General features: G+C 37.3%; 59 protein-coding genes (1 of these 59 running past the window's edge). 36 read left to right on the top strand and 23 right to left on the bottom strand.

Annotated elements, in window-relative coordinates; all coding sequences use genetic code 11:
* Nucleotides 1-224, top strand: partial view of an ATP cone domain-containing protein gene (locus tag ACP5SL_RS00855; RefSeq protein WP_014557716.1) — the 3' portion only. 52 nt of this gene lie to the left of the window's left edge; 224 of the gene's 276 nt are visible here — the last part of the coding sequence; its start codon lies beyond the left edge, outside the window; it ends in the stop codon at nucleotides 222-224.
* 63 nt (nucleotides 225-287) lie between these two features.
* Complete coding sequence (locus ACP5SL_RS00850) at nucleotides 288-1982, top strand: cation:proton antiporter (RefSeq protein WP_428228037.1); 1695 nt, start codon at nucleotides 288-290, stop codon at nucleotides 1980-1982.
* On the opposite strand, the gene ACP5SL_RS00845 is transcribed toward ACP5SL_RS00850, so the two are convergent.
* The 3 genes from ACP5SL_RS00845 to ACP5SL_RS00835 form a co-directional block, all read right to left on the bottom strand.
* Entirely contained in the window at nucleotides 1972-2274 is a 303-nt protein-coding gene (locus ACP5SL_RS00845) for a hypothetical protein (RefSeq protein ID WP_148683566.1), read from the bottom strand. The two genes, ACP5SL_RS00850 and ACP5SL_RS00845, sit on opposite strands and share 11 nt — an antisense overlap.
* A 16-nt stretch (nucleotides 2275-2290) precedes the next feature.
* Entirely contained in the window at nucleotides 2291-2683 is a 393-nt protein-coding gene (locus ACP5SL_RS00840) for a hypothetical protein (RefSeq protein WP_428228036.1), read from the bottom strand.
* A 243-nt stretch (nucleotides 2684-2926) separates the two neighbouring features.
* Nucleotides 2927-4363, bottom strand: a complete 1437-nt coding sequence (locus tag ACP5SL_RS00835) for an MFS transporter (protein WP_148683565.1) — start codon at nucleotides 4361-4363, stop codon at nucleotides 2927-2929.
* Nucleotides 4364-4574: 211 nt separating this feature from the next.
* Here ACP5SL_RS00835 and ACP5SL_RS00830 point away from each other — a divergent pair, with 211 nt between their 5' ends.
* Genes ACP5SL_RS00830 through ACP5SL_RS00820 form a run of 3 tightly spaced genes read left to right on the top strand, consistent with a single transcriptional unit; the run spans nucleotide 4575 to nucleotide 5926 of the window.
* On the top strand, nucleotides 4575-5558 hold the full coding sequence (locus ACP5SL_RS00830) for an MFS transporter (protein WP_428228035.1): 984 nt from the start codon (nucleotides 4575-4577) through the stop codon (nucleotides 5556-5558).
* 15 nt (nucleotides 5559-5573) lie between these two features.
* Nucleotides 5574-5780: a hypothetical protein gene (locus tag ACP5SL_RS00825; protein WP_428228034.1), complete on the top strand. Its 207-nt coding sequence runs from the start codon at nucleotides 5574-5576 to the stop codon at nucleotides 5778-5780.
* Nucleotides 5781-5788: 8 nt separating this feature from the next.
* Nucleotides 5789-5926 (top strand): nitroreductase family protein, encoded by a 138-nt coding sequence (locus ACP5SL_RS00820; RefSeq protein WP_272985355.1) that lies wholly within the window; start codon nucleotides 5789-5791, stop codon nucleotides 5924-5926.
* 530 nt (nucleotides 5927-6456) lie between these two features.
* Here the strand turns inward: ACP5SL_RS00820 and ACP5SL_RS00815 are convergent.
* From ACP5SL_RS00815 to ACP5SL_RS00745, 15 genes are all read right to left on the bottom strand, one after another.
* Complete coding sequence (locus ACP5SL_RS00815; protein ID WP_014557707.1) at nucleotides 6457-7524, bottom strand: formate--phosphoribosylaminoimidazolecarboxamide ligase; 1068 nt, start codon at nucleotides 7522-7524, stop codon at nucleotides 6457-6459.
* A complete protein-coding gene (gene purB, locus ACP5SL_RS00810) occupies nucleotides 7521-8867 on the bottom strand; it encodes an adenylosuccinate lyase (protein WP_148683563.1) in 1347 nt (448 codons plus the stop codon). The genes ACP5SL_RS00815 and purB overlap by 4 nt, the downstream gene beginning before the upstream one ends.
* Nucleotides 8868-8877: 10 nt before the next feature.
* Nucleotides 8878-9987 (bottom strand): formate--phosphoribosylaminoimidazolecarboxamide ligase family protein, encoded by a 1110-nt coding sequence (locus ACP5SL_RS00805; RefSeq protein ID WP_428228033.1) that lies wholly within the window; start codon nucleotides 9985-9987, stop codon nucleotides 8878-8880.
* On the bottom strand, nucleotides 9965-10975 hold the full coding sequence (gene purM / locus ACP5SL_RS00800; protein ID WP_193803601.1) for a phosphoribosylformylglycinamidine cyclo-ligase: 1011 nt from the start codon (nucleotides 10973-10975) through the stop codon (nucleotides 9965-9967). The genes ACP5SL_RS00805 and purM overlap by 23 nt, the downstream gene beginning before the upstream one ends.
* Nucleotides 10965-12389: an amidophosphoribosyltransferase gene (gene purF / locus ACP5SL_RS00795; protein ID WP_428228032.1), complete on the bottom strand. Its 1425-nt coding sequence runs from the start codon at nucleotides 12387-12389 to the stop codon at nucleotides 10965-10967. Before purF ends, purM begins: the two co-directional genes overlap by 11 nt.
* A 5-nt stretch (nucleotides 12390-12394) precedes the next feature.
* Entirely contained in the window at nucleotides 12395-14581 is a 2187-nt protein-coding gene (gene purL, locus ACP5SL_RS00790) for a phosphoribosylformylglycinamidine synthase subunit PurL (protein ID WP_211206260.1), read from the bottom strand.
* Entirely contained in the window at nucleotides 14581-15270 is a 690-nt protein-coding gene (purQ, locus tag ACP5SL_RS00785) for a phosphoribosylformylglycinamidine synthase subunit PurQ (protein WP_193803598.1), read from the bottom strand. Before purQ ends, purL begins: the two co-directional genes overlap by 1 nt.
* Nucleotides 15263-15520, bottom strand: coding sequence for a phosphoribosylformylglycinamidine synthase subunit PurS (gene purS, locus ACP5SL_RS00780; RefSeq protein ID WP_211206259.1), 258 nt, complete (start codon nucleotides 15518-15520; stop codon nucleotides 15263-15265). The genes purQ and purS overlap by 8 nt, the downstream gene beginning before the upstream one ends.
* 1 nt (nucleotide 15521) lies before the next feature.
* Entirely contained in the window at nucleotides 15522-15926 is a 405-nt protein-coding gene (purE, locus tag ACP5SL_RS00775) for a 5-(carboxyamino)imidazole ribonucleotide mutase (protein WP_014557699.1), read from the bottom strand.
* An 18-nt stretch (nucleotides 15927-15944) separates the two neighbouring features.
* Nucleotides 15945-17159, bottom strand: a complete 1215-nt coding sequence (purT, locus tag ACP5SL_RS00770; RefSeq protein WP_193803597.1) for a formate-dependent phosphoribosylglycinamide formyltransferase — start codon at nucleotides 17157-17159, stop codon at nucleotides 15945-15947.
* Nucleotides 17149-18654: a phosphoribosylamine--glycine ligase gene (purD, locus tag ACP5SL_RS00765; protein ID WP_014557697.1), complete on the bottom strand. Its 1506-nt coding sequence runs from the start codon at nucleotides 18652-18654 to the stop codon at nucleotides 17149-17151. Before purD ends, purT begins: the two co-directional genes overlap by 11 nt.
* A gap of 3 nt (nucleotides 18655-18657) precedes the next feature.
* Nucleotides 18658-19917, bottom strand: a complete 1260-nt coding sequence (locus ACP5SL_RS00760) for a hypothetical protein (RefSeq protein ID WP_428228031.1) — start codon at nucleotides 19915-19917, stop codon at nucleotides 18658-18660.
* Nucleotides 19918-19934: 17 nt separating this feature from the next.
* Nucleotides 19935-20672 (bottom strand): phosphoribosylaminoimidazolesuccinocarboxamide synthase, encoded by a 738-nt coding sequence (locus tag ACP5SL_RS00755; protein WP_272985369.1) that lies wholly within the window; start codon nucleotides 20670-20672, stop codon nucleotides 19935-19937.
* Nucleotides 20673-20864: 192 nt separating this feature from the next.
* Complete coding sequence (locus ACP5SL_RS00750) at nucleotides 20865-22289, bottom strand: NAD(P)/FAD-dependent oxidoreductase (RefSeq protein ID WP_014557694.1); 1425 nt, start codon at nucleotides 22287-22289, stop codon at nucleotides 20865-20867.
* 1 nt (nucleotide 22290) lies between these two features.
* On the bottom strand, nucleotides 22291-23298 hold the full coding sequence (locus ACP5SL_RS00745; protein ID WP_193803592.1) for an adenylosuccinate synthetase: 1008 nt from the start codon (nucleotides 23296-23298) through the stop codon (nucleotides 22291-22293).
* Between the two features lie 239 nt (nucleotides 23299-23537).
* Between ACP5SL_RS00745 and guaA the strand changes: the two genes are divergently transcribed.
* From guaA to alaXM, 4 genes are all read left to right on the top strand, one after another.
* Nucleotides 23538-25106: a glutamine-hydrolyzing GMP synthase gene (gene guaA / locus ACP5SL_RS00740; RefSeq protein ID WP_428228030.1), complete on the top strand. Its 1569-nt coding sequence runs from the start codon at nucleotides 23538-23540 to the stop codon at nucleotides 25104-25106.
* 305 nt (nucleotides 25107-25411) lie between these two features.
* Nucleotides 25412-27313 carry a 2-oxoacid:ferredoxin oxidoreductase subunit alpha gene (locus ACP5SL_RS00735; protein WP_014557691.1) on the top strand — a complete coding sequence of 634 codons (1902 nt, stop codon included), beginning with the start codon at nucleotides 25412-25414 and terminating at the stop codon, nucleotides 27311-27313.
* Entirely contained in the window at nucleotides 27303-28238 is a 936-nt protein-coding gene (locus ACP5SL_RS00730; protein WP_014557690.1) for a 2-oxoacid:ferredoxin oxidoreductase subunit beta, read from the top strand. The genes ACP5SL_RS00735 and ACP5SL_RS00730 overlap by 11 nt, the downstream gene beginning before the upstream one ends.
* A gap of 91 nt (nucleotides 28239-28329) precedes the next feature.
* Nucleotides 28330-29043: an alanyl-tRNA editing protein AlaXM gene (gene alaXM, locus ACP5SL_RS00725; protein WP_193803590.1), complete on the top strand. Its 714-nt coding sequence runs from the start codon at nucleotides 28330-28332 to the stop codon at nucleotides 29041-29043.
* Between the two features lie 23 nt (nucleotides 29044-29066).
* Here alaXM and ACP5SL_RS00720 read toward each other — a convergent pair whose 3' ends face one another.
* Nucleotides 29067-30410, bottom strand: coding sequence for a rhomboid family intramembrane serine protease (locus ACP5SL_RS00720; protein WP_211206257.1), 1344 nt, complete (start codon nucleotides 30408-30410; stop codon nucleotides 29067-29069).
* Between the two features lie 93 nt (nucleotides 30411-30503).
* Between ACP5SL_RS00720 and ACP5SL_RS00715 the strand changes: the two genes are divergently transcribed.
* The gene (locus ACP5SL_RS00715) at nucleotides 30504-31154 is read left to right on the top strand and encodes a class II aldolase/adducin family protein (protein ID WP_014557687.1); all 651 of its coding nucleotides are present in this window, start codon (nucleotides 30504-30506) and stop codon (nucleotides 31152-31154) included.
* Between the two features lie 17 nt (nucleotides 31155-31171).
* Here ACP5SL_RS00715 and ACP5SL_RS00710 read toward each other — a convergent pair whose 3' ends face one another.
* Both ACP5SL_RS00710 and ACP5SL_RS00705 read right to left on the bottom strand, forming a co-directional pair.
* Nucleotides 31172-31423, bottom strand: coding sequence for a DUF5320 domain-containing protein (locus ACP5SL_RS00710; RefSeq protein WP_014557686.1), 252 nt, complete (start codon nucleotides 31421-31423; stop codon nucleotides 31172-31174).
* 56 nt (nucleotides 31424-31479) lie between these two features.
* A complete protein-coding gene (locus tag ACP5SL_RS00705) occupies nucleotides 31480-31815 on the bottom strand; it encodes a DUF134 domain-containing protein (protein ID WP_014557685.1) in 336 nt (111 codons plus the stop codon).
* Between the two features lie 405 nt (nucleotides 31816-32220).
* Between ACP5SL_RS00705 and ACP5SL_RS00700 the strand changes: the two genes are divergently transcribed.
* The 15 genes from ACP5SL_RS00700 (at nucleotide 32221) to ACP5SL_RS00630 (ending at nucleotide 45366) form a co-directional block, all read left to right on the top strand.
* A complete protein-coding gene (locus tag ACP5SL_RS00700; protein WP_193803588.1) occupies nucleotides 32221-33546 on the top strand; it encodes an NAD(P)-dependent malic enzyme in 1326 nt (441 codons plus the stop codon).
* Nucleotides 33547-33551: 5 nt separating this feature from the next.
* Entirely contained in the window at nucleotides 33552-34460 is a 909-nt protein-coding gene (locus tag ACP5SL_RS00695; RefSeq protein WP_428228029.1) for a fumarate hydratase, read from the top strand.
* Entirely contained in the window at nucleotides 34450-35076 is a 627-nt protein-coding gene (gene ttdB, locus ACP5SL_RS00690) for a L(+)-tartrate dehydratase subunit beta (RefSeq protein WP_428228028.1), read from the top strand. Before ACP5SL_RS00695 ends, ttdB begins: the two co-directional genes overlap by 11 nt.
* A 36-nt stretch (nucleotides 35077-35112) precedes the next feature.
* Entirely contained in the window at nucleotides 35113-36534 is a 1422-nt protein-coding gene (locus tag ACP5SL_RS00685) for an anion permease (RefSeq protein WP_322741384.1), read from the top strand.
* Between the two features lie 65 nt (nucleotides 36535-36599).
* Complete coding sequence (locus tag ACP5SL_RS00680; RefSeq protein WP_014557679.1) at nucleotides 36600-36908, top strand: transcriptional regulator; 309 nt, start codon at nucleotides 36600-36602, stop codon at nucleotides 36906-36908.
* Nucleotides 36909-37024: 116 nt separating this feature from the next.
* Complete coding sequence (locus tag ACP5SL_RS00675) at nucleotides 37025-37699, top strand: hypothetical protein (RefSeq protein WP_014557678.1); 675 nt, start codon at nucleotides 37025-37027, stop codon at nucleotides 37697-37699.
* A 101-nt stretch (nucleotides 37700-37800) separates the two neighbouring features.
* Entirely contained in the window at nucleotides 37801-37935 is a 135-nt protein-coding gene (locus ACP5SL_RS00670) for a hypothetical protein (RefSeq protein WP_014557677.1), read from the top strand.
* Complete coding sequence (locus tag ACP5SL_RS00665) at nucleotides 37932-39704, top strand: hypothetical protein (protein WP_428228027.1); 1773 nt, start codon at nucleotides 37932-37934, stop codon at nucleotides 39702-39704. Before ACP5SL_RS00670 ends, ACP5SL_RS00665 begins: the two co-directional genes overlap by 4 nt.
* The gene (locus tag ACP5SL_RS00660; protein ID WP_014557675.1) at nucleotides 39701-40675 is read left to right on the top strand and encodes a DUF4350 domain-containing protein; all 975 of its coding nucleotides are present in this window, start codon (nucleotides 39701-39703) and stop codon (nucleotides 40673-40675) included. Before ACP5SL_RS00665 ends, ACP5SL_RS00660 begins: the two co-directional genes overlap by 4 nt.
* Entirely contained in the window at nucleotides 40668-41621 is a 954-nt protein-coding gene (locus ACP5SL_RS00655) for an AAA family ATPase (RefSeq protein WP_428228026.1), read from the top strand. The genes ACP5SL_RS00660 and ACP5SL_RS00655 overlap by 8 nt, the downstream gene beginning before the upstream one ends.
* The gene (locus tag ACP5SL_RS00650; protein ID WP_148683557.1) at nucleotides 41618-42898 is read left to right on the top strand and encodes a DUF58 domain-containing protein; all 1281 of its coding nucleotides are present in this window, start codon (nucleotides 41618-41620) and stop codon (nucleotides 42896-42898) included. Before ACP5SL_RS00655 ends, ACP5SL_RS00650 begins: the two co-directional genes overlap by 4 nt.
* The gene (locus tag ACP5SL_RS00645) at nucleotides 42895-43329 is read left to right on the top strand and encodes a hypothetical protein (protein ID WP_014557672.1); all 435 of its coding nucleotides are present in this window, start codon (nucleotides 42895-42897) and stop codon (nucleotides 43327-43329) included. Before ACP5SL_RS00650 ends, ACP5SL_RS00645 begins: the two co-directional genes overlap by 4 nt.
* A complete protein-coding gene (locus ACP5SL_RS00640; protein ID WP_148683556.1) occupies nucleotides 43326-43826 on the top strand; it encodes a DUF1616 domain-containing protein in 501 nt (166 codons plus the stop codon). The genes ACP5SL_RS00645 and ACP5SL_RS00640 overlap by 4 nt, the downstream gene beginning before the upstream one ends.
* The gene (locus ACP5SL_RS00635; RefSeq protein WP_014557670.1) at nucleotides 43819-44376 is read left to right on the top strand and encodes a DUF1616 domain-containing protein; all 558 of its coding nucleotides are present in this window, start codon (nucleotides 43819-43821) and stop codon (nucleotides 44374-44376) included. Before ACP5SL_RS00640 ends, ACP5SL_RS00635 begins: the two co-directional genes overlap by 8 nt.
* Nucleotides 44377-44424: 48 nt before the next feature.
* A complete protein-coding gene (locus ACP5SL_RS00630; RefSeq protein ID WP_272985511.1) occupies nucleotides 44425-45366 on the top strand; it encodes a glycosyltransferase family 2 protein in 942 nt (313 codons plus the stop codon).
* Between the two features lie 8 nt (nucleotides 45367-45374).
* Here the strand turns inward: ACP5SL_RS00630 and ACP5SL_RS00625 are convergent, their stop codons facing one another.
* On the bottom strand, nucleotides 45375-46193 hold the full coding sequence (locus ACP5SL_RS00625) for an aldo/keto reductase (protein WP_014557668.1): 819 nt from the start codon (nucleotides 46191-46193) through the stop codon (nucleotides 45375-45377).
* Between the two features lie 412 nt (nucleotides 46194-46605).
* Here ACP5SL_RS00625 and ACP5SL_RS00620 point away from each other — a divergent pair, with 412 nt between their 5' ends.
* Together ACP5SL_RS00620 and ACP5SL_RS00615 are read left to right on the top strand one after the other, a co-directional pair.
* Complete coding sequence (locus tag ACP5SL_RS00620; protein WP_428228025.1) at nucleotides 46606-47898, top strand: hypothetical protein; 1293 nt, start codon at nucleotides 46606-46608, stop codon at nucleotides 47896-47898.
* 208 nt (nucleotides 47899-48106) lie between these two features.
* The gene (locus ACP5SL_RS00615; RefSeq protein WP_428228024.1) at nucleotides 48107-50908 is read left to right on the top strand and encodes a DEAD/DEAH box helicase; all 2802 of its coding nucleotides are present in this window, start codon (nucleotides 48107-48109) and stop codon (nucleotides 50906-50908) included.
* A gap of 5 nt (nucleotides 50909-50913) precedes the next feature.
* Here the strand turns inward: ACP5SL_RS00615 and ACP5SL_RS00610 are convergent, their stop codons facing one another.
* Entirely contained in the window at nucleotides 50914-51603 is a 690-nt protein-coding gene (locus ACP5SL_RS00610) for an acyltransferase (protein WP_014557665.1), read from the bottom strand.
* Nucleotides 51604-51815: 212 nt separating this feature from the next.
* On the opposite strand from ACP5SL_RS00610, the gene ACP5SL_RS00605 reads away from it, so the two are divergent.
* The 9 genes from ACP5SL_RS00605 to ACP5SL_RS00565 form a co-directional block, all read left to right on the top strand.
* The gene (locus ACP5SL_RS00605; protein ID WP_265589022.1) at nucleotides 51816-51947 is read left to right on the top strand and encodes a hypothetical protein; all 132 of its coding nucleotides are present in this window, start codon (nucleotides 51816-51818) and stop codon (nucleotides 51945-51947) included.
* 185 nt (nucleotides 51948-52132) lie between these two features.
* Nucleotides 52133-52969 carry a putative RNA uridine N3 methyltransferase gene (locus ACP5SL_RS00600; RefSeq protein WP_428228023.1) on the top strand — a complete coding sequence of 279 codons (837 nt, stop codon included), beginning with the start codon at nucleotides 52133-52135 and terminating at the stop codon, nucleotides 52967-52969.
* A 123-nt stretch (nucleotides 52970-53092) separates the two neighbouring features.
* Entirely contained in the window at nucleotides 53093-54136 is a 1044-nt protein-coding gene (locus ACP5SL_RS00595; protein WP_014557662.1) for a 50S ribosomal protein L3, read from the top strand.
* Between the two features lie 12 nt (nucleotides 54137-54148).
* Nucleotides 54149-54967: a 50S ribosomal protein L4 gene (gene rpl4p, locus ACP5SL_RS00590; protein ID WP_014557661.1), complete on the top strand. Its 819-nt coding sequence runs from the start codon at nucleotides 54149-54151 to the stop codon at nucleotides 54965-54967.
* On the top strand, nucleotides 54964-55224 hold the full coding sequence (locus tag ACP5SL_RS00585; protein ID WP_014557660.1) for a 50S ribosomal protein L23: 261 nt from the start codon (nucleotides 54964-54966) through the stop codon (nucleotides 55222-55224). The genes rpl4p and ACP5SL_RS00585 overlap by 4 nt, the downstream gene beginning before the upstream one ends.
* A 10-nt stretch (nucleotides 55225-55234) precedes the next feature.
* The gene (locus ACP5SL_RS00580; protein WP_148683553.1) at nucleotides 55235-55966 is read left to right on the top strand and encodes a 50S ribosomal protein L2; all 732 of its coding nucleotides are present in this window, start codon (nucleotides 55235-55237) and stop codon (nucleotides 55964-55966) included.
* A gap of 78 nt (nucleotides 55967-56044) precedes the next feature.
* On the top strand, nucleotides 56045-56287 hold the full coding sequence (locus tag ACP5SL_RS00575) for a hypothetical protein (protein WP_014557658.1): 243 nt from the start codon (nucleotides 56045-56047) through the stop codon (nucleotides 56285-56287).
* 56 nt (nucleotides 56288-56343) lie between these two features.
* Nucleotides 56344-57285 (top strand): AAA family ATPase, encoded by a 942-nt coding sequence (locus ACP5SL_RS00570; RefSeq protein WP_014557657.1) that lies wholly within the window; start codon nucleotides 56344-56346, stop codon nucleotides 57283-57285.
* A gap of 4 nt (nucleotides 57286-57289) precedes the next feature.
* Nucleotides 57290-57671 (top strand): hypothetical protein (locus ACP5SL_RS00565; RefSeq protein WP_428228022.1); only part of this gene is annotated, 382 nt, incomplete at its 3' end.

Genomic DNA, 57671 nt, shown 5'->3' with positions numbered 1-57671 from the left:
AAAAAATAATTGTCAGTCTTGTAAAAACTGGAGCGACACCTGAGGTTGCTAGAAAAATAGCAAAAATAATTGAAGGCAGATTGCTTGAAAGAGGGGTAAGCGAGATAGCGACAAAGGACTTAATGAAGGAGGTTCTTGAGCTTTTAAAAAAGGAAAATGAGGAGTGGTACAACAACTGGCTTGTCTTTGATAGGGCAGTAAAGAAGAGAAAGATCGAGGCTTGAATTCAATTTAATAGATAAAGTTTTTTTATTTTAATACTTTTGTTCTTATATGAGGGAAGCCTATTGGATCCTTTGCTATCAGTGCTGATTTTGCTGACAGTCAGTGGATTCATAGCTTCAATTTTTCAGAGATTTGGCTTTGGAAGGATCCTCGGTTATATTTTTGGAGGAATTATTATAGCGTATATCGCTTTGCATTTTCATATTTCTGTTGACTTCAGTTATACAGATGCATTGAGAGAAATAGGTTTGATACTTTTCTTTTTCGAAGCTGGTTCATCGATAAGCATTTCAGGACTGCGGGCATCTTTTTCTAGAGTTGTAGCTATAGAATTAGTATCTATAACGTTCATTTGGACTCTGAGCAGCATCGTTTCTTTTACTTTGGGCTTTTCTCAAATTGAAAGGCTTTTTACTTTTCTTCTCCTTGTAAACTGCTCTATGGTCACTTTCTATCTTATATCCAGTGATAGAGGAAGATTGGGGACAAAAATTAAGCAGATTGCTACTTTGCAGTTCAGCATGGAAGATATTGTACAGTTCAGTTTATTCTCAATACTTTTTTCATTCAGCAGTTCTAATGTTGGGATAATTAGCGGGTTCCAGCTTTTCTTAAAGATTGCAGCTCTTTCTCTAATTATGTTTGCTTCTGCTTATTTAATACTCAGGATTTTGAGCAGCTCTGCATTGGTGCAGGAAAAAACCAATAAGTTTATTCTATCTCTCGCTATAGCTCTCGGATATGTATCTATCTCTCAATACTTCGGTCTCCCTCCGTTATTTGGCGCATTCATCTCGGGCCTCGCCTTTTCATCAACTTTAGGTGCGGGGGAGATAGCTGACATGCTTGTAGGGATGAAAGAGATTGGTATGTTATTTTACTTCTCTTCTCTAGGAGCAGATATAGGTCTTTTCAATAGTATAAAAGTAATAAAGTATGGAATCATTTTAGGGATGCTGGCAGTACCAATAAGAATGATCGGTTTGTTTACCGGTGGGATTCTAGGTGGAGTGACTCCTGAAAATGCCTCACTCATCTCATTAACCCTTTTCCCTATAGCAGAAAGCGGAATTATATTTGCAGATACGCTGGCATCATCTGGAATGCTTGCAAGTCAAATGGTTGGCATATCAACTATAGCGGTTATGTCGACTTTAATTGTAAGTGGAGCTATATCTTCAAGAATTGATACCTTTGCATTAAAACTTATTTCGTTCATTCCTCTTAATACGAGAAAGGCCTTAGATGGAATTTCTAAGCTATATTTCAGCAGCATTGAGACGCTTGTTGGGACTTTTGCGATACTAACGAGATTTGTAGCAATTGTTTTGTTGGTTTCATATCTTAGCGATATGTTCTCCTTAATATTTCAACATATTAATTTATCATTTTCTATAGAAATAATTATACGGGCAATAATAGGAGTATTAGGATCTTCTCTTGTGCTGTTGGCTTTCATAGTCACCACAAATTCTATGCTGAGATTTATTTCAAAGAGATTTAATATGTTATCAAATTCCAGCTCTGGAAATATAGGAAGGGTCTTTGTTTATTTGTTTGGCGGGATAACTTTAGTTATAGAGCTTCAGCTTCTTTACGAATCTTTGAGCTGGACAAAAGAGTATTTTGGAATAGAGTTTTTTGGCATAAATCTTGCTTTTGCTTTAATGATAATCTTTCTAACCTTGTTCTTTATGACTAGAAGGAGAGAAGCTGTTAAAAGGAATACGGAAAATAGGAAAATATCTAGATATTAAATGAGTAAAGAGATTCCTGTCCCTTTTTTGTTGCTACTTTTGCGAAATAAGGAGCTCTTTCTTCAAGCTTGCACTCTAATGATATAGTATTCACTTCGCCAGGCTGAAGGCTAATGTTTAAAATTTCAGAGCAAAATACGTTTCCATAGATGTTGAAAACATATGCGCTATTTATATCAGCTTTAACTTCCCCAACGTTTTTTATAAAAATCGTTATTTTGTAAATTCCTGGCTTATTTTCAGATAATTTTATGCTTACTCCCTCTATTCTAATCTGCTCGGACATTTTCAACTACGTCACTTCAATTTTATGCATTGTTAATTATTTTGTCTAATTCTTTTAAAATCTCTTCTTCTATATGTTTGTTCCAAAGCATTTCCGGAATATCTACTAGTAAGAAAAGTGAGCTCAAAAATAATGTTTCAATTGTTGTTATAGCTATATTCTGGATCCAATTTCCAATTCCAACTTTAACTCTCAGTTTCTCAGGCTCTTGCTCAAAAGTGAAAGTAAGCGCCCTTCCTGCAGTAAATAGATCTCTCAATATCCCCCCCTTTCTCGCTTGAAGGATAGCTTTATCTACTCCGGTTTTTTGTTGAACTTGCCATCCGTTATTTTTTAAGTAGTTGGAAAACTTATCTAAAATTTCGCTCAGACTAACATTTTTATTATACTCTTTTTCAAAAGTAAAAATACCCATAATTTACACCAATTCTATTTTATTAATTTTGTTATTTTTAACTAAAAGAATTTTCGTTCAAATAGGGTCTATTAAGAGCGTATTTTTTGCTAATTACTACTTTACTTAAAATTTTCATAAAGGTTATTTTTATACGAAACCTTATTGTCTCATCCTTCTTCTTTCTGTCCTTAGCCTAGACAAACAGTTTCGGGTTTCATAAAAGTTTATATTTTGATGTTGATGAGATAAAATAAAGATTTTTTAGTTAGAATATGGATGAGGAACAGAAATTGGAACTTCGATCGCAACTTTCTCTTCCGTAATTTCTTCAAGCGATTTGCCAGCAGGTTCTTTTAGCCATATTGATATAATCGCTCCAAGCATTGACACTCCTGACAGTATAAACAAAACTCCCCTGATACCTATAGATTCCAAAGCTAATGGGAATAAATATGTACTTAATGCCGCTCCAGCCTTTCCCGTAGCTGCAGCAATTCCATGCGATGTAGATCTATATTTCGTTGGGAAAAGCTCTGTTGGAAATACGAATGTTGTTTCATTTGGTCCGAAGTTTATAAAGAAAAATGAAAGACTGTATATCAGAAATGCTAAATATTTAGGTACATAGAATCCCAATACGTCTTTCCCATTACTAACAAGAGATAGTGCAACGATTAGATAAATTGCGGCCATTGCTATAAAGCCCTGTATTTGTATCCTCTTCCTTCCTAGTGAATCCATTAGGAAGGCTGCAAAGAAGTATCCAAAGGCGCCAACGAAGTATGGTATTCCCGATATTAAGATTTTCATATGTATTGAGTCTACAGAAATCATTTGGGGGACGATAAAAGATGAGTAAATGCCCGTTCCGTAGAAAGCTATGTCCATTAGAAACCAAGCAAAAGAAGCTATAAACAAAGACTTCCAGTATTTTTCCAAAAACTCTCTGAACGTTAAGTGATTTATGCCGTTGTTACCTACATTAAATCTTATCTCTTTCCCTATAATGATTTTGGATGCCTTTTTAGCCTCTTCTTGATTGTTTGATACGAGCAATGCATACCTCGGAGTTTCAGGTACTTTTCTTCTTAGATAGACGACCGAGAGTGGAGGGATTGCTCCGATAGCTAAGAGTGCTCTCCAAGTAATTTCAGCAGGAAGATAAGAAACCAATATTACAGAAGCTACCACAGCTGTTATTGCTCCAAAGCCCTGCATGGCGAATACCAATCCTACAAGCTTCCCTCTATCTTTGGCATTTGCATATTCGCTCATTATAGTTGCACTTACTGGGTAGTCTCCCCCAATTCCTATACCCAAAAAAATCCTTGAGATTAAAAGTGACTCGAAATTCCATGATATTGCACTCAGTAGCGCTCCAATTATCAAAATAGAAAGCTCAATTCCATATATTTTTTTTCTACCATATTTATCGGCGATCTTCCCAAAAAGAAGTTGTCCTATCATTGCAAAAGCAAGTGATGATGCACCAACAGCCCCGATCTCATGCCCTGATAAGTGGAATGAAGTTTGATACGGTCCAGATAGAAGCATGAGAACTATTCCAATTACAAAAAGGTCGTAGGCATCTGTAAAAAAGCCTAAGCCAGAAACGATCATTACCTTTATGTGTCCCCAGCTCAGCTTTGCCCTATCAAGTTCACTGAAAGCATTTGACAATTTATACACTTCCCCCATTTCTATACTTTTTATTCTTAATTGGCTATTTTTATACTTTTTTGCATAAATTTATAGAATTTATATATTTTTATAAAAATATAAAAGATATATAGAAGGCTTCTTCGGATGAAAGTAGCAAAAGAATTGAATTATAATTTAAAAAATAAATACAAGAAAATTAAAAAATAGTTTACACCTACTCTAATCAATAAAAAGATTAGTGATTGAATTGACTGCAAAGGGGTCGAATAACAGTTATTATTCGATAATGATCATTTTATTGATTGCATATGCCCTAGTATATTTTCACAGGACAATGACTGGTATTATGAAGCCTGAAGTTGATGAATTTTCTCGATATTATGGCATAAATGCCAATATTCTTCTATCTACAATGTCTTCAGCATACTTTTATGCATATGCAACCTCCCAGCTTATAACCGGTCCACTATTAGACTCTTATGGAGTTAAGAGAATAGGTGCCACCATGCTTGCAGTACTTTCATTGGGTACTATCCTTATGCTTTTAAAAAATGAGTTTGGCCTAATTGTAGGAAGGACTTTAATAGGCTTTGCGGCAGCTGTCGCATTTCTTTCTTATATGAGATCATTTTCTCTATATTTTAGCAAATCGATGCAAGCAAAATTAACCTCTTTCGCAATAATGATTGGGAACTTCAGTACAATAGTCTCGACTTATCCATTAAGGATTTTTCTTCAGAGGTTCGGCTACACAACAACACTTTTAATATTGGCCTCTATATCTTCCTTGCTTTCTTACTTAGTTTTTAAAAAATCGAGTGATGTAGGAAGCATAGAAAAAACTTCTAAGCTAAGAGAAAGATTTGCCGAAATGAAGAAAATAGCTTCAGAAAAGCACATATGGGGTGTCGGAATAGCCGCTTTAGCCGGATACGGCACTAGCATCGCATATCAAGCCACATGGGGTCAAAGGAACCTAACTGAAATGTTTGGGTTCAGTATAGGAAAGGCAAGCATTATGCTTATGATAATTGCTATAACGGCTACTATTTTCTCTCCTATAGTAGGCTTTATAAGCGATAATGTTATAAAGAGGAGAAAGCCAATTTTAATCTCCACTCCGCTCTCTTCACTTATTGGATGGTTTTTAATTTATATTTCATTTTACTTACACAATAGTATTTTGCTCTATGCTTCAATGATATCTCTTGGACTTTCAATAGCTTTATAAATAGTAGCTCCTGTTATGGCAAGAGAAGAAGTTCAATCAAAATACTCAGGAACAGCTACAGCAATGTTTAATGTTCAGGTCTTTTTCGGCATTGCTATATTGCAGACCATCTCAGGTTTTTTAAGCATCAGTTCTATGATAATTGTCAGCATAGGAGTTTCATTATTTGGAATTTTAGCATCAATTTTGTTCACGAGAGAAACATATAAACCTAGTCTTTAATTTTCTACTTGGTTAGGAAGATTTCTGAAGAAGTTTTTAATGCAATTCTTTCTAGAAGGTCGATAAGAAAATACATAGACAAGAAAATTCCTGAAAATGATGTTAAGAAAATAATGGAAGCAGGAAGGAGAGCACCAACGGATTGATCTCTCCAGCTATGGAGCGCGATAAGAATAACTGATGAGAAATTAAAAGAAAAGATAGCCTAGACAAAGTGTTTTGAGTTTCATAAAGGTTTATAGGGGCTGATATTGATTATCTGATTTGAGCTAGAAAATATATTCCTCAAATACCTTGCTCTCGGAAGCCACTAAGCCACATGTAGAACCAATCGGGATCGGGATGCAGGGGAATGGAGATGAGGGGATAATATTGATCTATGAACTTATATAAAACCTGAACCCCCGAATAAAGAATATGTTTTTCAGATAACTTCAAAATATTTGATATTTCCTCAACAGCGTTTTGGGTTCTGCCTATCACAGGTCCCATAGCCAAGAGAATTAGTGGCTAACTATTGGCTACTCAGGTGAGTTCTCAGAGTTAATGCCTAGACTTGAGATTGACGTGTTATTTCATGAAAATGCTTATAGAAATTACTTTGTTTTGATGATGAGTATCTGGAGAGGTATGATATATTAAAAAAAGTAGAAAGAGAGAAATCTTTAAAAAATGATTAGGTTAATACCAGTTCCAAGCTGTTATTTTCTTTAGCCATTTTTATTTCTCTAGCAATCCTCCTTCCCATGCTCATTTCTTCATTAAAGTAAAGCCATGAATATGGACTTCCGCTAATATATAAGTTAGTCCCAGCTACGATCCTGCCTGAAAACTCAAAAGCTATAATCTCTAGGTCATCCCTTATTATGGTTTCTATGCTGAATGGTCCAATTATACCAGGTTGCGCTTCAGTTTTTGATGCTTTTACAAACCTCTCCCCGTAATCTAATACTTTAGGGAGCAAGCTTTCTCTCAGAACCATTGGCAGATTGCCGACAACTACAAATGAAGGCTCAATAAAGTTTGTAATACCAAATTCGGATGGTAGCCTCTTCAGTCCATCAATATTGCTCTCATATCTTATATCTGCACCTAGTATTTCAATTCTGTTCTTTATTGGACTATAAAAGTAATGAAAGTAAGCAGGGGTTCCTATTACGTATTCTTGAATTATCACATTTTTCTCATCATCTATTATTCCACTTTTTTTGAGATCGCTCAATTTTTCTTTTATGTCTTTTTTCGATGTTGCTATAAAGTAACCTTTTCCGCCTTTGGCTCCTGGCAATTTTACGATCACGGGCTTTTCTATATCATCTTCAAGAGAATATTCCTTGGGAATTGGGATGCCTGCTTGATATAAAAGGGACATCTTCTTGTACTGATCGGCTTCAATTCTAAACATTTTCCTCGTCCCAAAATAAGGAATCTTGAAGGACTCGGCACATTTAATTCCAACATATTCCACAAGGCTTCCGTGAGGGACAAAAATAGAATTTAAGCTTTCCAGCTTTTTTTCTACTTTTTCAGTACAAATTTCATTCCAGCTGTTCACAACAATCAGGTGGTCAATGAGGTTTTCGAAATTTCTATAAAAATGCTCTCTATCATGGAGCGTAATAAGCGCTGTCTTAAATCCCTCCTTTTTCGCTCCGTGGACTATTTGGAGAGAGGAATGGCTTGCCAAAGTAGCAATAGTAAGGTTTTCAAGGTCGTATTTTTCGATTAAGCTTTTTACACTCATAACTCATGAAGCCTCTTTTCTGCATAACTTATGGTTCTTTCGATGAGCTCCCTATAGTTTCCAAGATATTTTTCGGGCTTCAGCTCTCTTTCCAGCTCTTCTCTAGTAAATAACTTGGAAATATCTTCATCTCTTAGCGCAGCATCTATTAAGCTCTCTCCTTCTTTCAGCGCTCTAGATATCTGCATGACTTTTTTGTGAGCTTCATGCCTTGCAAATCCCCTTTCAACTAAAAGGAGCATAAGTTTTTCGCTCAATGTTGCTCCTTTAGTAATTTCTAAGTTCTTTTTAGCGGCTTCAGTATTTATATATAAGGTATTTAGAAGCTTAATCATGTCATCCATCATTTGGTCCATAGTTAAGTATGCGTGAGGAAGAATTACCCTTTCACTTGAGCTATTGGTTAGATCTCTTTCATGCATCAGAGGGATGTTTTCAAGAGTGGAAATCACAAATGCTCTCATTATTTTTGCAAGACCCGATATTCTTTCTGCAGTGACAGGGTTTCTTTTGTGAGGCATTGTACTGCTGCCTATTCTCTCAGCGTACTCATACATTTCATTTATTTCAGTTCTTGAAAGCTCCCTCACTTCTAAGGCAAATCTGTCTAGTTGGGAGGCGAGAATAGCGAGAGAAGAAATAACTTCTGCCAATCCATCTCTTGGAGCAACCTGCGTGCTTATTAGATGAGGTTCAATGTTTAATTGCTTGCTTACGCTTTCTTCAATTTCCAGCCCTTTTCCATTCCAGGCAGCCATCGTTCCAACCGCACCTGACATTTTAATTTTCACAGTCCTTTTTTCCGCATCCTTAATCCTTTCCAGGCTCCTTGTCAGCTCATATATGTAATTTGCAAATTTGAATCCGAAAGTTATAGGATCTGCATGTTGCCCATGAGTTCTGCCTGGCTCTACATAGTTGGCGTAGTTCTTTGCCAATTCAATAAGCTTTTCAATGATCTTCTTAAGCTTTGATATCAGTACATCATCAGCTTGTTTTATTAGTAGGGACCATGTAGTATCGACAATATCGTAGCTTGTAGCGCCCAAATGAACGTATTTCCCGCACTCTCCGCAAACTTCTCCAAGTATATATGTGAGGGATGCAATATCGTGCCCAAGGACTTTTTCTTTTTCATATACTTCCTCTGGAGATATATTGCCCCCACATTTAACTACTGAGTCTCTGCAAGCTGGAGGGGCAAATCCTGCATCTATAAGTCCGTTCATAAGAGCATTTTCCACTTTTATATATGTCTTTACAATATTCTTCAGAGAAAATATCTCTCTCATTTCATCAGATCCGTACCTCCAATCAAATACGCAAATAACATCTTTATTCATCTCTCTCACCTCAAGTAAGAATTTCTTCCAGACAACCTTTGGTTAAGCATTCTTTTAATTCAATCGAGATCCTCCTGCCGAGGCTTATTGGCTTGCCAAAGTAAAGCTTACTATATTGACTGCCAATTCCCATGTATGCATTTGTCCCCCCTCCGATTCTTGTGGCGACATCAAATACTATAGGCTCAAGGTTTTTCGTAACTATAAGTTGCAATGTGTAAGGACCTATTATTCCAGGAGACTCAATTTCTCTTGAAGCTTCAACAAATTTATCTCCGATTTCAAAAAGCTTCTCAAGCATGCTTTCTCTTATGGTCACAGGTTCGTGACCTATTTCAATCATTTCAACGTCTATAAATTCCTTTAAATCAAGCTGTATATCTGCAGGGAGCCTGAGAAAGCCGTCTAGATCCGTTTGTATTCTTCTATCTATGCTGATTATTTCGTTCCTATTAAATGCTATAGAATTGAAGTAGTTTACATTGAAGTGTGACCCAATGACGAGCTCTTCTATGGACGCATGGTTTATATCCTCTTTATTGACTATGCCGTCGTTAACAAGCCTATTGAATTTTCTGTAGAAGTCCTCTCTGTCAATAGCTATAAAGAATCCCCTTTCTACCTTCTTAACCGCATGTGGCATTTTTACAATTACAGGTCTATCAATTTCATCAGGATTGGCGAAAGTTTTCGGCCTTCTTATTCCTGCTTTATCTAGAAGTTTATAGTAGTTCTTTTCGCCAGTTCTTTCCTCATACCTGAGCATAAATCTATTACCGAAAATTGGGATTTCAAATTCTTCTTCTATCTTATCATACCCCACATATACAGAAAAGCTCCTGTTCGGCACAAATATCGAGTTTTTTTCTTGAAGCTTCTTTTGGTGTTCTTTTTTTACGATGTCGGAGAATTTTTCTAATATAATAACTTCACTTATTACGGAGATGAACCTTTCATATGTTTTCTCCCTACCTTTTTGACATATAGCAATCGTTTTGAACCCTTCATCGTGAGCCCCATCGAAAACATCCAGTGCAGAATGGCTTGCTACCGCAGATACGCTTATTTTCCCACTATTTTTTATAATTCTTTCAATTTCATAAGACGAAATTCTTCCCATATTTATTCGCCTCTATTTTTAAAAGTCCTGAGCCTTTGGAAACCTCGCCCAAAATAACTGGGCGAAAGCTGTGTCTTTCTATAAGCTCAATTAATTCTTCTAAGCTTTCTTTCTCAGTAGTAAAAACTAAACCGACTCCCATATTGAAAACGCTATATGCTTCTTCAATAGGTATTTCCCCGTATTTCAGTAAAACCTCAAATATCTGAGGAGGAGGGGGCGGAGAGAGGTTCATATCTAACACTTCTCCTAAGACTCTTTTAAGCTTCTTCCATCCCCCTCCAGTCACATGCGCTGCACTGTTAATTAGATCTTTTTCTATGGATTCAATGATGAGGTTATAATACAGAAATGTTGGCTTTGTGAGCTCAACTTTTAAGTCCAAACCTTCTATTTCTCTATCATAACCTCCAATTTTTTCTTCGACTACTTTTCTGACTAAGCTGTAGCCATTTGAATGCAATCCGTTGCTCTCTACTCCAACAACAACATCTCCCTCCTTCGCTTTGTTTTTGAATTCAATTTCTCTTGACCCTAAAGCAAAGCATACAACATCCTTGCCGCTCACGATTCCAGGCATTATAGCAGTCTCTCCAGAAAGGAGAGGCGCCTTAACTTTTCTCAACGCATCTATCATTCCCTTAATTATCTCCTCAAAACCCTCTTCGTCTGCGCTATCCATCGCTATGTAGTCAGAAAATGCCAACGTCCTAAAACCTTCGCAAGCCATATCATTTGCATTCATGGCTATGCAGTCCCATCCTGCAACATCGAGCTTTTTAAACTTACTCAGTATTTGGACCTTTGTCCCAACACCGTCTACATGCAGAGTTAATTCTCTTCCGAATATTCTCATGTAAGGTGAATATCCTCCTACTCCTCCTATGATAGATCCCAGCTCATTGCTGAGCTTAAAAACATGCATTTTCGCAATCTCGTGAATATTGTTATGCTTCTGCAGGTCTACTCCTGCATCTTTATATCTCATTTCTCCCTCCTCTATCTATCAACATTTTTATATATTCACATGAGCTCTTCTCAGAAAAAGGATATTTGCATGAAAAACATGCATGACAAAGGTTTCTCAGCGGTACAGCTTTTATTAGATTATCTAGTGAGTTGTATATGAGAGAGTCGGCACCAATCATTTTCGCGATCACTTTTTCGTCGTTTTTAGCAATTACTTCACTCTTTGTAGGAACGTCTATCCCCATATAGCATGGGCATTTATAAGGAGGTGAGCCTATTCTTATATGCACTTTTTTTGCGCCTTTTAATTTAAGCTTTGGTACAAGATCGCTCATTGTAGTGCCCCTTACTATCGAATCATCTATCAAGACAACTTCCTTCCCTCTTACAGCCTCCTCAACAATATTGTACTTTATTTTAGTAACGAGTGGTCTTTGAAACGGGGGAGTGATGAATCCCCTTCCGAGGTATTTATTAACAACTATGCCTTCTTCTATCGGGATCCCTGATGCTTTGCTATAACCCAGTGCTATCACTCTGCCGCTATCAGGTACAGGTATTACTACATCTCCATCTACAGGAGCATATTCTGCAAGATATCTGCCCATATTAATTCTCGCATCATATATGCTTATTCCATTGAAAACGGAGTCGGATCTGCTAAAGTAAACGTATTCAAATAAACATGGCGCAGGCTCGACTTTTCTTTCGCTATATATTCTTTCAAGTTTTCCTCCATCATAAGAGACTATTTCCCCAGGAAGAACTTCCTTCCAAGACTTCTTTCCTATAAGCTCAAGTGCAGGATTCTCTGATGCTGCATAAAAACCGGACTCGTAAGAGTACGAAAGAGGCCTAAATCCATAAGGATCCTTTGCGATAACAATTCTAGGCTCGTTGGTTTCAACAACAATACTGTATCCTCCTATTACATAGTTGGGGAGATATCTTAACGCTTCCACTATGTCTTTTTCATTGTCAATGTACAGAGAATAAAGGACGTTGGCTAAAGTTATAGAATCGTTATTCTTAATTTTAGGGGAGATCCTGTAATCACCTTTTCTTCTTGCTAGCTTTGAATCAAGCTCTTTATAATTTGCAATTGTTCCGTTGAAAGCTAAGCTAAATTTTATATCGTTAGATTCAAGCAAAACCGGTTGGCTTGGTGCACTGTAACTTCCTGTGGTGGAATACCTGACATGGCCTATTCCACCGATCACTTTTTTCTCTATCAGCTCCTTTTTCCACGATTTTAAAAACAGGGAGAAAAGCTGATGCCTAGATCGCATAACGAGGAATTTTCTGTCTTTGCTTAAAACTGATATACCAAAAGCTTCCTGGCCTCTATGCTGTAAGCTATAAAGCATCATCGCGATCTCTTCAATCGCTTCTTTAAATGTAGCTTCATCTAAAAATGCGCTTATTCCGCACATCAACATTACCCCAAATTCTCCTGCAGGCTGTTCTCGTAAACTTTTTCCGCGTCTTGTAAGCTTAGTGAAGCAACTGTTCTGTCCCCATTTTTAAACTCAATTCTATTATTGTCTGAGACCATCCCAATAAACGATAGGTCAACCTTAAATGTCCTTGCTATTTGTATGACAGTATCTTTCATCTCCCTCGGTATTTCCAGGATGTATCTGGCTCCGCTTTCCGAAAACAATACCTCTGTCAAAGTCTTGCAACCCCTATTCGGCACTAAGGATAAATCGACGGTTGCACCGATTTTTCCTGAAATGCTCATTTCCATAATAGCTACAGAAATTCCGCCTGAGCCTATATCATGTACTGCAAGAGGAATATTTCTTTTTATGAGCTCTCTCACAAAGCTTCCAGCTTTAACTTCTGCTAAGGGTCTAGGATAAGGAATTTCACCGAACTCTTTTCCATGAATTGCATACAAATACTCGCTGCCTCCAATTTCAGGAAGAGTTTCCCCAACTATTGCGATAATAGATCCAGCTTCTTTGAAATCTAAAGTTTTAGCAATAGATACGTCATCAATTCTTCCTATTCCAATAATAGTAGTAGTCGGTTTAATCATCTTCCCCTTAGAATCTTCATTATAGAAGCTGACTTTTCCCCCTACAACAGGAAGGTTTAATTGTTCACTCATCCAGGAAACTCCTTTTATCATCTTTTCAAAGTACCAATAGTGATCGGGTTTTTCTGGGTTTCCCGCATTAAGCTCATCTACTATAGCTAAAGGCTCAGCTCCTACTGCGGTAAGATTTCTATAGTTTTCTGCTACTATGTTCGCTGAACCTTTAAAAGGATCTAAAAAAGTATATCTAGGATTTCCATCTCCTTTTACAGCAAACCCCCTTTTATCTCCTGGTCCTAACCTGAGGACTGCGGCATCTCCATACCCAGGTTTAATTACGGTTCTTATTCCAACTTCATGATCATACTGTTCGTAAATCCACCTCTTTGATGCTATATTCAAAGATGAAATCAGCTTCAATATAGATCCTTCCAAGTCTGTATCATCGATATTCTGAACAGGATAGAGCCCAAGAAGCGACGTATCAGAAGGCTTAGATTCCCTCTTAATGCTTTTTGGTCTTGCAAGCTCTTTAGCCGGCACTTCTGCGACTTTATTTTCATAATAATATATTGATAATATTCCGGAATTGTTTAAAGTCCCGATGACTGAATAAGCTATTTCATATTTTTCAAGTATTTTCTTAACATCTTCAAAATTTTTCCCATCAATTATAAGTAGCATTCTCTCCTGGCTTTCCGAAACGAGCATTTCAAGAGGAGTGAGATTGGTCCTCAGGTGTAGCTTATCAAGTTTGACTTCAGCCCCCAAGGAGAATTCTGAGAGCGTTTCGCTGAGTGCTGTAGTAAGTCCTCCCCCTCCCAGATCCTTTACATAGTTTACTAATTTCCTCTCTATCATTTCAAGTATGGCACTTATCAAGAGCTTTTCAGTAAGCGCGTCACCTATTTGCACCGCCCCGATCTCCTTTTCAGGCTCCCCGCTCAGCGACTTTGATGCGAAGCTACTTCCGAGTATTCCGTCTCTTCCAGTAGGGTTCCCAATTACAACGATCAAGTTGCCACTTTCCGCTTTTCCCTTCATTAAATTCTCCTTTTTAACTATTCCTACGCACCCAACATTGACCAGTGGCTGGGTGTTGAAAGAAGGATCAAACCACGTATCTCCAGATACTGTAGGGACTCCGATTCTATTGCCGTAATCACTTATTCCCTTTACAATGCCTTTAATTAGCCAATTAGCGTGAGGATTTTTAGGTTCCCCTAAGTAAAGAAGATCTAATAGAGCAACAGGTTTAGCCCCTAAGGTGAGAACATCTCTCACCACTCCTCCTATTCCTGTTGCAGCGCCGTTATAAGGATCTACAGCAGAAGGGTGATTGTGGCTTTCTATTTTAAATACTACGAGTGTATCGGGGAAGAGCTCGACCGCAGGAGCATCTTTCCCAATTCCAACAACTACATGCTCACCTCTAGTATATAAAAGCTTCAGAAGGTCTCTGCTGCTTTTATATGAGCAGTGCTCGCTCCATTGTGCTTCAAACATTGCAAGTTCTTCGCCTGTAGGCTCTCTACCTAGCAAACTTTTTATTTCTTGAACTTCTTCCTTCGTTAAAGGCATTACCATCCCCTCTTTAGAGAATCTTCAAGGCTTTTGAAGAACAAGCCTCCATTTCCGTGAAAGCCCCTAGGAGAAAGAATCTCTGTATATGCCCTCTCTGGATGTGGCATCAGTCCAAGCACATTGCCTTCCTCATTTCCTATGCCAGCGATATCATAAAAGCTTCCGTTCGGATTCCAACCGTTTTCATAGTAAATAATCGGTGAGGAATTTGAAATAGCTTTGAACTTTTCGCTATCAATGTAGAATCTTCCCTCAGCATGAGCTATAGGCATGTCTATTTTTTCTCCTTTATTGGCAAGCTTAAGCCATGGACCTTTTGGGTTCTCTATACTCACTCTAGTCCATCTGCATATAAATCTTCCCAACTCGTTTGGAAGCAGAACTCCAGGAAGAAGGGAAGATTCGACAAGAATTTGGAACCCATTGCATATTCCCAGGACAGGCTTTCCGTTTATTGCCTCTTCAACAACTTCTTCCATTGCCTTAGATCTCGCAGCTATAGCACCTGCCCTCAGCCAATCACCATAGCTGAACCCTCCCGGAATTATTATCGCATCATATTTTTTACCCTTGAAGTCTTTATGCCAAACTATTTCTGCATCTAAACTAGTCAGCTCTTTAATGGCTGAGACCGTGTCAAGGTCGCAATTAGTTCCTGGAAAGCTAATCACTGCGACCTTATTCACGCACAAACACCTCAATTTCCTGAGCTATCGGGTTATATATTCTAAGCTTTTCGCAAAGCTCTCTAACAGTACTTATCGCATTTTCTTTGGTATCTGATTCTACGAGCATTGAAAAGTATTTTCCAGTTGTTACTTTTTTTACGTTAGCATAACCTTTTTTTAAAATGAGGTCTTTATGAATTATTTCGCTTTCAGGATCTCTTAGCTCTTTTCTATAAGTTATAATCACTTCGACTTTGTACAGACCCAATCTAAACACCTCTGCATAGGCTTATAATTCTCACAGCCAAATGAGCTGCATTCTCAGGATTATCGATCCCAACCGTTGCCACAGGCACACCCTTCGGCATCTGGACTATGCTTAACAGAGAATCCAACCCTCCTAGACTTACATTTAATGGAACTCCAATAACGGGCTTATTTGTTCTTGAAGCGATAAACCCAGGGAGATGTGCGGACAGCCCAGCCATTGCAATAAAAACGTCTACGTCGGAATTTGATATGTAATTTTCAAGATCTTTTGGATTCCTGTGAGCGCTCAGAACTTTTATTTCGAACTCTATGCTATTTTCTTTTAAAATCTTTGAAGCCCTTTCTGAAAAAGGTAGATCTCTTTCGCTTCCAACTATTATAGAGACTTTTCCCTTACAGGTCAAATCTAATTACACCCCTCCTTATTGTTTTATTTTCAAAAAAGACGATGCTTTCCTTACTTTCTCTAGCGCTTCTTCCGTATTTTTCCCTCTCGCCAGGAGTAGTGCCATTCTTCTGTCTTTATAGCTGAAAGGTTTGCCGAATATCCTCAAACCTACGCCAGGTATTGAAAGTGCGCTGTATACGCCCTCAATTACGGAACTCCAACTATTTTCTAAGCTGGAATAAATTGCGAGGCTTGCACCTGGAGAAATTATATCGACTTTTGGAACAGGAAGCCCTAAAGCAGCTCTCACATGAATAGCAAATTCATTAAAGTCTTGAGTGACCATAGTCACCATACCTGTGTCATGAGGCCTTGGAGCAACTTCACTGAAAAGAACTCTCCCATCTTTCGTCAAGAAAAGCTCTACTCCAAATATTCCTTTTCCTCCTAACCTATTAGCGACCTTAATAGCTATGCTTTTAGCACTAGCCAGGATATTCTTATCCTTTACTGAAGGTTGCCATGACTCGATGTAGTGATATTTTCCATACCTCCAGTGCTCAACTGGCTCGCATGTCTCAGTACTTATTCCTCCACTTTCATTTTCATATCTATAAACTAAAACAGTGAGTTCCGTCTCAAGCTCTACAAACTCCTCTACAATAACTCTTTTACTCTTTCCTCTCGCATGACCTATTGCATAGGTGTAGCCTTTTCTGATCTCTTCCTTGCTTCCTTCCTTAATTTTGAAATGTCCATGCCCGCTACTACTCATTTCAGGTTTTATAATGCAAGGGTATCCCACTTTTTCACAACCTTCAATAGCTTCTTCCTCATTCTCAGCTACAAAATATCTCGTTGTAGGAAGGTTAAGTTGGACCGATGCTACATTTCTCAGCTCAATTCTATTCATTGCGATCCTTACTGCATCCGAATTAGGTATAACTTCAAATCCTTCATCTTCGAGTTCTTCTAATGCTTCAAATGATATTGCTTCTACTTCAGGAATAATTACATCAGGTCTTTCCCTATATGCTAGTGCCTTAATTGCCTCCTTGTTCATCATATCAACAATATATCTTTTACTTGAGACGTGCATTGCGGGGGCGAAGTCATATCTATCGACCGCAATTGTTTCAGCCCCAAGCCTCTGCGCTTCTATAGAAATCTCCTTCCCAAGCTCTCCGCTTCCCAATAGCATGACTTTAATTGGTTTTGAAAGAGTAGTTAGTGGAAGGCTATTTCTCACTTTCGCTCACCTTTTTAAATCCTAATAATGGGTTAGAAATGATCCCTTTCTCAGGCAACCAAACAAAGAACTCTCCAAGCAACCCCTTTTTCTCTCTATATTTGTATGCCCTCCTCATCCTCTCAGCGACTTTAGTTCTTTCTCTTATCATGCTCAGCGAGCCTATGTCGCTTCTGTAAAAAAGTGGCCACCCATCTTCAGCTTCTATAAGATTTGAAGCTTTTTCGCTTTTTTCATATGCAACTTCATATTTGCTGTCGTAGCAAACTATCTCAATAGCTCTTGACCCTTTTGTCAGCATTTTTCCATCTTTTTGTTCGACACTTCCGTATAGAGCTTCGCAACCGAGGTTCCTAATCTTTTTCTCATCAATAGTGATAGGATGGTTTGATGCTTCATTTCTATATAAAGGATAACCCAACGGAGCTATTGCTTTAACTACTACAGAAACATCATCTTTGAATTTCAAGCTAGCACTCGATAGCTTTTCTCTTGATGCTTTATCAACGAATTCTAAGAAGTCTCCCTCTACTAACGGCAATAAGGCACTAATTTCAGGATCTCCAAATCTGCTGTAGAATTCGATCACAGTAGGTCCCCATACCCAAGTTAACATCATCTGTCCTGCCAAAACGCCAACGTATGGTTCCTTTGTCTCCTTCTTCAAGTTCTCCAGAACTTTTTCTACAATTTCCTTTGTTTTGTTGAACTCCTCTTTTGTTAGAAAAGGCGGATACATGCCCGGACCAGAAATGCACCCCATACCTCCAGTTTCAGGTCCTATGTCATATTCAAAAGCGTGGGCATGATCCTGAATTATTGGAAGAGGTATCGAATAAAATCCATCAGAGATAACATGCAAAGTATATTCAACACCTTCAGCTCTCTGCTCAAGAAGTATTTTATAATCGATATCATCATATCCGCTAAGCTGCTTGTAAACATCTTCCGCAACTTTCATCTTTACAGAGCTCTTTTCTTCGGAAAGATAAGCTTTAGTATCTCTTATAACCCTAACTCCCTTCCCTCCTGCTTGTCTAGCAGGCTTAACTACGACATCACCTGCATATTTCATAAATTCTTCTGCTTCGCTAAGATCCTTAAATGCTTGGAAGAAAAGCCTACCAGGTATCTCATTCCTCCACATGAATGATCTTGCAAAAACTTTGCTTTGCTCGATCATTGCGTTCTTTCTAGATGCTCCAAAAACAAAAAAACCCTCTTCTCTTAAAGCATCGGAAACTCCCATGAAAAGGGGTTCCTCCCCTCCTATTACTATTAAGTCTGGATTTACCTCCTTAGCTTTCTCTCTCACAGTTTCAGCATTATTCGTATTCATTATAACAATACTACCTCCTGTTTTCTCAGTCTCCCTTTTTAGGCCAGGATTTAAATAATCAGCAAAAACGTAAATTCTTGAAAGCATAGTACTATCCATGAAAAGCTTCGCCAGCGCATGCTCTCTAGCGCCTGATCCAACAATTAAAACCCTCATTTTTCAGAGCACCTCAGAATTTTTGTTAAAACACCTATCGCAGAAACTTATTCCGTACTTATCTGCTACTTTTTTAACGCTTTCATTGCTTAGCCATGTAAGGCTATCAACATCAAGATATCTTGTAATATTTATATCTTCCAAGTTAGAAGCGATGAGATTCCTCTCCTCTAGTGGAAAGATCCTGTATGGGCAACTTGAAACAATTTTGGGGCTGGCTATTAAAAGATGTATCTCCTCCACGCCAACTCTATTCCTCAGTATTTGCGAAACAGTCTTTATAGTTGACCCGGTTACCATACTATCATCTATTAGCGCGATCCTTTTTCCCTCCATTGCGCTTTTTACAGGGTTCATTTTCAAGTGGACGGCGATCAGCCTTTCTATCCCTGAAGCTTTAAGCATAGACCTCATCCTTCCTGCAGTTGGAATAAAGCTTAGTTCAAACGGCTTTCTTATCGCCTGTGAAAACCCTATAGCATAAGGGTATGCAGTTTCGGGGACGCCGACTACTATATCGACATCATGAGAAAAGTTTAAAGCAAGTTCTTTTCCAAGTTCCTTTCTGAAATCATATACAGGAACTCCATCAATTATTGAGTCGTGTCTCGCTGTATATAATAGCTCGAAGAGGCATATGGATCCTTTTTCTTTTGAGTTTTTACCTTTGAAGATCTTGAAAATTTTTGGAGAAGCGTACGCAACCTCTCCAGGAATTAAGTGCTTTCTGAAATCGCAGTCTAAAACATCTATTGCTGATGTTTCCGAGGAGAAAAGAACCATGTCAAATCCATAGTTGCCTATGGACAAAGGTGTAATTCCGTTTGGGCTTCTCCACACTATTACTTCGTTTCTATTAGTAATTGCCATGAAAGATGGGACTTCATGTTCGCTGTATTCATCTATTAATTTTTTAAGTTTAGTGACTTTCTCATCCTTAAGCTTGATAATCTCACTAAGCAAGTCTCTGAGAGTATCTCTTTCATATTCAGATATAGCTATAATTTTTTCGCCATCTAGCTGAACTTCCTCAATGCTTCCAGAGGTTCCGTTCATTGTTGCAGCTATAAAGCTCATTTTAATTTCATTTTTATCACTTTCATATTCATTAAGGTTCATGCATTTAAGTGAACCCTTGAAATCTCCGCATATGATCTGTCTTTCTCCACCCCTGTGTTGCAATGCAAGCAAACCATATGATGCATATGGAAAAATGTCCCAGTCATTTTCAAATGCGACCAATCCCAAAAATCCCAATGGCATTTCTAAATACATCCCTCTTACTTAATGTCGCTTAAATCTATACCTAATATACTGGCGAGCTTCATATAGGATTCTATAAGTAACTTTACATCCTTAGTCTTTCTGAAGATCTCCTTATCCAGATGATTTCCTCTTTCATCGACTACTCTGAATCCATCGCCTGTAATTTCATCAGCAAGTATTATCTCGCCGTTTTCATCGAAACCATATTCAAGCTTTATATCTACTAGCTTCAATCCTTTTTCTTCGAGAAAGGTTCTTAATATCATATTGATATCTGCAGTTATACTGACTATTTTTCCCAATTGTCCTTTTGTTAAAAGACCCGAAAGGATTATATCATCATGCGTAATTAGAGGATCATGTAGGCTGTCATCTTTATAGTGAAACTCTATTAAAGGAGGATCCAGGGGTTGCATTAATTTGAAAAGAGGCAATCGCTTGAGAAGGGATCCATACGCGTAGTTCCTTGCGATGAATTCTATAGGGATCATTTTCAACCTTTTTACTATCATTTTGTTGTTGCCGTTAAATTCTACCATATGGGTTTTTAAACCTTTCCCTTCCAGCAATTTGAAAAAGAAATGGCTGGTCCTCGCATTAATTATTCCCTTATGAGGAGCTATCGTTCGAATAGCGCCATCTCCAGCTGTTACATCGTCTTTAAACTCCATTATCAGGAGTTTTTCATCATAAGGATGTTTATAAACATTCTTGCTCTTCCCAACATATATAGGAAAAAATGATGGTTCCATTTTTATTTCCTCTGCATATTTAATTTCAATAAGTAATTTACCATTAAGATGAAATAATAAAAATAATATTAGAAAAAAGAGATCAAAGTAAATGAATTGCTATAATTATAATTTAGAATTAAAGAAATAAAGCAAATCATTTGTAATGATTTTTTTAAAAATAAGCCAAAAATTTTCTAAAAAATTTTAAACTTATAAAATACCTAATATCGCTCTGGCAGCAATTACTCCGGTAGAAGCTGCTACATTTATTCCTCTAGAAAGTCCTGCTCCATCGCCTGCGACGTAAATGTTATCTATATTGGTTTCAAGTGAAGGCGTGACTTTTGCTTTTACTCCGTAATACTTGATCTCTGGAGCATAGAGCAGAGTCTGAGGAGATGAGACACCCGGATAAACTTCTTCGAGCCTGCTTAAAGCTTCAAGAATGTTTGAGACAACCCTATAAGGCAAAATTAAGCTTATGTCTCCTGGCGTTACGGATTTGAGCGTTGGAGTAATTACACTCCTGCCAATTCTCTCCCAAGTGCTCCTCCTTCCCTTCTCAAGATCTCCAACTCTCTGAACGATTGGCTTCCCCATTCCCACCTTGGTAGCCATTTTAGCTATGGATTTTCCAAATTCTAAGACGTCTGAATACGGATCCGTCAGTTTTAAAGTTACTAGGAGTGCAAAGTTCGTGTTCTTTGACTTTAAGTTTTTGTAAGTCTCTCCGTTCACTCCTACAGTGCCGTCATCATAATATTCCTTAAGAACAAAGCCGTGTGGGTTAGTGCAAAATGTTCTAACTTTGTCATCATAAAACTTCGTATACATTACTATTTTTGGGTCATGGTTTATGCTAGTAATATGCTCTGTTATATAGTATGGTATTTCCACTCTCACACCGATATCTAGGGGACCAGGCTCTATATCTATCCCTATTTTCTGTGCTAAGTCATGGAACCATCTTGCCCCTCCCCTTCCAGGAGCGAGCAGGACCTTTTTCGCAAAAATCTCCCCTTTATCCGTAATTAGCTTAATCTGCCCATTTTCTTTTTTCAAATCTTTTACATCGGTGCCTTCCATGATCTTTACTTCGTTCTTCTCTAGGAAACCCGTTATGTTGCTTATCACCTTTACCATTACATCTGTTCCGAGAACTCTCTGCGGCGTCGGGATATATTTTGCTCCTGCCTTCGCTGCGAGCCTTTCTATTATCCTTGATTTTTTATCATTCGGAACAATCAAGCTGTCCTCCGGTGCGCCGAACTCCATGAACAGCTTGTCAATATAGTTTATAAGCTCTTCAGCCTTCATCCAGTCTCCGAGAAGCTTGTCAAGATCTCCGCCTACATCGGGCCTCAAATTAATGATCCCACTGCTAAGCGTGCCAGCACCTCCAATGCCGTACATTATATGGCAAATTGGACATGCCTGACAGTTAATGCTTCTGTCATTGTTAGATACTAAGCTCTTTTCCCTTTTCACAGTAATTGGGCATATTCTCTTCTCCACCTTAAATCCTTTATCAATCAGAGCTATGTTTAATTTTCCGCTTCCGGTTTTTACCAGCTCTATTGCAGCAAACAAGCCTGCAGGACCCGCTCCAACAATCGCAACATCAAAATCATTCATGTTACAAGCCGACCTCCTTTCTTCTGTCAACTACCTGCATAGTGTCTTCTCCTGTACCAACTAATGTAATTGGCACTTTCAGCTCAGCTTCTAAGCTCTCTATCCATTTCCTCGCTTCAGGTGGAAGTTTGCTCCACTCCTTTACACCATATGCCTCTTTGAACAGCCAGTCAATTTTTGTTATGGCTATTTGTGTAGCGGAGTTAAGCATTATCGCCCTTTTAGCAAGGTTTACGTTAAATGGGGCCACTCTCCTCATCCTTCCCGTCACCGTCCCCTTTTCAACAAGACCCAACTTCTCGGCTTCCTCTTTGCTCATCTCATTTTCTAGAGGGCCTTCACCAACTCTTGTTACAAAAGATTTAAAAACTAAAATCACATCGCCTACTTTTTTCGGACCTATACCAACTTCAGAGATTATTCCTGATGCGGTAGTATCCCTGCTCGTGACATAAGGATATGTTCCATGATAAAGCGATAGGAAAGTCCCTTGTGTGCCCTCAATTATTACATTTTCCCCGCTATCAACAGCATAGTTAACTTTTTCAGAGACATCGATTAGCATACCTCTTAGTTCTTCTGTATCCTTAGCCAGTTTAAGCTTTCTGAGAACCCTATCAGACATTGCCGCACCTACGCCTTGGAAAGTTGAACCAATAGATGTAAGCACGGAGTCCCTTTTCTCCAATTCTATATGCTTCTCTTCAATTATTCCTGCGTTATAGTCTATTTTGGTTCTTTCTTTTACATTAAGCTCTTTCAGCTCATTCCAAAGCACATCTAGTCTTATCAGCGCTCCAGGAGCTATGAGAAGCTCTGTGCTTTTATTCACAAAGCCAGATGGTATGCTCCTGAGCTTGTATGCTTTTCCCTCAAAGTAAACTGTATGCCCAGCATTGATAGATCCTGTTCTTACAGCATACCTGCAATTATCAGCTATAGCTAGATAAGCAGCTATTTTTCCCTTACCTTCATCACCGAAAAATCCCCCTACGATAACGGTCAGCATATTCTTCTTCCTCTTTTAAAGTTCAAACCATTAAACATAGAAATTTATTGTATTTAAAAACATTTTGTTGGACATATTGAGGAAAAGTCGACAATACAAAATTATAATTTTAAAGTGAAAAGGGCTTAGAAAAGAAATGAAGCCGGTTCTGTTTTTATATAATTATAAAAATTATAAAACCTTTATAAATCTGAAAAAAAGCATGATTTTCTTTTTTAAAGGGAATAGTGCATTTTTTCATGAGTGGGGCGAAATTGAGCACAAAAGAAAGTAGCGTGCTTATTATAGACTTCGGAGGACAATATACGCATTTAATATCAAGAAGGATCAGGGAACTTGGAGCATTTACGATTATTGTGCCGTATAACAGGCTGAATGACATCGAAATTAATAGCTTTAAATCCATGATCCTCTCAGGCAGTCACATGAGCATTGAAAATTTCAGCAAAGAAAGTCTTGAAAAGGCGATTGATGCTATAAGATCTTTTAATGGAACTGTTTTAGGAATATGTTTCGGTCTTCAAATCCTTTCTTATTACTTCGGGGGCAAAGTGAACCACGATTGCGGTGAATATGGAGAGACAAAGGTAAAAATCCTTAAAAATGATCCTCTGTTTAAAGGATGGAACAATGAGGAAAAAGTTTGGATGAGTCACGGAGACTGCGTATCTAAACCCCCTCAGAACTCAGAGGTATTATCTGTTTCTGAAAATGGATATATAGCTGCATTAAAGCTAGATTTAAACGGAAAAGTTATCTATGGAGTACAGTTTCATCCAGAAGTAGTACATACTCCTAAAGGCGTAATATTGTTTGAGAACTTTCTGGAGCTCTCATCGGTCGAAAGAAATTGGAGACCTGAGATATACGTAAATAGCATTATTGAGGGCTTGAGAAAGGAAGTTAGTGACGATGGTAAAGCTTTGGTCGCTGTAAGTGGCGGGATAGATTCTACAGTTTCTGCCATAATAGCTAAAAAAATATTCGGTGACAGGCTGATCACTGCTTTTGTAGACCATGGACTTTTAAGAGAAGGGGAAAAAGAAGAAGTCATCGAAATGCTCAATTTTTTAGAGCTTAAGCCATTAGTGATAGATGCGGAGGAGAGATTTCTAAATAGGCTTGAAGGGATTTCAGACTGTGAAGAAAGGAGAAGGATCATTGGGGAAGAATTTGCGAAGATATTTGAAGAGATCATTGAAAAAGAAGGGATAAGATATTTCGTGCAGGGAACAACATACCCCGATGTAGTTGAAAGCGGAAAGACTCAGGGTTCAGCTGCAGTGATAAAAAGCCATCACAACGTAGGCGGATTACCTGATTGGTTTAAAGAGAAGGTAAAAATCATAGAGCCTTTAAAATTCCTATACAAAGATGAAGTCAGGAAAATTGGAACTATTCTCGGAGTGCCTGAGACTTTAATCAAGAGACATCCTTTTCCTGGTCCAGGACTTGCGGTAAGGGTGATCGGAAAATTCTCTAGGGAAAAGCTAGAAGTGGCAAAAAAATCCTCAAAAATAGTAGAAGATGTGTTGAAGAAGTATGGACTTTACGAAAAAGTTTGGCAGGCATTTGCTACAGTTGGCGAGGATAAATGGGTTGGAGTAAAAGGCGATTCAAGGAGCTACGGCTATATAGTGACTATAAGAATAGTAGAAAGCACTGACGGCATGACGGCTAACTATGTTAGGATGCCATATGAAATTTTAGATGAAATTGTTAAGAAGATCACGGGATCTATTAAAAGCGTGACGATGGTGACATATGCAATAACTTCTAAGCCGCCAAGCACTATTGAGCCTTGTTAAAACACGAAAGCTTCTTTTTCTGAAAATTGAAAATAAAATACATCTCAAATAATCTCTTTTTTGAAAAATTTTCTATTTTTTAACAAAAAAGATGAAAAATTATTTTTCAATTTATCCTTAGTTCAGAATATAAATTTATTTATTAATGTCCTTCAAAAAAATCAGGAATGCAAAATAAGGTTGCCGTAGCGAAATGTTGGTGGTAATGATTGTATACATATAGAAAAAAATCTATAAAAGCTACTTTTCAATCTTTGTCTAAGGTTAGAGAAAAAACGCACAACACATAAAAGAGGGCATCTAAGATGAATGACGAGATAAATATAATTTTGGGGGGTCCTCAAGGAGGGGGAATAGATACATCGATGAGTGTGATAGTAAGAGGATTGGGTAGATCTGGCTATGGAGTCATTGCGGAAAGGGAGTACTTTTCAAATATTGCTGGAAGACACAGCTATGCGCATATAAGAATAAAATCATCAGAAATCCCTTTAAGTATAAGGTATCCAGTTCAGCTTCTAGCTTCTTTGGATGCAGAAACAATATTTGTACACTACAAAGATGTTGAAGAAGGAGGAATTTTAATCTATAATAAGAGTGATGAAGAAAAAAAATTGAGCGAAATAGTAAGCTTGGAAGAAAGCATAAGAGAAAAAATTAGCAAGGAGCTTGAAGAGAAGGGCATTTCGGATAAAGTCTCTTCCCTTTTGAGTTTTCTTGAGAATGAGAGAAAAATAAAGCTTGTAAGCTTCAATTACAATGAAATTTTAAGAAGAATCGCCGAGATGCATAAATTACCTTTAAGCTACATGTCAAGATATCTCAGCTCTATATTGGTAGGAGCTGTTTGGTCAGTTCTCGAATTAAATCTCGACGATTTGATGTATTCTTATTCAATTCAATTCAAAGGAAGGTCAGATAGAGTTCAGCACAATATAGAGCTTGTAAAAGAAGTTGGTAAAATAGTCAAAACCAATAATGCTCATATTAAGTTAGAACCGGGAAAATTAAAAGGTTCAAAAAGGCTTATTGTTTCAGGGAATGACATTGTGGCAATAGGGAAAATCGTAGGAGGAGAGAGGTTCGAAAGCTATTATCCTATAACTCCTGCAGTAGACGAATGCCTTCTACTTGAAAGGCTCGCATATTCAAAGTTCCAAGATAATAATTTAGGGAACCTACTTGTATTGCAAACAGAGGACGAAATTGCTGCAGCAACTAGTGCAATAGGCGCCGCTTTAGCTGGAGTTAGAAGCTCTACTTCAACTAGCGGTCCAGGTTTTGATTTGATGGCGGAATCTATATCTTTTGCTGGAATGAATGAGGTTCCTCTTGTCATAACATTCTATCAGAGGGCTGGTCCAAGCACTGGTATGGCTACTAGAGGAGGTCAAGGAGATTTATTCACTGCGATATTCTCCGGACATGGAGAGTTCGCAAGAGTTGTGCTTTCATCTGGGGATCATACTGAAGCATTTTATGACGCTATTGAGGCCTTCAACATCGCTGAAAAATACCAGTTGCCTGTTATACATCTTCTAGATAAATTTTTAGCAAATACACTTAGCGTAATACCGATTCCAGAACTTGAAAAAGTCAGTATTGAAAGGGGAATCATAGTTAACGATACCAAAAACTACAAGAGATTTGACTTAAGTAGCCTTATATCACCAAGGGCTTTCATAGGATCAAATTCCGTTATGTGGTACACCGGCGATGAGCACGACGAAATTGGACATATATCTGAAGATCCTGAAAACAGGAAGAAAATGTATGAGAAGAGAATTAAGAAGCTTGAGCTCGTCAGTAAAGAAACTCCTGAAGATAAAAAACTAAGCATATACGGAAGTGAAAATTTTGACTTTCTTCTATTAGGATGGGGGAGTGTAAAGGGAGCTTCTGTTGAGGCTATAAAAGAGCTCAAGAGCGAGGGAATGAATGGTGCTTATATCAATGTGAAGATGCTGTGGCCATTCCCGTCTGAGGAGGTCAAAAAATACTTAAAAATTAGTGAAGATATTATTGCAATAGATTATACGTATGATTCTCTAATAAGCAAGCTTGTAAAAATGAGCAGCGGTATAAATATTGAAAAATCTATTGTGAAATATAATGGAAGACCTATTACAATTGATGAAGTAAAGAAATCAATAAAGTTGATTTTGGAGAAAAGAGAAAAAAGAGTGGTGTTAGAGCATGGAGCATAATCCTGGAAAATACAGAACGGATCTTTGGATTGATTGGTGTCCGGGTTGCGGCAACTTTGGCATACTTGCATCGGAAATAAAAGCACTTGAGGAGCTGAATCTGGAGCCGTCAAAAATAGCAATAGTTTCCGGCATAGGATGCTCAGCGAAAATAATACACTATATAAATGCAAACGGCGTTCATTCGCTTCACGGTAGAGCTATTCCTTTTGCTATAGGAATCAAGCTAGTCAGACCAGATTTAACTGTCATAGTAAATGGAGGAGATGGCGATCTTTTGGGAATTGGCGCTGGCCACTTCGTAGCTTTAGGGAGAAGGAACTTACAAATGACAATAATACTCCATGACAACAGGGTATATGGACTGACTAAAGGGCAAGCAGCTCCTACTTTGCCATTGGGCGTAAAGACTAAAGCATTAGCCATTCCAAATATATATACCGATATCAATCCCATAGCACTAGCTATATCATCCGGATATACATTTGTTGCGAGAGCTTATGCTTTCGATAGCGAGCATTTGAAGGAAATAATTAAAAAAGCTATAATGCATAGAGGAGTTTCTTTAGTCGATGTTCTACAACCATGTGTAACATTCAATGATATACATACCGCTGATTACTTCAAGAAGAAAATATACAAGCTTGAAGACGAAGGGTGGGATCCCGTAGTAAGGGATCCAAAAGATATTGAGGAAAAGGCTCTTAACGCTATAAGAAAGTCTTTCGAAGAGGAAAAGATACCAGTAGGCATTTTCTATGAAAACTCTCTATTGCCAACATATGAAGAAAGGCTTAAAAATGTGATTAAAAGCTATCCAAGCATTAGCCCAGGAACAACCAAAATTGAAGTAAATGGCAAAAGCATATTTGACAGAAAGCTATTTGAATCAGTCTTCAGCGATTTCATTATAGATACCGAATAATTTTTATTTATTATTTTTAGCTAATTATCTAAGTTTCTTTTAACAAAAATATTTAATATTGATGCATTATTATAATAAAAAAGTGGTAAACATGACTGAGCATATTTATCAGTTAGATTCTTATCTTAAAGAATATGATTCGATAATAGTAAGCATTAAAGATAATAGCGTAATATTGGACAAAACAATCTTTCACCCAAGGGCTGGTGGTCTTGAATCTGATACGGGATTCCTAGAGGTAAATGGAAGGAGATATAAAGTACTAAATGTGTTACAAGAGAAAGACAGCGAAGATGTTTTACATCAACTTGATACAGTAGATGGGCTGAATCCAGGAGACAGAGTTCATTTGGCTCTTGATTGGGAGAGAAGGTATAAAATGATGAAGTTGCATACGGCATCTCACATAATTGCAGCAATAATATACAACGACTACAACGCGCTCATAACAGGGGGTAACATAACTCCAGAATACGCTTATGATGATTATAGCTTAGAGAGTTCAGATAGGAGCATATTTGATAAAGTCGTACAAAAGGCAAATGAAGTTGTTAAAAAGAATATCGAATTAAAAATATACTGGCTAGATAGGGAAGAAGCTATGAAAATTCCTGGAATAGTAAAGCTAGCTGCTAGAATGCCCCCTAATGTGAAAAAACTTAGAATAGTGGAGATACCGGGAGTGGATATCCAGGCAGATGGAGGACCACATGTTAAAAATACCGGTGAAATAGGCGAAATAGTTATTACAAAGATTGAAAATAAAGGCAAAAATAGAAAAAGAATGTACTATACATTAAAATAATTTTTTATCTCAACTTCCGTTCTTTATATCCAACGCTCTCTCCATAAATCATAGAAGGAAACGCTTAAAGCTTCTTCTATCCTGAAAAGTGATATTATAGCGCCGATAGTTAAAAGTATAGATGCAGATGAGGATATAACAAGAGGTTCCTTTATGTTTGTGTATTGAGATGTCATATTAAAGCTGATATTTACTTTTCCATCTAGGTTCGAATTTCCGTATATATCCGTTAACACTATATAAGTGGAAATGTTTCCACTGGCATAATCGACGATCCCATCATATCGGTAAGAAAAAACCGCATCTAGAAAAACGGGGACGCTGACTCCATTAATGGTTACATTATAGAATTCTCTATATGTTATGTTTTTGTTAGCAAGCTCTTTATTGCAAATAAAACTTTCTGGAATTCTGTTTAACAGAATTCTTACTTCATCCACGCTACTTTGAGAAACCTCTGCCTTACCAGAATATAGCTTCAAGACAACAACATCGCTTTGTCCATTCGCGGTTACATTCAGAAAGTAAATATTTGTATTTGTCGCATATACCTCAGCTGTTCCCGAAGAAAATGCCAATAATATTAAAATGAAGAGAAACGTCAAAAAATATTTAGTCCATTTTCCAATTCTACGAGGCATACCCTTTATGCCTATTTTTTCCATCATGCTGGAATATTCCATCAATAAATGATAATTCAACCTTACAGAGCTATCTTTGAAGAAAACATATGACAAAAAAATACCTGTAATGAACCCTCCAACATGCGCAAAATATGCCACTCCTCCGAGCTCAAGAAAGCCATAAATAACTTGTTCAGAGAACCATATAATTAGAAATATAATCGATGATACAGGAATGCAAATTGGTATAAATATGAAGAAAAGACAGAACATTAATTTAGTGTTAGGAAAAAGCAATAGATATGCGCCTAAGATTCCGCTTATTGCACCAGATGCTCCTATGGCTGGTATAACAAGCGAATCATATCCACCTATTGGAATGAACGCAAAGTAAAAGATCGAAGCTGCTATTCCAGAGAGAAGATAAAGGATTAAAAATCTTTTATGTCCAATAGCATTTTCAACGCTTCTTCCAAATATCCATAAAAAGTACATATTAAAAAAGATATGGAAGATATTAGCATGTGTAAACATGCTTGTAAAAATTCTCAATACTCCCTGGACAGGATCCTCCAGAAGTATCTGCGGTATGAATCCTAGCTTATATATGCTTTCATTTGTAGATGTTAATAGTAAGTTGTTGTAGCTCGTGTAAACATATACAATAATATTGATTAGAATTAGAGAATAGGTGAACCACGCTTTCTTTAAAGCTGGTTGCTCCTCTCTTGGAATAACAACCAAGGAAAGAACCTCTTTCAAATTTCTTATATATTTGTTAAAAACAGTAATGATAAATATTTTTTCGAAAAAATTCATAATAAAAAGGTGTTCTGAATGTATGATGATTTAAAAAAGAAAGTAGTAGAAGTAATGAAATTCATGGAACAGCATGAGCTTAATTATGGAAGATCTGGAAACGTGAGCATTAGAATTCAGGACACGGGACATATTCTTATAACACCAACGGGTGTGAAAAAATCAGCTCTGGCTGAAGATGATATAGCTGTTGTGGATCTGTCGGGAAAAACAATAGAGGGAAAGAGAAAGCCATCAGTTGAAATGCCACTTCATTTAGCGATATATAAAAATTATGACTACATAAATGCCGTAATACATGCGCATGGAATATACTCTACAGCACTTGCAGTCGCTCGAGAACCTCTTCCTCCATTGGTTGAGGAAATGGTCTCTCTCACAGGCGGAGACGTAAAAGTTGCAGAATATGCTCCATCTGGTACGGATGAACTCGCTGAAAATGCTGTTAAAGCTTTACATGAAAGAAAAGCAGTTCTTCTTGCGAATCATGGCATAGTTGCTTGTGGAGAAACTATCGATGAAGCTTTAGAAATTTTGGTTCTGGTCGAGAGAATATCGAAAGTATATATACTTAGCAAAGTCGCAGGAGTCCCAAAAGTCCTGCCTTTTGAGAGTTTAGAAAAACAAGTTCAAGATTTTAGAAAAAGGATAAAAAGAAATAGTGCTTAGAAGTCTAACTTTTTAATTTACTGGTTTTTTAAGACCTTTAATCTTTCATCAATTTCTTTCAGTGAATCTTCCAAATATTTCTTCTGCTCTTCTAAATATCTTATTTCTTCTTCTTTACTCAAAGGTGATTCAGAGTATGGCCAGGCTACTCTTCCGTATCCTTGCCAACACCATCCTCTTCCGTACTTCCATCCGGGCCTCTCCCATGGAGGTAAATTGCTCCAAGGACCATTACCAGGATATGTTCCAAATCTTTTTCCCCATGCCATTTTTTATCACCAATAGTGAAATATATTTCAAAAGTTAATAAATTTTTTGCTATTACTTATGCCTTTTCTTCAAGCGATTTTGAAACAATTTTAATAGGTTTTTGCTCCAATAAAGCCATTGCAATTTTAAACCTGCAGTCTTCAAGAACTCTCCAGAAGGTCGCTTTCGATATACCCATTTTTAAAGAAGCCTCATCTGTAGTTAGGTTATCGATATGAATAAGCTTTAAAGCTTCAAGCTCATAATCATAAATTTCTACAGCATTTTCTTCGCTCAGACCCTTTACCTCTTTTATGGGAAGAAAAGTAATTTCTTCAATTTTCATTGAACTCCTTATATCTATAGGAGGTCGTCCTCTCCAGCAGCCTCTGCCCCTTCTCATTCTTTTCATGGCAATTGCCTCGTTAAATTCATGTATTTTTTATTTATTGAGAAAGTATTATAATTATCGTATGACCTCCACGCTTAAAAATTAATGAAAAAACTAGAAAATTGTTTTGTTTTTAAGATAACCTTTTCGCTGTTTCCACCATAATCAAAAACTCTCCTCTTCCCTGTCCTAAAGAGCGAGAGGTTCCTTGCATCTATTCGTTTTTACATCTTACATATACGGAACAGAGAGGGCGGTCAGAGATCTTTTTTCTAAAGATAAAATCTTAAAAATATTTAAAAATCATTCTGCCTTGAAAAGCTGGGCTTTCGGTTGTTTTTACGAGGTTCCAGAAAATTTTTGATACAAATATATATTTAAAAAGTTATAATAATTTGTAATCAAAAAACTTTGAAGTGTATTAAAATGAGCAGAGGAGAGAAAAAAGATTGGGCTTCTATTTCTGAAAAGCTTCATAAGTCATATAGGGGAAAAATTGAAGTTTTGCCTAAGGTTCCTATTACTAGCCTAGATGATTTTAGTATATGGTACACTCCTGGCGTAGCAGAACCGTGCAAAAGAATAAACAAAGACGAAGATCTCTCTTATGAATATACTTTAAGGTGGAATTATGCCGCAGTCATAAGCGATGGGACCAGGGTTCTTGGATTGGGTAACATTGGTCCTAGTGCAGGCTTACCTGTAATGGAGGGCAAATCCCTCTTATTTAAGTATCTTGGAGGAGTAGATGCAATACCATTGGTTTTAGGAGAAAGAGATCCGGAGAAATTTATAGCAGTTGTGAAGGCTTTAGAGCCAACCTTTGGGGCGATTAATTTAGAAGACATCGAATCTCCAAAATGCTTTTACATCCTTGAAAGGTTGCAGGAAATATTAAACATACCTGTATGGCATGACGATCAGCAAGGGACGGCTTTGGTAATACTTAGCGCTTTAATAAATGCCTTGAAGCTTACTGGGAGAAGAATAAAGGATACAAAAATTGTGCTTGTAGGAATTGGAGCTGCAAACATGGCTACATATAGATATTTGAAGGTAGCTGGTGCAAATCCAAAAAACATCATAGCTGTTGATAAAAACGGAATAGTTCATCCTGAGAGAGACGACATAAAAAGGGAAAAAGATAGGAATCCATGGCTTTTCAAAGTTGCAGAGGAGACCTCTCCTGAAATTAGGGGAGGAATCCCAGAAGCCATGAATGGTGCAGATGTAGTAATAGCGGCATCGGCTCCTGGACCCGGAACCATAAAGAAGGAGTGGGTCAGCAAGATGAATAAAGATGCTATAGTTTTTGCTGAGGCCAATCCAATACCTGAAATATGGCCTTGGGAAGCTAAAGAGGCAGGTGCGAAAATTGTAGCTACGGGGAGGAGCGACTTTCCAAATCAGGTAAATAATAGTCTTGGCTTTCCCGCTGTATTTAGAGGTGTTCTTTCAGTTGGGGCAAAGAAGATGAACGATGATATGTTCTTAGCTGCAGCGTATGCTATCGCTGATTATACGGAAAAGACCGGTCTGAGCAAGGATAGAATAATTGCATCAATGGATGAGATGGAGCTTTACGTTCAAGAGGCTTTGGCAGTTGCCCTGAAAGCTATTGATCTGGGTTTGGCTAGAAGAAAGATTTCAAAAAATGAGCTCGAAAGGGAAATAAGAGAGATGATAGAAAGGCCTAAAAAATACATGAATATTGCAATTAAAAATGGAATAATAGAAGATAGGAGGGAGTAGCGAGCATGGAATTAAATGAGAGTTTCAATAAGCTTGTAAAAATACTCAGCGGCTTCATAAATGTCGTCGCTATAAAGCTTCCGGACGATGTCAATGAAAAGCTTAACGAGCTAATTGAGAAGGAGCAGAGCGATGTTGGAAAGTTGGTCTATGAAGCTGTAAAGAAAAATCTAAGTTTGGCATTGGAGAGGAAAGCTCCTCTCTGCCAAGATACCGGTGTTTTGGAGTTTTTTGTCAAATTTGGAGAAAACTTCCCATATAAATCAATGCTTCTTAAAGCAATAAGGGAAGGCACAGTTATTAGTACTAAGAACGGATTTCTGAGACCTAACGTTGTAGATCCTTCAACAGAGAAGAACAGCGGAGATAATACTGGACCTAAAATTCCATGGATTGAAATAGAAATAGAGGAAAATTCCGATTATGCTGATGTTCAGCTTTATCTTGCCGGTGGGGGAGCGAGCAGGCCAGGTAGCGCGAGAACGCTTGACCCTGCTGAAGGATGGAGCGGTATTGCCAAGTATGTCATAGATGTAGTCTCTAGTTATGGACCGCCGGCTTGCCCCCCGCTTATGGTCGTAGGAGTTGGTATAGGTGCGACATCCGAAATAGCGGCAATGCTTTCTAAAAAGGCGTTGCTGAGAAAAATGGGAGAAAGAAATATCAATCCTAAAATAGCTAAATTTGAAGAGTTTCTGGAAGAAGAGTTGAATAATCTAGGCTTCGGTCCTCAAGGGCTTGGAGGGAAAACAAGTATCGGTGAAGTTCACGTGGAATACGCAGGTAGGCATCCTGCAACATTAGCAGTTGGTGTAAGCACATCCTGCTGGGCTCTTAGAAAAGGTTGGATCAGAATAATGCCAGATCTTTCTTATGAAATATATTCGCATAGAGGTGTGAAAATTGAGCTCTGAAAGTAAAATAATCATAAAAACTCCGGTTATTGATTCTTCTCAATTAGAAGAATTGAGAATAGGAGATATGTTTTACCTTAGCGGAATATTAGTAACGGCAAGGGATGCAGTGCATAAGAGATTTTTAATTGATGGCGAGTCATTGCCCATAGATTTAAAAGACCTCGCAATTCTTCATGCAGGACCTGTTATGAAAAAAGTAGGAGAGAAATGGCAGTGCATATCAATAGGCCCAACTACAAGCAGGAGAATGGAGTATTATGAAGACGAGTTCATTGAGAAAACGGGGGTAAAAATAATAATAGGTAAAGGCGGGATGGGGAAAAAGACCGCGCATGCATGTAGCAAGCATAAAGCGATTTATGCGATATTTCCAGGCGGCTGTGGGGTCTTGGGAGCAAGCGAGGTCGAGGAAGTAATAGACGTTAAATGGGAAGATCTGGGAATGCCTGAAGCTCTTTGGATATTGAAAGTAAAAGAGTTCGGTCCGCTCATTGTCTCTATAGATACGCGTGGAAATAACTTATCTGATGCAATCCTTGAAGAGTCTATAATGAATGGGAGAGTTACCGGAGAAAAATTAGAGAAAAAATTAAAAGAGATGGGCTTTTTATAATTATAATTATCTTCCAAGAATTAAATAGTGGTTTTAGTGGATAGGGAAAAATTACTTAAAGCAATTATTCCTATTATAATTGGAATAATTATTGCAATAATTCCGCATCCATCTGCGCTCACCTCTAATGCATGGTATTACTTCGCCCTTTTTGCCACAGTTATCGCGGCGATCATACTTGAGCCTATGCCTATAGCTGCTATAAGCTTGATCGGAGTAGTAGTAGCCGTAGTTGCAAGGCTTGTTTATTCTAGTCCGAGCAGTAGCATTAGTTGGGGGCTCACAGGTTTTTCCAATAGCATTGTTTGGCTGATATTTGCAGCATACCTTTTCGCTTTAGGGTATTCAAAAACAGGCTTAGGAAGAAGGATTGCCCTAATTTTCATAAAATACCTCGGAAAAAAACCATTAGGCTTGGGCTACGCTATAGCACTTTCCGATTTAGTTTTAGCACCTTTTATGCCTTCAAATACGGCTAGAAGTGGTGGGACAATATTCCCCATAGTATCCAATATTCCTCCGATGTATGGTTCAAGCCCACGTGAAGGAACAGAGAAGAAAATTGGCTCCTATCTTATGTGGACCGCATTTGCTGCTACATGTATAACTAGCAGCATGTTTCTAACAGGGCTTGCACCAAACGTATTAGTTCAGTCTCTGGCTGCCAAGCAAGGAATTCAATTCAGCTGGATCACCTGGTTCATTGGCTTTGCCCCTGTAGGTATATTTCTATTTATTATAACTCCTTATCTGATTTTCAAGATATACCCCCCCGAGATCAAGGAATCTCCAGAAGCTCCAAAATGGGCACAGGAAGAGCTAAACAAGATGGGCAAGATTAAAGGAAGAGAAATTGCCTTTCTGATAGAAGTTATATTGGCGTTAGTTTTGTGGATAGTTGGATCAAATTACATAGATGCGACTGCAGTTGCTTTACTAGTTGTAGCTCTCTCGCTGCTTTCAAACGTATATTCATGGAAGGATGTACTTACGTATGAATCAGCTTGGAACACGCTCGTTTGGTTCGCTACATTATTTACATTGGCTGATGGGCTTTCTAGGGTAGGTTTTGTCAGCTATGTCGGAAAAGAAATAGCTACCAGCATTGGGTGGATGAGTCCAACAATAGCATTAATAGTTATAGTGTCTCTATTTTATTGGCTCCACTACATGTTTGCAAGCCTAACTGCACATGCGACAGCTCTATTTCCAATATTTTTAGCTACTGCAATGGGGATCTCCGGCATGAATCCAGTCGTTGCGGCATACGCGCTGTCCTATACACTAGGGATAATGGGGATTATCTCGCCATATGCTACAGGTCCTGCCCCTGTTTACTACGGCAGTGGATACATAAAAGGAAACGACTTCTGGAAACTTGGGCTGATTTTTGGGATTATCTATTATGTAATCTTTATTGCAATCGGAATGCCTTGGCTTCTTTTCATATTAAAATAAAATTTTAAATAATAAAACAAACTATTTTTTTATTTAAAATTAATATACCTAATGAGGTTAGAAAAATGTCAAAGGACAAGTATATAGGCATTCTACTTATCTCGGTTTCCGCAATAGTAATAGTTCTCTACGGGTACATACTATTTTTAACGAGCTACTCAGGAATACTTATTGAGCTGACGGCATTCATAGCTATATTAGGGATATTCGGAATCGTTGGATGGATAGGATACACTCTCGCAACAACTCCTCCTCCAAAGCCTATAGAGGAGATAGAGAAGGAGATAGATGAGGAGCTTAAGAAATTAGAGCAGGAGCAGAATGTGGAGCAGAAAACGCGGAGCGAAGGTAATGCACAGGGAGAAGAAAAATAAGGTAACTCCATTTTAAGAATAGTTTTAAAAGCGGAAGAATTTTTTATTTGATATTAAATTAGAAACAAAAATCTATTCTAAATAAACAGCATACCTAAGATAGTCGGTGTAAAGTAATGAATATATATAGGGGAATAGGCTTATCTTTGATGATCAGCGGAATACCTGCAGCTATCTTTATATTTTTGCTCACAAGAAATACACCTTTCACTGCTCTCTTCGTTGGAATCTCAATATTAGGAGCTTCTATGTTTCTTACTCCTGAAGAAGAAAGCTGGGTCTCAAAAGACTTATCGCTTATGCTATATTCGGAATTTTCTAACATAGCATCTTTGCTAGAGACTTTCAGGATAAGCTCTTTTAATAAGTTTGTAGCATACGGAGAAAAAGTATACTTATTTCTTTCTGAAGGATCTTTAGAGAAAGCGCCCGATGAACCTCCAAATTTTCTAATTTCAGTGCTTGATGGAAAAACGGTCTTATCTTTAGAATCTCCTATAAATAGAGAAATTATAGAGGGTAATACTTCTTTTTGTTCAGCTGCTGATTTTGTGTTAGTTGAAAAGCTTAATGTTGCTGATAAGATAGAATGTGCTGAGGGTAATGATATATATTCTGTTAAAGTTTACGGGACACTTATAAAGGATCCTTTGAGGACTGCGAAGGCATTTGGAGGATTTTACGGTCTGATTTTAGGATCAATTGCTTCTATATTGAAAGGAGAGGCTTCTGTAGTTTCTTTTGACGAGAGCGAAAACTATAAGATAATCAAGGTGAGCATAGAACGATAAGCAGAGACCGCATCTTTAACACATTGCTATCTTTATTCATAACCCTCACAGTATTCTCCTTTTCTTATTTAGGGGAAACGAGAATAGATGCATATATATCTATGTTTGTATTGGAGTATGCAGTTCTCAAGGCTGTAGTTAGGCCTAGGAGAAAGGGAAGAGATTGGCTTTTTATAATTCTCATAGCAGTCTTTGCTATATTTGTTTCAATAAGAATATATGAAGTGATAATATGAAGAAGCTATCTATGTTTCTGATGCTTATTATATTTATTACTTCTCTTTCTCCTATCGCGGAGAGTATTCCAAGACAGGTGGATCCTGCGACTATTTCTGAGGACAGCAATGTACTTGATCTTCTAAATGCATATTCGATTATTTCTAATAGCATAGGAAGCTTGGATTTTTCTTCTGCTGAGCAAAATTTAACTTATATTTTGCAATCTAGCTTTCCCTCAACATATATGTACATTTTTCAGAGAGGAAACGAACTCTTAAGCAATATACTGGACTCTTTAAATCTGACCAAGCTTATGATAAGCAATGCTACTGTTTTGATACAGAATAATAGGTTTTCAGATGCTGATAACCTTTTGGGACAGGCTTTATTTACTCTCGCAAATGCAAATGCCACCTATATACAGCTGCTAGAACTTTATTCTTCTCTTCCGATATCATCTTCTAGAGTTACCAATACTTTCAATGGAATAGGCTCCGCAATAAATTCATTATTTGAGAAGATCTTGACTCTGAAAGAAGAAATAGAAAACAGGCAAAATTTGATTCCAACGAAAATTTCAATTAATGTTTCTCCTTTAAACGTAAATTGGGGAGAAAAAGTTTCAATACAGGGCTCTCTAACTGAAGAGAGCGGCAATCCTTTAAGCGATAGAGAAGTGCTGATTCATATTGGAGCGAAGATCTATACTATTTATACCAACAGTTCAGGTCAATATAATTTAGATGAAAAAATCACTAGTTATCAGCCATGCGTGCAAATATATTCAGAGTTTATACCTTCTGGCAACGATAAATATATCTATGCTTACTCTTCTTCTCAAATATATAATGTTACAGTAAGCTATATAGTTCCTGAAGTTTCTATAACCTTAAATTCTACATATGTGACTCCAGGAAGCACTATTGAGTTGGACGTTAAGAGCAACTATATCTTAGAGTTTAATTTAACCTCAAACTTATGGAACCTTACTTTTACTACTAATGAAAAAGAGAGTAGAATTCTTCTCGAAGTACCAGCAACTGCTAAAGAGGGAATATACAATCTTATCGTAAACTCTCTACCTAACGGGGAATTAGCGCCTACCTCTTGGTCTACTAATCTGACCGTTTATAAAGAATCGCTTCAATTAAACATTTCTATTCCTAAGCAAATTTTTTCTGGAAAGACTTACGAAATAAGAATCAATAGCACAATACCATTTGACATATACGTTGTAGCTTCACCTGGAATAAATGCAATAGTTCAAGGAAATAGTATAATACTTAGAATACCGCTTTCCTATATTAACAGCAAAGTTGTTGTGAATATTATAGTCGACCCCGAAAATCCTTCATATAAGGAAGTATATCTAGAAGAGAGCATACCTTCTTACAACTCACTGGCGATTTTTTCAACCTTAGCGGGAGCCTTTGCAGTAGCAATTCCTTTAGCTAGATCGACATCTTCTGTGAGAAAAGCTGAAAATAAAAAGGAAAAAGCCGAAGAATCAAGCTCTGGGACAAATCTGAGAAATAAAGGGATTGTAGGAGAATTTTTCGAAGCTCTAGAAATGATAAGCAAAGTGAAGATGGAAGGCTGGATGACGCTTAGAGAGTATCTTTCTGCAATCAAGGAGAGGATCGATGAAAAGACGTACTTGCTAGTTGAGGAACTTATTTTCAAAATTGAAAAGGTCATATATGGGGGAGTTAAGTATACCCAATTGAAAGAAGAGGTTTCAATAAAGGTCAAAGCTTTAATCGAGTTGCTGAGGAAGAAAAAATGAAAAACTACATCATCTTGGGGACAGTTTTATTCCTTATTATAGCTTTATTTTCAATTTACATTATTCCTTCTACCAGCGATTTTTCTCCATACAATCCGCTTTACAATGGTTTAGCAGACTTTGTTCATGAATTTAACGTAACACTTATACCTATAAATTCGTTGAACAATTTGAAGCAGGGAACTGTCGTGTTTTTAATAGGTCCAAGCAAGAATTTTACAGAGCAAGAAGGAATGGAAATTCTCAGCTATGTGGAAAACGGGGGAGAGTTAGTTATAATGGATGATTTTGGGACATCAAATGAACTTATTAAGATAATGAATTTAAACGGAATATTGAATGGCAGTTTATTAGGGGATCCGCTGTTTATGTATAAGAGCTTTCAGCTTCCAATAGTAAAAGTAAATGTAAATGGTACAACTCTGAATGTTTACTACAACTATGCTACTGTTATAACCTCACAAAATAGCAACCTTAATTGCATAGGTGAAAGCTCTTACTTCAGCTATCTTGATCTCAACCTCACGGGAAAATATTTAAACGGCTACCCTAAAGGTCCCTTCTGTATTGCATATATGCAAAATATTGGAAAAGGAGTAGTCTATGTTTTTTCGGATTCTAGCCCATTCATTAATTCTATGCTCAACTTGGGCGACAACCATAAGTTGGCTACTATTCTTATAAGCGGAAAAATTCCCTATTTAATAGATGATAAATGGTATGTGAACAATTATGATGTATTGAGGACAAATACTTTTAACTTTTTCTCCCAGATATTGCCCTCTATTGTTTATCCTTTAGCTCTTATTTCAGTACTAGCTTCATATATCGTTGGAAATTACATATATATTAATTTAGTTAAAAAAAGAACTAAGAAAAAATCAAATTTAGAAAAAATCCTGAAAGTGCACCCTGAGTGGAATAAGGATGTATTAATCAAGCTCATGAAAGAGGCAGATAAAAATGAGTAAGAAGATTGATGAAAAATTAAGGAACGTGATTGAATTTTTAAGGTCATATATTATTGGATATGAAGAATTATTCGAACTTCTTTCTATCTCATTACTTAGCGGAGGTCATGTGCTGATCGAAGGTCCTCCTGGATCTGGAAAAACGCTGACAGCTAGATTACTTGCTTTATCTATAGGGGGAACTTTTAAGAGAATTCAGATGACTCCAGATATGCTTCCAAGCGATATTTTAGGGGGATTCTTCTACGATATAGGGAAAGGAGAATGGATATTTAGAGAAGGACCCATTTTTGCGAACGTAATTTTTATCGATGAGCTCAATAGGGCATCGCCGAGAACTCAAAGCGCACTCTTAGAAGCAATGCAGGAAGGCAGAGCAAGCATAGAAGGGGTTACAAAGGAGTTGCCAAGGCCAAACCTCTTCATAGCTACACAGATGACCAAAAGCGAGGTAGGAATTTATCCGCTTACCCCCACTCTGCTCGATAGGTTCGCCTTCTCATATATAACTAACTACTTGGAAACAGATAAGGAGAAAGAGGTTTTAGATAAAGTAGATGCAATCGATGAAGTGATAAAAAGCACAAGCGTTTCTCCGATCCTTTCAATAAAGGACATCCTAATGCTACAGGAGGAAATAAAGAAAGTCTATGTTGATGATAAGATTAAGCTGTACATAGCATCTATAGTAGGAGAGTTGAGAAAGAAAGAAGATATGTTTGCGATCGCACCTAGCACAAGAGCATCCGTTTGGCTTTTCAAAGGAAGCAGAGCACTCGCATTTTTAGAGGGAAATGATTATGTTTCTCCCGATCACGTAAAGAAAATCGCTCGATATGTACTTAGGCACAGACTGTTTTTCAATCCAGAAGCTGAGCTGAAGAATGTAACGTCTGAAAATATCATATCCTCTGTGCTGGAAAAAGTTGAGGTGCCGAAGGTTTGAAGATAAAAATCGGTAAGGGCTTCTTTCCTATTTTCTTCTCTTCTCTATCTCTCTTCTCTCTGTATTTAGTTTCTCGATCGATAGTTATTCTTTCAGTTTTTCTCATTTTCTGTTTTTTGCTCGTAGCATCTCTTTTTCAAGCTTTCCTTTTGAGAAGAGAAAAATGTGAAGTGAACATAAAGGATGTTAAAGCTGGTGAGAAGTTTTTAGTTTACGAAACTCCAAAAATAAACATTAAAATAGATAAATGCAAAAATTTCAAAGAGGCAATTTTTTCCAGCTTTGTTAAAGTTGAAGAAATCAAGAAAGCTAGAGATAAGGTAAGCATCTCTGCTAAGCTTCTTTTTAATTCCTCAGGTGAGTATGATATAATTTCAGGCAACATATTTCAGTCATCTATATTTGATGTATTCAGGCTTGAAAAAAGCTTTGAAAGAGAGCTTGCTATTAAAGTTCTCCCGCAGACGCTTGTATGGATTGTTAGAGGACTCAGATTGCTTGGGTTAGCTTCTTCTGGAAAAACATCTTATTTTGAAGTGACCTATCTCGGGGAAGGTATCGCTCTAATTCCAAATGTCAGAAGCGGGGAGTACATAAGAAACAGATTCTTTGAGCCCGGAGATGTTCCAAAGAGAATTGACTGGAAGTCCAGCATGAAAAACTTGAGGCTTATTATTAGAGAATATGGTGAAAACCCTCACGGCTCAGTTATGTTACTGGTTGACTATACATGTGCAGGGTTGAGAAACTGTGATCTTTTGGCTTCATCAATTCTCTCTATTTCTCAACTTATATATGAAGAAGGAATTAATGATATTCAGCTTTATGAAAACGACAGCAGTAAGGTTATGAGATTCGATAGTCCCCTCAAACTTTTAGGTTATTTGACTGGGAAAATTTTAGAAAAGAAAATTGTTCCAGTAGAGGATATGAAGCTTCACGAATACGTCTATCCGCTTACGCTCCAAGAACTTTATGAAATTCTTTCGAGGTTCTATAAAGGTTCTTTACTTATTGATGAGAAAGGAGAAAAGCTCAGTAGTAGTTCAGATACTGCAATATTCGTTTCAAATATATTTCACGACCCTTCAAGAATTTTAGACTTAATATCCAGGATTAAAAGATACAATGCTGTTGTTATCACTCCAGACTCGCCTTGGAAAGATGAGGTTGACATTGAGGATGCTTATAGGATATTTACAAGCTATTCGCTAGCAAAAAAGAAAATTGAAAAGCTTGGCGTGAAAGTTATAAGTTGGAAGGGTCTAGAAAAATGAAAGCTTACAAAGTTTATAGCGTAATTATATTACTAATAGTGATCATTTCTCCCTTTATTATTGTAAGTTCTCAAAGTAGCGAAGATGTAATCGGGACAAATAGTACAATCACTCAGTTGCTGGGTGAAATTGTTTACTTATATGATCATGGTGTGAATGTATCTCAGCTTGTAAATAAACTGAACTATGCAGTAAAGCTTGAGCAGGAAGGAAACATTACGGCATCATCTTTAATTATATCTCAATTGCAGGAGAACATATCAGCACTTATGCCTAGTGCAGAAAGCAATTATTATAAAATAATAGCATTGAAGATTATAGAAATCATCCTTTTATTATCTATACCAGTTTTGACTTATGTATTTCTGCCACGGATCTACTTGAGCATTTGGTATCGCAGTAGGAGAAAGTGGTTGGTGAAGAAAAAATGAGCTTTATTATGGATGAAGAAGTTTTTGCAGTTATATTGGCTATAATCGTAGTAGGATCAGTTCTTGGAGTCGCTATGATAATAAGACCATCATCTGAAGAGCCATTTACTGCATTAGGCCTGTTAGACCAAAACTGCCAAATAGGAAGCTACCCCTCAACTGTAGTTAACGGAACAAATGTGAACCTTTGTCTTTTCGTATATAATCATATGGGCCATCCTATATACTATGAAGTGGTCTATAAAATAGGCAACAACCTTACAATTCCGACTAATACTACTCCATCTTCATCACTAGCAATAAAGAATTGGAGGGGGGTTCTCAATAATGATGACAATGAAACATTTCACGTGAGTGTACCTGTATACGCTAATAATAATGAAACGAGCGTAGCCTTAATATTCGAGCTCTGGATATACAACTTAACGACAAATGAGTGGCAGTATACAGGAATTTGGAATCACCTTTATGTAAACATAACTTTTCCAGGTGGGTAGCTTGGAAGAAACACTTGAGGATTATATTGCAAGGAAAAAGAAGAATAAAAAGACTGAATTTGAATTAAAAAAAGAAGTATTTAATGAGTTCTCTAGCAGAAATATATATCTAGTTGATCCTAACCCCCCACTTAAGTTTTCAAACTATATAACTAGAATGGAATATTCTTTATGGTTTTGGACTGTATTGTCATTTACTTTGGTATCCTTGACTCTGATATATGTGACAAACTTTTTAAGCATATTAATGCCACTGAGATATATCTTTGGAAGCATTTTTGTGCTTTTCCTTCCTGGGTACTCATTGGTTGAAGCCCTGTATCCAGGTGAGGGGGATTTATCTCCTTTGGAGAGATTGGCTTTGAGCATAGGGCTTTCTCTCGCTGTCGTCCCCCTTATAGGCCTCCTACTCAACTATACTCCTTTCGGGATAAGGCTTCTGCCGATAGCCGCTTCCTTATCCATGTTTATAATTATATTATCTGTTTATGCATTATATAGAAAATTTTCCATAAATTCATTACTTGTTGCTTCTCAAAAAAAGGCATAACTTATCTTTTTAAATTTTAAAATTATAATGCATATTTGATGAAAACATATGGCCTTGGAGCTGGATGGAATGGAAGAAGCTGAACAATACAAAAATTTAACTGTTGTTATTCCTGTTTTGAATGAGGAGGAAGCAATCGGTAAAGTGCTTGAAGAAGTAATCAACCAGGCGAAAGTACCTAAGGATAAGATATTGATAGTAGATGGAAAAAGCACAGATAAGACCGTCGAGATCGCAAAATCCTACGGGGTAAAAGTCATTGAGCAGGAAGGTATAGGTAAGTCCATGGCAATAAAAACAGCATTAAATTACGTTGGGACAGAGTATATTCTCATTATGGATGGCGATTACACATATCCTGCAAAATATATTGTAGATTTGTATAGAGAAATCAAGAAGGAAAAAGACATAGTTATAGGTAGCAGAAAAAAGCTTGAGAAGGGTGCACAAGGACTTATATATAAAATCGGAAATTTCGGCCTTACTTTAACATTTAATATACTCTTCGGAACGAGAATTTCAGATGTTCTTAGTGGAATGTACATTGTAAGAACAGATATACTGAGGGAGATATCGTTCAATTCTAAAAACTTTGGAATTGAGTCTGAGATTTTGGCTCATGTAGTTTCTGAAGGAGGATATGCGGGGGAGATTCAAATAGAATACAGGAAGAGGATTGGAAAGAAGAAATTAGGAGTTCTTCACGGGTTTCACATTTTTGTTGATATGATAAAACTTATGCTCAACTACAACCCAACTTTCTTCATATTCATTTTGGGCTCTCTTCTATTGATACCAGGATTAGCACTTGGATTATACGTAGCATACTATTACTTTTTCACTGATATTACTTATTATGTTAAAGGCTTAGTAGCCATTATGCTAACACTTGCTGGCTTTCAATCTCTTCTTTTAGCCGTCCTCACTTTATTCATAAAGAGGATGGAAATAAGGTTTCTTAGATTGATAAGGAAGAGTCGAGGAAGATAAAAAAATTGCTATATATAAGCTTTTTCAAGCAATTTCCAATCTTCTTCGCTGATCCTCCAACCTACTGCTCCTAAGTTTTCTTTGAGGTGCTTCAAATTTGAGGCTTTTGGTATAGGAACAACTGGTTGAATTGAAATAAGCCAGTTTAAAGCAACCTGGACAGGACTTCTGTTATATTTCTGTCCGATCTCTTTTAATATCCCGCTATTAGCTATGGTACCTTTATCTATTGGTGTATAAGCTAAATAGAGCATTCCTTTCCTTTTAGCATATTCAACGACATTATAAAGATCTTCTTTGTTCTTCAAGCTAAGCTGATTTTCAACAGCTACAATTTCAAACTTTTTCTGGCAATTCATAGCTCCTTCCAATCTTTCAACTGAGAAGTTACTTACACCATAGTATCTTATAATTCCTCTTTCAACAAGCTCTTCAAAAGCTCTTATAGTTTCACAAATATTAACTGTGTCTGAAGGCCAATGCAAAAGGTACAAATCTATATATGTACCCAATCTTTTAGAACTCATTTCTGCAGACTTCAAAACTCTATCGTAGCTCGCATTTGCATTCCATACTTTTGTTACTATGAATAACTCATCCCTTCTTTCTCCCTTTATTGCATTTCCAACAATTTCTTCTGAGTGTCCTCCTCCATACATTTCAGCAGTATCAATCAAAGTTATACCATTTCTTATTGCATATTTCAAAATTTTCTCGTTTTCAAGATCTTGGGAATAATCAGGAGTCCAGAATCCTCCACCAATGCCCCACGTTCCAATTCCAAGGGCAGATACGCATCCTATGTTCTTAAAGCATTTTTTCTCCATAACTTATCACTATTCATTAAAGTTTCTAATTAAGGAAAAATTATTTTTGCATATATCTGATCTTTTTCCAGTCTTAAAGAGTGGGAGATTCCCCGCAAATGAAAGATGTAAAACCAAATAAATGCGGGAAAGTAAATGCAATCAGAGATTCTCGTTTTGAAAATTTATCGGAGCCTATTTATCCAATATCTTTTTTCTTAGAACAACCATTCATTCAATACATACACTGTTTTAATATTCATTATCAACAAAAAACTAGAAAAGCTTATAGGTCTTACTCCCTATCCTGAAAGACAGGGCCTTCAGATATAATTTTATTAATTAAATGAATATTTTAGTTATTATGACTAGCATTTTTTAAGATTCTTAGTACTCTTTCATCGCTGATGTGGTTGCAGTAGAGGAGCTGAAAATGATAGAAAAGAGCTTAGAAAAAGCAGGTATGAAGCTCACGCCATCGCTACTAATTTACATTTCTGTAGTTCTAATGAGGGCAGCAAATGCGAGTTTTATAATTTCACTAACTACAGCATTTCCAGATATATCTGCTTGGATGCAGGGAATTATACAAGCGTCATATTCATTTACTGAAGCACTATTTGGAATATTCAGTGGGATCATCTACGAATATTTGGGGAGTTCAATTTCTATTATATTTTCATCTTCACTTCTCTTTATTTCTTATGCTATTATGACCGTTTTTGCTGATATGAGCATCAGTGCTGAAGCTTTTACTATCCCCTCAGCTCTAGCAGGACTTTCTGCTTCATTCTTGCTAACGTCTTCATTAGCGGTAATTTCAGAAGAAACCATAAAGGCATCAACAAAGGGAAGGCTGTTTGGAGTCGGGGGGCTAGAGGTGTCAAATATAATAGGCTATGCTGTTGGTTTTACTTTTGCTGGGACTCTCCAGCTTATCCTTCCTTCAGCAATAAAGGGTTTTTCCCCGTCATTTCTGTTCTCTTTTTTGGCATTCCTATCGAGCATTATTTTATCGAAAAGCATAGGTAGAAGAAATATCAGTGAATTTAAGAACAAGAAGATAACCTTTCACCTTAAAGCTAAAATAGAGGGCAAGGTTTTAAAGCTTGTTCCTATGTGGTTCGGTTTTTCTATTGTGATGGGAGTTGCGTTCATAAGCCCAAAGTTTCTAAGCGAGCTTTTCAGTCCAATAGAAGTTTCTAACCCAGGTTTGAAACTCTTCTCAAGCTTTATGCTACTTTTTGCACTTATAATTTTGTCCTTAGGTGTTATGGGAGGAAGCTACATTGCAAGCATTCTGGGAAAAGTTAACTCTCTATTGGCTGGCTCGCTTTCCCTTCCATCAACTCTCGTAATGTTATCCATTCTCGTAAGCTATGGCAGCAATATTAAGGGAATCAGCATGTTTTTCTTTACATTGATATTATTGACTTTTTCTGTGCTAGCTTTATCGATACCACCTACTTTACTCTCATTGCTTGCAGACTTTACAGATTTATCTAGAATTAGGGGTCCATCCTCAGGTGTATATGTGACGAGTATGGGTATAGGAATAGCATTAGGTGAATCTCTCGGTGGAAAAATTTATGACGTATTTGGACTAGAAACTTTATTGCTTATCTTAGCTATAGTATTCCTTCCTTTGGGATTAAGTACATGGATCATGCTTTATTTTGAAAGGAGTAGGAAAAACATCAGTTCTAAACCTATACCTCAAATATAGCTTGAAATGTTTTACTTAGATGATTAGATCTTACTCATTCCTGCATAGAAAAACATTTAAAATCTATTGTGGGATGTCTTCATTTTAATCAGCAAAAAAGTTCCTAGCTTCATCTATAAAATTATAAAAACCGCCACAATTAGATATTTTAGAAGTGCTCTTTACTTACAAGATTTACAATTCGATATTTAAAAAGGAGCAATTAAAAATGGAAAAAAATGCATTCGATCTTCTAGATGAAAGGCTTTTAAAAGTCATAACGGAGTATGGATACCGCGAGCCTACTTCAATTCAAAATAAGGCAATACCTAAGATTCTTCAGGGAAGAGATGTGATAATTACCGCGCCAACTGGAAGTGGAAAAACAGAAGCTGCAGTTTTTCCAATTTTTTCCCTAATGCTGAAGGATGAAAGTTGGAATGGGAAACCGCTGATGGTCTACGTCACTCCACTTAGAGCATTGAATAGAGATATTTTCGTTAGACTCGAAGATATATCAAATAAAATTGGCTTGAAAAGCATAGTCAGGCACGGAGATTCTAGTAAAAGAGAAAGGGGTGATTTCCTTCGTTCTTCTTATCACTGGTTTATTACTACTCCTGAAAGCCTTTCAATGTTGATAACTCATAGCGCTACGAGAGATATGCTCACAGATATTAAATTTGTGGTCATCGATGAGGTTCACGAGCTTATAGATAGCGAGAGGGGTAATACGCTTGAGGTTGTTTTGAAGAGGCTTAAAAGAATAGTAAAAAAGTACCAGTTCATTGGCATTTCTGCTACAATTCCGGATGCATCTATAATAAAGAAATTTTACTCATGTCCTTTTTGCGAAGTTATAGAGGATGATGTTAAAAAGGATATTGAGATAAAAGTGAGGATTCCAGGTTCAGGAACAAGTAGCAAGGGAGAAGATGAATTCAGCGAAATTCTAAAAATAATAAATGAGGAAATTGAAAGAGCTAAATCATCTATCATCTTTACTAATACAAGGGACATGGCAGAATTTCTTACGTATAAGCTTAGGGAATTAGGTAGAGATGACATCGAAATTCACCATGGATCTTTAGCAACGGAAGTCAGAAAAAGCGTCGAAAAAAAGCTTAAAGGAGGCGAAATAAAGGGGATAATTGCAACATCAAGTCTAGAGCTTGGCATTGATATTGGTAGCGTTGACCTTGTTATTCAGTACGGCTCGCCGAGGCAGGCTATAAGGATGCTCCAGAGAGTAGGAAGAAGCGGACATTCAATAGTAAAGAAGGCTAGAGGAATAATAGTTACAACGAAAAACTTAGACGAAATAATCGAGTCTGTTGTTATAGCAAGGAGGACCTTGAAAGGTGAGCTTGAAAGCCTCATCCCTCATGAAAGGCCCTTTGATGTTTTGGTACATCAATTAGTAGGAATGTTGCTTTCCGCTGAACAGAGAAAAGAAGAAGAGATTTTAAAGTTTCTGAACGCAACTTTTTCGTTCAGAAACCTCACTGAGGAAGAGCTCAAAAAAGCGATTGAATTTTGCGAAGGCATCAAGCTGATTATTAGAAAAGAAAATGGAGAGCTTGTAGCTAGCAGAAGAGCAAGAGAGTATTATTATTCAACAACAATGATTCCAGACGTACAGAAGATTCCTGTTGTAACTGTATATGGCGATAGAATAGGATATTTAGATTCTGATTTTGTTTTATCAAAGCTTGATGAGGGCTCAAGTTTCATCCTGCAGGGTAGGGAGTGGTCTGTCGTATCAATTGATGATGAAAAGCTAGTTGTAGAAGAAGTAACCGAAAGGATGGGTGCACCGCCGTCTTGGATAGGAGAGATGATCCCGGTTTCAAGAAATGTTGCAAGAGAAGCAATATCTCTTCTGTCGAGAATCTGCAGAGGAGAAGTCTATGAAAAAATTAAATCTCAGTATCAATCTATAACTATTGAAGCATATGATTTTGTAAAGAAGGTCTGCGAAGATACAAGGAAACAAGGCTTCGAGTTTCCAAGCCAGAACATCGCTTTAATTGACTGGACAAAAACGGGATTATTAGTTTTAACTTATCCGCTAGGTTCAAACGGGAACGAGACCCTTTCACTTCTCATTTCAAATTATATTTTTTCCAAAACAGGGAGGTCAGTTTCTACATCGAGTGACCCATATAGAATCTACATGGAATCCACATTTCCTCTGACTCTAAATGATCTGATTGAAGCGCTGTACAGTCTTTCTTTGAAAGAAAAAGATGAAATAGAAGAGATGATTAAATCCCAACTCAAAAAATCAAATATTTTTATGTATAAGCTATCTACTGTTGCAAAGAAAATGGGAGCAATATCTAAAAATGCAACGCTTAGTGAAGTTAAAAAAGTGCTTAAATATTATAAAGACACTTTAATAGGTGAGGAGGCTTTTAGGGAAGTTTTCTATGAAAAGCTTGATATCCGATCAGTTATAGAAATGCTGAAAGATATTAAAAGCGGTAAAGTGAGAATCGTTGCGCAACCCATAGAAGGTTTGAGTCCCCTAGTTGTAAATAGCTCTAGCGCGCCGAGACCTGTAGGATACGCACTGGAGACTCTTCCTCAAGAGCTTTTAATTAAAGTTTTGGAAAAAAGGATATTGGAAAAGACCGTACTCCTCAAGTGCATGAACTGCGGCTGGGAAAAGTCAGTAAAAGTCTCTGAACTGCCGGATATAATTTCATGTGAAAAATGCGGTGCAAGAGCTGTAGCACCGTTACCTCCGAGTAACGAAGAATTCGTAAATGCTATCAGAAAATACTTCAAAGAAGGGAAAAAATCTCTGAAGGGGAAAGAAAAGGAATACTTTGAGGATGCTGTAAAGAGAGCCAAGCTGGTAATTACGCATGGAAAGACTGCAGTTATGGCTTTGACTCCCTATGGAGTAGGCCCAAAAGGAGCCTCAAGGGCGTTAAGCATGCTTAAATTAGGATGGAATGAGTTCTTAAGAACGCTTTACGAAGAGGAAAGAAATTACTTCAGGACGAGAAAATATTGGGATTGACAAATTCATGCTTCTGATTCATATTTTTCCCTCTTTCTATTATATTCATCTTTGCTCATCAGCTTTCTCGCAGGCACTCCAGCGACTACAGTGTTAGGTTCTACATCTTTCGTAACAACTGCACCGGATGCTATTACAGCACCTTTGCCAATTCTGACACCAGCTATGATTGTAGCATTTGCACCAATAGCTACGTTATCTTCAACTATTGCTCCGAGTAGTCTCTTGCTTACAGGGTACTTATCATTGGTAAATACTACCCTTGGACCTAGGAATACATTTTTTCCAATTATTGTATATGGAGGTATGTAAACGCCAGTTTCTATTCTGGCGAATTCCCCTATTTTCACCCTACCATCAATTACTGTATCTGTTCCAATAATGCTGTTGTCTCCTATTTCAGTGTCTTCTCTGATCAATATTCTATGTCCCGTTTCAACGTTTTTCCCAATTTTTACTCTTTCATATATTATAGAATTGCTTCTTATAACAGAATTATCTCCAATAGTAGCACCTTCGCTTTCTATTTCCCCTTTTTTTCCTTCTTGAAGCATTTTAATTCTACTTCTAATAGGGTACCCTACTACAGTTCCAGTATCTATGAAAGCTCTGCTTCCAATTATAGAAGAACCTAATATTAAAGCGCCTTCTCTTACTATTGCGTCCTTAGAAATTACGGATTTTTTTGTACTCAAAATAAACCACCAAAATAAAATTAAATTTTATTTGGATTATAAATAATTTTTTAAAAAAATTAAAAAATAATTAGAATCGGTTTCCAATTAAAAGGGTCAGGAATTTTTCATCATCATTGTTTTTCTGTACTCGGCAAAATCATCATCCCAAATAATATTAATCCTTAAACAAAAGAATATAAAAATAAAAATCATCATGGAGGTAGTTTTGAATGGGAGGAAAACAGAAAACAACTTTGTTTATGGGCGTAGGAGGACCTACAGAAAGAGTAAAAAAGACAGAAAGCACTCAGACGGAGGAAAAAGCCTCTAAAGGGAAGAAAGCAGAGAAAAAGAGCAAATAAGATTTTAAGTATACAAATTAATATTCTTACAATCGAAGGTGTCACCTTCAGGGCGGAGTGCTTACTTAGGAATTGTTCGATAAAAGCTTTTTATTTAATGAGCAAAACTTAAATGTATACTTTTTGCAAGTTTTTCTAAACGCAAAATTTAGCTGATGATCTTCACTTAAGGTGACGTTTGCAAAATGAAAAGCATTGAAATTTTATTGCCATATTGTTCTTTGGAAAACGAACCTGACCAAATAAGAATTACCTTAAAAGCTAATATAATTGCAAGAGCAGCATCAATTTTTAAAGTTGAAAGAATAACCCTCTATAGAAGCAGGAGCGACAAGAAATCTTGCAAAGACCAGAAAGAAATTCTAGGGCTTCTTTTAAGGTATTTTGTCACTCCTCCATACCTTAAGAAGAAAATCTTTGGAAAGAGAAAAGAATTAAAATACGTTGGGATGGCGTATCCTCTACAAATACCAACGCACAGCCTATCTAAAAAGGCAAAAGAAGGTGACATAAGAGTAGGGTTGGTTGAGAGAGTTAAGGAAAGTGCAATATTCGCAGACATCGGAGTTGGAAAACAGGTTAAGATTTCAAATAGCAATTATGAATTGAAAAGGGGGGATCTCATTTTCGTCAAGGTGAAGAAAGGCGATCTTTCTGAGCTCGAAATCATTAAAAATCCCGATATATATGTAGGGTATTCAGTAAGAGAATGCGAGAACCCATTAGATTATTTAAAGGAAAAAAAGAAGGAGGGACTGGTAATAGGTACTTCAAAGTTCGGCGATCCTATTTGGGAAAATCTAAAAGAAGTTGAAGAAAAGCTTAAGAGTAGCGATAAAGTTGTAGTCGTGTTTGGAGAGCCTTACAGAGGAATATTTGAGATATTTAAGCAGCTTGGTGGGAATACCGATGACCTCTTTCACGGAATTTATAATCTTGTAAGAGATCAGGGCACTAAAACGATCAGAATGGAAGAGGCATTGTTTATAGCTCTTTCACTGTTGAACGTACTTTCTTCTTGAATAAGTTTTATAAATGCCTATCTTATTTGAAAATAAAAGAGAGTCCCGGTAAAACTTATATTTATATTTAGGTTAGTTGGCAAATACATGCTGACCGGGCTACTCTCGGATGGTAGGTGAAAGATGGGTCATAGAAAGAAAAGCGCTCCTAGAAGAGGAACTCTAGGGGTAAGGCCAAGGCAGAGATTTGAAGGAATTGTACCAAGAGTAAGGACTTGGCCTGTATTAGAAGAAAAGAAAATTTTTCCTTTAGGTTTTATAGGATATAAGGTAGGAATGACACATGCACTTGTGGTAGATGATAGAAAAACATCTATAACATTCGGGAAGCAGATCTTCACTCCAGTGACTTTGCTAGAGACTCCTCCAATGATCCTGGCTGGAATAAGAGGTTACAGCTTTGATATAAATGAAGGCAAGCAACCATTAACTGAGGCATGGGCAACCGGTGATACCTTAAAGAACACGAACATAGAAAGGCTAATAAAAAGCTTTTCTCCAAATTCAACACAACAAAAATTAGAAGAGCTAGAGAAATCTCTCTCCGAAATGGCCGAATTGAGAGCGCTTCTTTTATCTCAGCCGACTTTAGCGGGAGGCATCTCAAAGAAGAAACCTGAATTAATTGAAGTTGGATTGTCAGGAAAAGACTTAAAGGCGCAGTTCAGTTATGCAGTTGAGAAATTGGGGAAAACTATTAAGATTTCTGAAATATTTAATCCTGGAAAATTTGTCGACATCATTGCAGTAACTAAAGGAAAGGGATTTCAAGGTCCTGTGAAAAGATTTGGAATAAAAGTATTGCCGAGATGGCATAAGCATAGAAAGGCAGCGAGAAAAATTGGAGCTAGGGGTCCAGGTATGGGCGCTCTCTCTACAGCTCCTCAGGCAGGTCAAATGGGATTCCACCAGAGAGTGGACTACAACAAAAGAATTCTGTATATAGCTGATACAGAAGGAAAAGATAAGGAACTGTTAGCAAAAATAAACCCCTCCAGTGGATGGCATAAATATGGATTAATCAGAACAGATTTCGTGATTCTTGCAGGAAGCATTCCTGGTTCAAGAAAAAGACCAGTGATATTAAGGCAACCTGTGAGACCTCCAAGTTGGATACCTGAGGGCGCGCCTAAGATAACTTATCTCCACAAAATTGGTGAGTTGTGAGGTGAGTGAGTAATGGTTATAGTTGTTAATAATAGCGCAAAAATAGAGGTCGATGTATTTGACAAAAATGCTCAGCCTAAGGAGAAAACAGAACTACCACTAGTATTTTACATTCCGATAAGAAAAGATCTAATAAGAAGAGCCTTTCATGCTGAGTTTACAGCGGGACTACAGCCGAAAGGAAGAGATCCGATGGCAGGAAAAAGAACCCCAGCTGAAAGTTTAGGTGTAGGAAGAGGGTTGGCCAGAGTACCTAGAGTACCGGGAACATCAGAAGGAGCCTTTGCTCCGATGACGGTTGGAGGAAGAGTTGCTCATCCTATAAAGACTGAGGAAAAAATAGTTGAAGAAATAAACAAAAAAGAAAGATTGTTAGCCACAGCTTCTGCAGTTGCTGCAACATCTTCGATAGAATTTGTGAAGAAAAGAGGACATAAGTTCACGTCTACTGCTCTTCCAATTGTACTAGATAGTAGCATAGAAAAAGAGATCACCAAACTTTCAGAGGCAAAAGAGCTCCTGAAAAAATTAGGCGTCTGGGAGGATGTCGAAAGATCGTATAGCAGAATAAGGATAAGGTCAGGAAAGGGAAAAATGAGAGGAAGAAGATATATTGAGCCTAAAAGCTTGCTATTTGTACTTTCTTCAATCAATACTCCTTTTGCAAAAGCGGTGAGAAACTTGCCTGGAGTTGATGTGGTAAGCGCTGATAATCTGTCAATACTGCATTTAGCTCCTGGGGGCGTTCCTGGCAGATTGACTATCTATACAAAAGATTCTCTATTAAAGCTTCAAGAAAGATTTAAAAATATTAGGGTGGTATTGAGATGAGCGAAGAATTTGTAATAATTTCACCACTTCACACTGAGCTTGCGCTCAATTACATAGAAAAGTATAATACAATCGTCTTTGTAGTTGATAGAAAGGCAACAAAGCTAAGGATAAAAGAGGAAGTTGAGAAAAGATTTGGCGTAAAAGTTGAAAAGGTCAGAACAGAAATAACTCCAAAAGGAGAGAAAAGAGCTTTTGTTAAACTTACCCCAGAATATAAGGCTGAGGAAGTAGCTACAAGATTAGGACTATTATGAGGTGGAAAATATGGGTAAGAAAATAAGGCAACAGAGAGCCGGAAGAGGCTCACCTACATTTAGGAGCAGAAAGCATCTGCATGAAGCGCCTGCAGCATATCCTGCAATAAAAGAAGATGAGACATTCAAAGGACATATCGTAGAGATCATTCACGATCCTGGAAGATGGGTTCCTCTGGCAAAAGTGAAGCTAGAAAATGGGGTTGAATTCTATACAATAGCATCAGAAGGATCATATATTGGTCAGGAAATCGAAATAGGACCAAATGCTAAACCTGTAAATGGAAATATACTCCCGCTTCAGTCAATACCCGAAGGCACGCAGGTATTCAATATTGAGATAAAGCCAATGGATGGGGGAAAGCTTGTGCGGACAGGTGGCGGATATGCCCAAATAATAAGTAAAGGTGTAAATACGGTGACAGTTGTGCTTCCTAGCGGCAAGTCAAAGGAAATTGATGGTAGGTCGAGAGCTACAATAGGAGTTGCAGCAGGAGGAGGAAGAATAGAAAAACCCTTATTAAAAGCTGGAAACAGCTATTGGAAATGGAAGCCGAAAGCAAGAAAGTATCCAAAAGTCAGAGGAGTAGCTATGAACGTAGTATCTCATCCGTTCGGTGGAGGTCACCACCAGTCTGAAAGTAAGCCAACTACTGTGTCTAGGAATGCTCCTCCAGGGAGAAAGGTTGGTCATATTGCTGCTAGGAGAACTGGAAGAAGAAAAGGAAAAGTTCAGCAATAATTCCCCTCTAGGATGACCTAATTTTTAATCTGAAATAGGTGTAGATGGGTGCAAACAGGGACTGGAGGCTAGAAAGAGATGAAGGCTTACAGAATTTTCTATACAACTTTTTATGACGATGATCACGAAAATGTAAAAAAGAAGCTGAATGAATTAATAGGAATAGAAGCGTTAGATCATAAGTCGTTCGTAAAGGAATTCAGATATTTAGAATACCGTTCAGAATCTTTGAAGCCAGGTCTTGAAGAAGAAATAAGGAGGATAGCAGAGGAAGTTTTAGGTAAGAAATCCTATATAAAAGTTGATTTTATTAGTCTTTAACTTTTATTTAATAATTGATTGAGCTTTTATATAATTTAAAAAAAGGAAGTTAAAAAATGGCTGATTCTCTTACAAGTGAGACTGATCCTATAGAAGTTAAAGTAAGAGACATTTATGAACAGGCATATCCGAGAATAAGAGAAGTAAGAAATCCTATTGAAGCAAAGAAAATTTTGAGAGAAGAGTACAAGCTGATCGTAAGCGAGGGACTAATAACGCTTGTATTTGCAGCATTTATTGATGGTCTCCCCGTTCTCTTTGAAGGTCCTCCAGGTACAGGTAAAACTGAAATTGGAGAAGCACTTTTAAGCCTTTGGGCTGGGAGAAAGGCCATTATCCTTCCTTGCAGCGAGAACTATGATGAGTATAGAGTCCTAGGAGACTTCCATCCTATGAAAGCTTACAAAGAAGGATTTAACGAGGAATCTTTTATTCCAAGGCCTCTGCTTGCTGCTTTAATACTGGACAGCGGAATACTCATTGATGAGATTAGAAGGAGTAGCGAAGAATTTCAAAACCTATTGCTCGACGTCATAGACAAGAGAAGAATAATCATCCCGGAACTAAAAAAGGTATATAAAGCTAAGGGAATCGGCTTTCAGCTGATTTTTACTAGCAATCCTGAAGACCTAGCACAAAATGAGCTAAGCGACGCATTTATGAGGAGGGTAGTGAGGATCAAGCTTGACTATCCGCCACCAGACAAAGAGATTGAGATCATTAGATTAAGACTTGGAACAGTTTCTTCTTTAATATCAGAAGACATGATGATGAAGGGAATAGAAGCCATTAATGTATTGCGAAAATCAGATTTGATGTACAAACCAGGAATCGCTGATAGCGTTAGATGGATGGGAATTAGCGCGAGGATCGCGATGCTGAGAGGGCATGAGAGAGTCAGTGAAGAAGACCTGCTGGAAGGCGCAAAAGCCACTCTACTCAAGAGAAATGATGAGGAAGAAGCAGTAATAAAAATTATAAAGAGATTCTTCGGGTAAGATTATGCTTTCTGATGAAATTAATTTGGATGAAGTAATTAGTATTGTACAAGGAATTGCAGGTAGGCTGAGAGAGAGAAACGTATTGGTAAGTACAAGTGAAATTGAAAATGCTGTAAAATTATATATTACTGCAACTCAACTTTCTCCATATGGCTATTTTCCGTTGAAGCCAGTGATTGAATCTGTATTTGTGAAGAGGAAATATGATGAGGAAATATTTAATGATGCTTGGAGGGACATTAGCAAAGTTTCTTATGGAGAGAAAATAAGAGCTTCAGAAAAACCGAAGGAAAAACTCTTGAAGGGAAAAAGGATAGAGGAAAAAGAAGAGCATGAAAGTTTAGATATAGCTAGAATGCAAAAACTAAGCGTTGGAAAATTAA

The sequence above is a fragment of the Fervidicoccus sp. genome, assembly GCF_049967375.1.
Classification (GTDB): Archaea; Thermoproteota; Thermoprotei_A; order Sulfolobales; family Fervidicoccaceae; genus Fervidicoccus; species Fervidicoccus fontis.
This window is presented reverse-complemented; position numbering and strand designations above follow the sequence as displayed.

What these genes read in the sequence shown, in the direction of transcription:
- ACP5SL_RS00840 (WP_428228036.1), bottom strand. Translation starts at nt 2,683, where the DNA reads ATGGGTATTTTTACTTTTGAAAAAGAGTATAATAAAAATGTTAGTCTG.
- ACP5SL_RS00835 (WP_148683565.1), bottom strand. Translation starts at nt 4,363, where the DNA reads ATGGGGGAAGTGTATAAATTGTCAAATGCTTTCAGTGAACTTGATAGG.
- ACP5SL_RS00825 (WP_428228034.1), top strand. Translation starts at nt 5,574, where the DNA reads ATGGCAAGAGAAGAAGTTCAATCAAAATACTCAGGAACAGCTACAGCA.
- ACP5SL_RS00815 (WP_014557707.1), bottom strand. Translation starts at nt 7,524, where the DNA reads ATGAGTGTAAAAAGCTTAATCGAAAAATACGACCTTGAAAACCTTACT.
- purB (WP_148683563.1), bottom strand. Translation starts at nt 8,867, where the DNA reads ATGAATAAAGATGTTATTTGCGTATTTGATTGGAGGTACGGATCTGAT.
- ACP5SL_RS00805 (WP_428228033.1), bottom strand. Translation starts at nt 9,987, where the DNA reads ATGGGAAGAATTTCGTCTTATGAAATTGAAAGAATTATAAAAAATAGT.
- purM (WP_193803601.1), bottom strand. Translation starts at nt 10,975, where the DNA reads ATGAGATATAAAGATGCAGGAGTAGACCTGCAGAAGCATAACAATATT.
- purF (WP_428228032.1), bottom strand. Translation starts at nt 12,389, where the DNA reads ATGTGCGGAATAAGCGCATTTTTAGATGAAGCTACATTTAAAGAAGCG.
- purL (WP_211206260.1), bottom strand. Translation starts at nt 14,581, where the DNA reads ATGCCTTTAACGAAGGAAGAAGTTCAAGAAATAAAAAGTTTGCTAGGT.
- purD (WP_014557697.1), bottom strand. Translation starts at nt 18,654, where the DNA reads ATGAGGGTTTTAATTGTTGGATCAGGCGCTAGAGAGCATGCGCTGGCG.
- ACP5SL_RS00760 (WP_428228031.1), bottom strand. Translation starts at nt 19,917, where the DNA reads ATGCCATTGGGATTTTTGGGATTGGTCGCATTTGAAAATGACTGGGAC.
- ACP5SL_RS00755 (WP_272985369.1), bottom strand. Translation starts at nt 20,672, where the DNA reads ATGGAACCATCATTTTTTCCTATATATGTTGGGAAGAGCAAGAATGTT.
- ACP5SL_RS00750 (WP_014557694.1), bottom strand. Translation starts at nt 22,289, where the DNA reads ATGAATGATTTTGATGTTGCGATTGTTGGAGCGGGTCCTGCAGGCTTG.
- ACP5SL_RS00745 (WP_193803592.1), bottom strand. Translation starts at nt 23,298, where the DNA reads ATGCTGACCGTTATCGTAGGGGGATTTTTCGGTGATGAAGGTAAGGGA.
- guaA (WP_428228030.1), top strand. Translation starts at nt 23,538, where the DNA reads ATGAGTGGGGCGAAATTGAGCACAAAAGAAAGTAGCGTGCTTATTATA.
- ACP5SL_RS00735 (WP_014557691.1), top strand. Translation starts at nt 25,412, where the DNA reads ATGAATGACGAGATAAATATAATTTTGGGGGGTCCTCAAGGAGGGGGA.
- ACP5SL_RS00730 (WP_014557690.1), top strand. Translation starts at nt 27,303, where the DNA reads ATGGAGCATAATCCTGGAAAATACAGAACGGATCTTTGGATTGATTGG.
- alaXM (WP_193803590.1), top strand. Translation starts at nt 28,330, where the DNA reads ATGACTGAGCATATTTATCAGTTAGATTCTTATCTTAAAGAATATGAT.
- ACP5SL_RS00715 (WP_014557687.1), top strand. Translation starts at nt 30,504, where the DNA reads ATGTATGATGATTTAAAAAAGAAAGTAGTAGAAGTAATGAAATTCATG.
- ACP5SL_RS00710 (WP_014557686.1), bottom strand. Translation starts at nt 31,423, where the DNA reads ATGGCATGGGGAAAAAGATTTGGAACATATCCTGGTAATGGTCCTTGG.
- ACP5SL_RS00705 (WP_014557685.1), bottom strand. Translation starts at nt 31,815, where the DNA reads ATGAAAAGAATGAGAAGGGGCAGAGGCTGCTGGAGAGGACGACCTCCT.
- ACP5SL_RS00700 (WP_193803588.1), top strand. Translation starts at nt 32,221, where the DNA reads ATGAGCAGAGGAGAGAAAAAAGATTGGGCTTCTATTTCTGAAAAGCTT.
- ACP5SL_RS00695 (WP_428228029.1), top strand. Translation starts at nt 33,552, where the DNA reads ATGGAATTAAATGAGAGTTTCAATAAGCTTGTAAAAATACTCAGCGGC.
- ACP5SL_RS00680 (WP_014557679.1), top strand. Translation starts at nt 36,600, where the DNA reads ATGTCAAAGGACAAGTATATAGGCATTCTACTTATCTCGGTTTCCGCA.
- ACP5SL_RS00675 (WP_014557678.1), top strand. Translation starts at nt 37,025, where the DNA reads ATGAATATATATAGGGGAATAGGCTTATCTTTGATGATCAGCGGAATA.
- ACP5SL_RS00670 (WP_014557677.1), top strand. Translation starts at nt 37,801, where the DNA reads ATGTTTGTATTGGAGTATGCAGTTCTCAAGGCTGTAGTTAGGCCTAGG.
- ACP5SL_RS00665 (WP_428228027.1), top strand. Translation starts at nt 37,932, where the DNA reads ATGAAGAAGCTATCTATGTTTCTGATGCTTATTATATTTATTACTTCT.
- ACP5SL_RS00660 (WP_014557675.1), top strand. Translation starts at nt 39,701, where the DNA reads ATGAAAAACTACATCATCTTGGGGACAGTTTTATTCCTTATTATAGCT.
- ACP5SL_RS00655 (WP_428228026.1), top strand. Translation starts at nt 40,668, where the DNA reads ATGAGTAAGAAGATTGATGAAAAATTAAGGAACGTGATTGAATTTTTA.
- ACP5SL_RS00645 (WP_014557672.1), top strand. Translation starts at nt 42,895, where the DNA reads ATGAAAGCTTACAAAGTTTATAGCGTAATTATATTACTAATAGTGATC.
- ACP5SL_RS00640 (WP_148683556.1), top strand. Translation starts at nt 43,326, where the DNA reads ATGAGCTTTATTATGGATGAAGAAGTTTTTGCAGTTATATTGGCTATA.
- ACP5SL_RS00630 (WP_272985511.1), top strand. Translation starts at nt 44,425, where the DNA reads ATGGCCTTGGAGCTGGATGGAATGGAAGAAGCTGAACAATACAAAAAT.
- ACP5SL_RS00625 (WP_014557668.1), bottom strand. Translation starts at nt 46,193, where the DNA reads ATGGAGAAAAAATGCTTTAAGAACATAGGATGCGTATCTGCCCTTGGA.
- ACP5SL_RS00620 (WP_428228025.1), top strand. Translation starts at nt 46,606, where the DNA reads ATGATAGAAAAGAGCTTAGAAAAAGCAGGTATGAAGCTCACGCCATCG.
- ACP5SL_RS00615 (WP_428228024.1), top strand. Translation starts at nt 48,107, where the DNA reads ATGGAAAAAAATGCATTCGATCTTCTAGATGAAAGGCTTTTAAAAGTC.
- ACP5SL_RS00605 (WP_265589022.1), top strand. Translation starts at nt 51,816, where the DNA reads ATGGGAGGAAAACAGAAAACAACTTTGTTTATGGGCGTAGGAGGACCT.
- ACP5SL_RS00600 (WP_428228023.1), top strand. Translation starts at nt 52,133, where the DNA reads ATGAAAAGCATTGAAATTTTATTGCCATATTGTTCTTTGGAAAACGAA.
- ACP5SL_RS00595 (WP_014557662.1), top strand. Translation starts at nt 53,093, where the DNA reads ATGGGTCATAGAAAGAAAAGCGCTCCTAGAAGAGGAACTCTAGGGGTA.
- rpl4p (WP_014557661.1), top strand. Translation starts at nt 54,149, where the DNA reads ATGGTTATAGTTGTTAATAATAGCGCAAAAATAGAGGTCGATGTATTT.
- ACP5SL_RS00585 (WP_014557660.1), top strand. Translation starts at nt 54,964, where the DNA reads ATGAGCGAAGAATTTGTAATAATTTCACCACTTCACACTGAGCTTGCG.
- ACP5SL_RS00580 (WP_148683553.1), top strand. Translation starts at nt 55,235, where the DNA reads ATGGGTAAGAAAATAAGGCAACAGAGAGCCGGAAGAGGCTCACCTACA.
- ACP5SL_RS00575 (WP_014557658.1), top strand. Translation starts at nt 56,045, where the DNA reads ATGAAGGCTTACAGAATTTTCTATACAACTTTTTATGACGATGATCAC.
- ACP5SL_RS00570 (WP_014557657.1), top strand. Translation starts at nt 56,344, where the DNA reads ATGGCTGATTCTCTTACAAGTGAGACTGATCCTATAGAAGTTAAAGTA.